At 64.5% G+C, this 55,616-nt stretch carries 53 protein-coding genes and 8 tRNA genes (1 of these 61 running past the window's edge); 40 read left to right on the forward strand and 21 right to left on the reverse strand.

All coding sequences use genetic code 11. The annotated features are described in order from the left end of the window. Positions 1-1,403: the 5' portion of a cytochrome-c oxidase, cbb3-type subunit I gene (ccoN, locus tag C9F12_RS03875; protein ID WP_108448048.1), read on the reverse strand. The gene continues 22 nt to the left of window position 1, outside the view; 1,403 of the gene's 1,425 nt are visible here — the first part of the coding sequence; it begins with the start codon at positions 1,401-1,403; the stop codon falls past the left edge of the window. A gap of 165 nt (positions 1,404-1,568) precedes the next feature. Here ccoN and C9F12_RS03880 point away from each other — a divergent pair, with 165 nt between their 5' ends. From C9F12_RS03880 to C9F12_RS03925, 10 genes are all read left to right on the forward strand, one after another. Beyond that, positions 1,569-2,279 (forward strand): alpha/beta family hydrolase, encoded by a 711-nt coding sequence (locus C9F12_RS03880; RefSeq protein ID WP_162816380.1) that lies wholly within the window; start codon positions 1,569-1,571, stop codon positions 2,277-2,279. Positions 2,280-2,458: 179 nt separating this feature from the next. Further along, positions 2,459-2,534: transfer RNA gene (locus C9F12_RS03885), tRNA-Val, on the forward strand. A 40-nt stretch (positions 2,535-2,574) separates the two neighbouring features. Continuing rightward, positions 2,575-2,651, forward strand: a tRNA-Asp gene (locus C9F12_RS03890). A 29-nt stretch (positions 2,652-2,680) separates the two neighbouring features. Next, a tRNA-Asp gene (locus tag C9F12_RS03895) sits at positions 2,681-2,757 on the forward strand. Positions 2,758-2,820: 63 nt separating this feature from the next. Beyond that, positions 2,821-2,897: transfer RNA gene (locus C9F12_RS03900), tRNA-Val, on the forward strand. 3 nt (positions 2,898-2,900) lie between these two features. Further along, positions 2,901-2,977, forward strand: a tRNA-Asp gene (locus C9F12_RS03905). A 394-nt stretch (positions 2,978-3,371) separates the two neighbouring features. After that, the gene (locus tag C9F12_RS03910; protein WP_124802782.1) at positions 3,372-5,384 is read left to right on the forward strand and encodes an NADPH-dependent 2,4-dienoyl-CoA reductase; all 2,013 of its coding nucleotides are present in this window, start codon (positions 3,372-3,374) and stop codon (positions 5,382-5,384) included. Positions 5,385-5,721: 337 nt separating this feature from the next. Beyond that, positions 5,722-7,644 carry a PrkA family serine protein kinase gene (locus tag C9F12_RS03915; RefSeq protein ID WP_108131323.1) on the forward strand — a complete coding sequence of 641 codons (1,923 nt, stop codon included), beginning with the start codon at positions 5,722-5,724 and terminating at the stop codon, positions 7,642-7,644. Positions 7,645-7,707: 63 nt separating this feature from the next. Continuing rightward, positions 7,708-8,994 carry a YeaH/YhbH family protein gene (locus C9F12_RS03920; RefSeq protein ID WP_045992146.1) on the forward strand — a complete coding sequence of 429 codons (1,287 nt, stop codon included), beginning with the start codon at positions 7,708-7,710 and terminating at the stop codon, positions 8,992-8,994. A 100-nt stretch (positions 8,995-9,094) separates the two neighbouring features. Further along, complete coding sequence (locus tag C9F12_RS03925; RefSeq protein ID WP_108131324.1) at positions 9,095-10,660, forward strand: SpoVR family protein; 1,566 nt, start codon at positions 9,095-9,097, stop codon at positions 10,658-10,660. Positions 10,661-10,788: 128 nt separating this feature from the next. Here the strand turns inward: C9F12_RS03925 and C9F12_RS03930 are convergent, their stop codons facing one another. Then, positions 10,789-11,103: a high-potential iron-sulfur protein gene (locus tag C9F12_RS03930; RefSeq protein ID WP_045992144.1), complete on the reverse strand. Its 315-nt coding sequence runs from the start codon at positions 11,101-11,103 to the stop codon at positions 10,789-10,791. Positions 11,104-11,449: 346 nt separating this feature from the next. Between C9F12_RS03930 and C9F12_RS03935 the strand changes: the two genes are divergently transcribed. Together C9F12_RS03935 and C9F12_RS03940 are read left to right on the forward strand one after the other, a co-directional pair. After that, positions 11,450-11,725, forward strand: coding sequence for an Lrp/AsnC ligand binding domain-containing protein (locus C9F12_RS03935; RefSeq protein WP_045992143.1), 276 nt, complete (start codon positions 11,450-11,452; stop codon positions 11,723-11,725). Positions 11,726-11,840: 115 nt separating this feature from the next. Then, positions 11,841-12,713, forward strand: a complete 873-nt coding sequence (locus C9F12_RS03940; protein WP_240184163.1) for a DNA/RNA non-specific endonuclease — start codon at positions 11,841-11,843, stop codon at positions 12,711-12,713. Positions 12,714-12,912: 199 nt separating this feature from the next. Here the strand turns inward: C9F12_RS03940 and C9F12_RS03945 are convergent. From C9F12_RS03945 to C9F12_RS03955, 3 genes are all read right to left on the reverse strand, one after another. Next, positions 12,913-12,999, reverse strand: a tRNA-Leu gene (locus tag C9F12_RS03945). A gap of 65 nt (positions 13,000-13,064) precedes the next feature. Continuing rightward, a tRNA-Leu gene (locus C9F12_RS03950) sits at positions 13,065-13,151 on the reverse strand. Between the two features lie 65 nt (positions 13,152-13,216). After that, positions 13,217-13,303 (reverse strand) — tRNA-Leu (locus tag C9F12_RS03955). Positions 13,304-13,566: 263 nt separating this feature from the next. On the opposite strand from C9F12_RS03955, the gene rnr reads away from it, so the two are divergent. From rnr to C9F12_RS04000, 9 genes are all read left to right on the forward strand, one after another. Then, positions 13,567-16,014 (forward strand): ribonuclease R, encoded by a 2,448-nt coding sequence (gene rnr / locus C9F12_RS03960; protein WP_108448051.1) that lies wholly within the window; start codon positions 13,567-13,569, stop codon positions 16,012-16,014. A 165-nt stretch (positions 16,015-16,179) separates the two neighbouring features. Beyond that, complete coding sequence (gene rlmB / locus C9F12_RS03965; RefSeq protein ID WP_204248931.1) at positions 16,180-16,920, forward strand: 23S rRNA (guanosine(2251)-2'-O)-methyltransferase RlmB; 741 nt, start codon at positions 16,180-16,182, stop codon at positions 16,918-16,920. 164 nt (positions 16,921-17,084) lie between these two features. Continuing rightward, positions 17,085-17,456: a 30S ribosomal protein S6 gene (gene rpsF / locus C9F12_RS03970; RefSeq protein WP_045992140.1), complete on the forward strand. Its 372-nt coding sequence runs from the start codon at positions 17,085-17,087 to the stop codon at positions 17,454-17,456. 45 nt (positions 17,457-17,501) lie between these two features. After that, positions 17,502-17,729 (forward strand): 30S ribosomal protein S18, encoded by a 228-nt coding sequence (gene rpsR / locus C9F12_RS03975; RefSeq protein ID WP_016853668.1) that lies wholly within the window; start codon positions 17,502-17,504, stop codon positions 17,727-17,729. A gap of 10 nt (positions 17,730-17,739) precedes the next feature. Further along, positions 17,740-18,591 (forward strand): hypothetical protein, encoded by an 852-nt coding sequence (locus tag C9F12_RS03980; protein ID WP_045992139.1) that lies wholly within the window; start codon positions 17,740-17,742, stop codon positions 18,589-18,591. A 16-nt stretch (positions 18,592-18,607) separates the two neighbouring features. Beyond that, positions 18,608-19,054 carry a 50S ribosomal protein L9 gene (gene rplI / locus C9F12_RS03985; RefSeq protein ID WP_045992138.1) on the forward strand — a complete coding sequence of 149 codons (447 nt, stop codon included), beginning with the start codon at positions 18,608-18,610 and terminating at the stop codon, positions 19,052-19,054. Between the two features lie 209 nt (positions 19,055-19,263). Then, positions 19,264-20,652, forward strand: a complete 1,389-nt coding sequence (gene dnaB, locus C9F12_RS03990) for a replicative DNA helicase (protein ID WP_045992137.1) — start codon at positions 19,264-19,266, stop codon at positions 20,650-20,652. A gap of 78 nt (positions 20,653-20,730) precedes the next feature. Further along, entirely contained in the window at positions 20,731-21,024 is a 294-nt protein-coding gene (locus tag C9F12_RS03995; RefSeq protein WP_045992136.1) for a hypothetical protein, read from the forward strand. 396 nt (positions 21,025-21,420) lie between these two features. Continuing rightward, positions 21,421-21,723: a DUF6482 family protein gene (locus C9F12_RS04000; RefSeq protein WP_045992135.1), complete on the forward strand. Its 303-nt coding sequence runs from the start codon at positions 21,421-21,423 to the stop codon at positions 21,721-21,723. Between the two features lie 141 nt (positions 21,724-21,864). On the opposite strand, the gene C9F12_RS04005 is transcribed toward C9F12_RS04000, so the two are convergent. Together C9F12_RS04005 and C9F12_RS04010 are read right to left on the reverse strand one after the other, a co-directional pair. Then, entirely contained in the window at positions 21,865-22,245 is a 381-nt protein-coding gene (locus C9F12_RS04005; RefSeq protein WP_108448052.1) for a DUF393 domain-containing protein, read from the reverse strand. Then, positions 22,242-23,822 (reverse strand): cryptochrome/photolyase family protein, encoded by a 1,581-nt coding sequence (locus C9F12_RS04010; protein WP_108448053.1) that lies wholly within the window; start codon positions 23,820-23,822, stop codon positions 22,242-22,244. The genes C9F12_RS04005 and C9F12_RS04010 overlap by 4 nt, the downstream gene beginning before the upstream one ends. A gap of 108 nt (positions 23,823-23,930) precedes the next feature. Between C9F12_RS04010 and hemH the strand changes: the two genes are divergently transcribed. Further along, complete coding sequence (gene hemH / locus C9F12_RS04015) at positions 23,931-25,001, forward strand: ferrochelatase (RefSeq protein WP_108448054.1); 1,071 nt, start codon at positions 23,931-23,933, stop codon at positions 24,999-25,001. 91 nt (positions 25,002-25,092) lie between these two features. On the opposite strand, the gene C9F12_RS04020 is transcribed toward hemH, so the two are convergent. Genes C9F12_RS04020 through C9F12_RS04045 form a run of 6 tightly spaced genes read right to left on the reverse strand, consistent with a single transcriptional unit; the run spans position 25,093 to position 30,955 of the window. Continuing rightward, positions 25,093-25,476: a Na+/H+ antiporter subunit G gene (locus C9F12_RS04020; RefSeq protein WP_045992131.1), complete on the reverse strand. Its 384-nt coding sequence runs from the start codon at positions 25,474-25,476 to the stop codon at positions 25,093-25,095. A 15-nt stretch (positions 25,477-25,491) separates the two neighbouring features. Then, on the reverse strand, positions 25,492-25,761 hold the full coding sequence (locus tag C9F12_RS04025; protein WP_045992130.1) for a K+/H+ antiporter subunit F: 270 nt from the start codon (positions 25,759-25,761) through the stop codon (positions 25,492-25,494). After that, the gene (locus C9F12_RS04030; protein ID WP_108448055.1) at positions 25,755-26,255 is read right to left on the reverse strand and encodes a Na+/H+ antiporter subunit E; all 501 of its coding nucleotides are present in this window, start codon (positions 26,253-26,255) and stop codon (positions 25,755-25,757) included. The genes C9F12_RS04025 and C9F12_RS04030 overlap by 7 nt, the downstream gene beginning before the upstream one ends. Continuing rightward, positions 26,252-27,760 carry a monovalent cation/H+ antiporter subunit D gene (locus C9F12_RS04035; protein ID WP_108448056.1) on the reverse strand — a complete coding sequence of 503 codons (1,509 nt, stop codon included), beginning with the start codon at positions 27,758-27,760 and terminating at the stop codon, positions 26,252-26,254. Before C9F12_RS04035 ends, C9F12_RS04030 begins: the two co-directional genes overlap by 4 nt. Beyond that, the gene (locus tag C9F12_RS04040) at positions 27,757-28,101 is read right to left on the reverse strand and encodes a Na+/H+ antiporter subunit C (RefSeq protein WP_045992127.1); all 345 of its coding nucleotides are present in this window, start codon (positions 28,099-28,101) and stop codon (positions 27,757-27,759) included. Before C9F12_RS04040 ends, C9F12_RS04035 begins: the two co-directional genes overlap by 4 nt. A 1-nt stretch (position 28,102) precedes the next feature. Continuing rightward, a complete protein-coding gene (locus C9F12_RS04045) occupies positions 28,103-30,955 on the reverse strand; it encodes a monovalent cation/H+ antiporter subunit A (protein ID WP_045992126.1) in 2,853 nt (950 codons plus the stop codon). A gap of 320 nt (positions 30,956-31,275) precedes the next feature. On the opposite strand from C9F12_RS04045, the gene C9F12_RS04050 reads away from it, so the two are divergent. From C9F12_RS04050 to C9F12_RS04060, 3 genes are all read left to right on the forward strand, one after another. Continuing rightward, positions 31,276-32,577, forward strand: a complete 1,302-nt coding sequence (locus C9F12_RS04050; RefSeq protein WP_108448057.1) for a DASH family cryptochrome — start codon at positions 31,276-31,278, stop codon at positions 32,575-32,577. 204 nt (positions 32,578-32,781) lie between these two features. Next, positions 32,782-34,089 carry a lytic murein transglycosylase gene (locus tag C9F12_RS04055; RefSeq protein WP_108448058.1) on the forward strand — a complete coding sequence of 436 codons (1,308 nt, stop codon included), beginning with the start codon at positions 32,782-32,784 and terminating at the stop codon, positions 34,087-34,089. A gap of 165 nt (positions 34,090-34,254) precedes the next feature. Beyond that, positions 34,255-34,806, forward strand: a complete 552-nt coding sequence (locus tag C9F12_RS04060; protein ID WP_231498512.1) for a RimK/LysX family protein — start codon at positions 34,255-34,257, stop codon at positions 34,804-34,806. Between the two features lie 39 nt (positions 34,807-34,845). Here the strand turns inward: C9F12_RS04060 and C9F12_RS04065 are convergent, their stop codons facing one another. Next, entirely contained in the window at positions 34,846-35,559 is a 714-nt protein-coding gene (locus C9F12_RS04065; RefSeq protein WP_108448059.1) for a 16S rRNA (uracil(1498)-N(3))-methyltransferase, read from the reverse strand. 119 nt (positions 35,560-35,678) lie between these two features. Here C9F12_RS04065 and phaR point away from each other — a divergent pair, with 119 nt between their 5' ends. The 4 genes from phaR to C9F12_RS04085 all read left to right on the forward strand — a co-directional run bounded on the left by phaR (position 35,679) and on the right by C9F12_RS04085 (position 38,923). Then, positions 35,679-36,167: a polyhydroxyalkanoate synthesis repressor PhaR gene (phaR, locus tag C9F12_RS04070; protein ID WP_108448060.1), complete on the forward strand. Its 489-nt coding sequence runs from the start codon at positions 35,679-35,681 to the stop codon at positions 36,165-36,167. Positions 36,168-36,269: 102 nt separating this feature from the next. Next, on the forward strand, positions 36,270-37,553 hold the full coding sequence (gene purD / locus C9F12_RS04075; protein WP_108448061.1) for a phosphoribosylamine--glycine ligase: 1,284 nt from the start codon (positions 36,270-36,272) through the stop codon (positions 37,551-37,553). Between the two features lie 63 nt (positions 37,554-37,616). Beyond that, positions 37,617-38,051: a thioesterase family protein gene (locus C9F12_RS04080; RefSeq protein WP_108448062.1), complete on the forward strand. Its 435-nt coding sequence runs from the start codon at positions 37,617-37,619 to the stop codon at positions 38,049-38,051. Then, the gene (locus C9F12_RS04085; protein WP_045992119.1) at positions 38,051-38,923 is read left to right on the forward strand and encodes a phosphoribulokinase; all 873 of its coding nucleotides are present in this window, start codon (positions 38,051-38,053) and stop codon (positions 38,921-38,923) included. Before C9F12_RS04080 ends, C9F12_RS04085 begins: the two co-directional genes overlap by 1 nt. On the opposite strand, the gene C9F12_RS04090 is transcribed toward C9F12_RS04085, so the two are convergent. Continuing rightward, positions 38,893-39,885 carry a DMT family transporter gene (locus C9F12_RS04090; protein WP_108131332.1) on the reverse strand — a complete coding sequence of 331 codons (993 nt, stop codon included), beginning with the start codon at positions 39,883-39,885 and terminating at the stop codon, positions 38,893-38,895. The two genes, C9F12_RS04085 and C9F12_RS04090, sit on opposite strands and share 31 nt — an antisense overlap. A 115-nt stretch (positions 39,886-40,000) precedes the next feature. Between C9F12_RS04090 and C9F12_RS04095 the strand changes: the two genes are divergently transcribed. Then, complete coding sequence (locus tag C9F12_RS04095; protein WP_108448063.1) at positions 40,001-41,428, forward strand: PLP-dependent aminotransferase family protein; 1,428 nt, start codon at positions 40,001-40,003, stop codon at positions 41,426-41,428. Between the two features lie 43 nt (positions 41,429-41,471). Here the strand turns inward: C9F12_RS04095 and C9F12_RS04100 are convergent, their stop codons facing one another. Next, positions 41,472-42,716 carry a sodium:proton antiporter gene (locus C9F12_RS04100; RefSeq protein ID WP_108448064.1) on the reverse strand — a complete coding sequence of 415 codons (1,245 nt, stop codon included), beginning with the start codon at positions 42,714-42,716 and terminating at the stop codon, positions 41,472-41,474. A gap of 222 nt (positions 42,717-42,938) precedes the next feature. On the opposite strand from C9F12_RS04100, the gene C9F12_RS04105 reads away from it, so the two are divergent. Further along, complete coding sequence (locus tag C9F12_RS04105; protein ID WP_045992116.1) at positions 42,939-43,280, forward strand: histidine triad nucleotide-binding protein; 342 nt, start codon at positions 42,939-42,941, stop codon at positions 43,278-43,280. 312 nt (positions 43,281-43,592) lie between these two features. Then, positions 43,593-44,237, forward strand: coding sequence for a 2-polyprenyl-3-methyl-6-methoxy-1,4-benzoquinone monooxygenase (gene coq7, locus C9F12_RS04110; protein WP_108131334.1), 645 nt, complete (start codon positions 43,593-43,595; stop codon positions 44,235-44,237). A gap of 137 nt (positions 44,238-44,374) precedes the next feature. Here coq7 and C9F12_RS04115 read toward each other — a convergent pair whose 3' ends face one another. From C9F12_RS04115 to C9F12_RS04125, 3 genes are all read right to left on the reverse strand, one after another. Next, positions 44,375-44,794, reverse strand: a complete 420-nt coding sequence (locus C9F12_RS04115; RefSeq protein WP_108131335.1) for an OsmC family protein — start codon at positions 44,792-44,794, stop codon at positions 44,375-44,377. Between the two features lie 88 nt (positions 44,795-44,882). Then, entirely contained in the window at positions 44,883-45,560 is a 678-nt protein-coding gene (gene murU / locus C9F12_RS04120) for an N-acetylmuramate alpha-1-phosphate uridylyltransferase MurU (RefSeq protein ID WP_108448065.1), read from the reverse strand. Next, positions 45,557-46,597 carry a phosphotransferase gene (locus tag C9F12_RS04125; protein ID WP_108448066.1) on the reverse strand — a complete coding sequence of 347 codons (1,041 nt, stop codon included), beginning with the start codon at positions 46,595-46,597 and terminating at the stop codon, positions 45,557-45,559. The genes murU and C9F12_RS04125 overlap by 4 nt, the downstream gene beginning before the upstream one ends. A gap of 188 nt (positions 46,598-46,785) precedes the next feature. Between C9F12_RS04125 and C9F12_RS04130 the strand changes: the two genes are divergently transcribed. The 8 genes from C9F12_RS04130 to C9F12_RS04165 all read left to right on the forward strand — a co-directional run bounded on the left by C9F12_RS04130 (position 46,786) and on the right by C9F12_RS04165 (position 54,673). Further along, complete coding sequence (locus C9F12_RS04130; protein WP_108448067.1) at positions 46,786-49,248, forward strand: LPS-assembly protein LptD; 2,463 nt, start codon at positions 46,786-46,788, stop codon at positions 49,246-49,248. Positions 49,249-49,325: 77 nt separating this feature from the next. After that, positions 49,326-49,967, forward strand: a complete 642-nt coding sequence (locus C9F12_RS04135; RefSeq protein WP_108448068.1) for a SurA N-terminal domain-containing protein — start codon at positions 49,326-49,328, stop codon at positions 49,965-49,967. Between the two features lie 11 nt (positions 49,968-49,978). Continuing rightward, positions 49,979-51,028 carry a 4-hydroxythreonine-4-phosphate dehydrogenase PdxA gene (gene pdxA / locus C9F12_RS04140; protein ID WP_108448185.1) on the forward strand — a complete coding sequence of 350 codons (1,050 nt, stop codon included), beginning with the start codon at positions 49,979-49,981 and terminating at the stop codon, positions 51,026-51,028. Positions 51,029-51,069: 41 nt separating this feature from the next. Then, positions 51,070-51,882, forward strand: coding sequence for a 16S rRNA (adenine(1518)-N(6)/adenine(1519)-N(6))-dimethyltransferase RsmA (gene rsmA / locus C9F12_RS04145; RefSeq protein WP_108448069.1), 813 nt, complete (start codon positions 51,070-51,072; stop codon positions 51,880-51,882). Next, the gene (apaG, locus tag C9F12_RS04150; protein WP_045991851.1) at positions 51,879-52,259 is read left to right on the forward strand and encodes a Co2+/Mg2+ efflux protein ApaG; all 381 of its coding nucleotides are present in this window, start codon (positions 51,879-51,881) and stop codon (positions 52,257-52,259) included. Before rsmA ends, apaG begins: the two co-directional genes overlap by 4 nt. Positions 52,260-52,298: 39 nt before the next feature. Further along, the gene (locus C9F12_RS04155; protein WP_108448070.1) at positions 52,299-53,111 is read left to right on the forward strand and encodes a symmetrical bis(5'-nucleosyl)-tetraphosphatase; all 813 of its coding nucleotides are present in this window, start codon (positions 52,299-52,301) and stop codon (positions 53,109-53,111) included. 66 nt (positions 53,112-53,177) lie between these two features. After that, positions 53,178-53,516: a thiosulfate sulfurtransferase GlpE gene (gene glpE / locus C9F12_RS04160; protein ID WP_108448071.1), complete on the forward strand. Its 339-nt coding sequence runs from the start codon at positions 53,178-53,180 to the stop codon at positions 53,514-53,516. Then, positions 53,513-54,673 carry a polynucleotide adenylyltransferase gene (locus tag C9F12_RS04165; protein ID WP_108448072.1) on the forward strand — a complete coding sequence of 387 codons (1,161 nt, stop codon included), beginning with the start codon at positions 53,513-53,515 and terminating at the stop codon, positions 54,671-54,673. Before glpE ends, C9F12_RS04165 begins: the two co-directional genes overlap by 4 nt. Before the next feature lie 13 nt (positions 54,674-54,686). Here the strand turns inward: C9F12_RS04165 and folK are convergent, their stop codons facing one another. Beyond that, complete coding sequence (gene folK / locus C9F12_RS04170) at positions 54,687-55,229, reverse strand: 2-amino-4-hydroxy-6-hydroxymethyldihydropteridine diphosphokinase (protein WP_108448073.1); 543 nt, start codon at positions 55,227-55,229, stop codon at positions 54,687-54,689. Continuing rightward, entirely contained in the window at positions 55,229-55,594 is a 366-nt protein-coding gene (folB, locus tag C9F12_RS04175; protein WP_045991856.1) for a dihydroneopterin aldolase, read from the reverse strand. Before folB ends, folK begins: the two co-directional genes overlap by 1 nt. Positions 55,595-55,616 lie beyond the last annotated feature (22 nt).

A 55,616-nucleotide genomic window follows, 5' to 3' on the forward strand; every position in this document is an offset into this window, starting at 1 on the left:
GCGCCGCGCTTGGCGGAACCCTTGACGGTCATGGCCACGTTGACGGCCATGATCAGCATGCCGGTCACCCAGAAAAGGCCACCGATCAGGCGCACGATATAGCCGGGGCCGCTGGCCTCGACGGTCTCGACGAAGGTGTACATCAAGGTGCCGTCTTCGTTGATGGCGCGCCACATCAGGCCCTGCAGAATGCCGTTGACCCACATCGCGGCGATGTACAGCACGGTGCCGATGGTGGCCAGCCAGAAGTGCACCGCCACCAGCTTGACGGAGTACATCTCGGTGTAACCGAACAGGCGTGGAATCAGGTGGTACATCGAGCCGATGGTGATCATCGCGACCCAGCCGAGGGCGCCGGCGTGGACGTGACCGATGGTCCAGTCGGTGTAGTGGGACAGGGCGTTGACGGTCTTCACCGCCATCATCGGGCCTTCGAAGGTCGACATGCCGTAGAACGACAACGCGACGACGAGAAAGCGCAGGGTCGGGTCGGTTCGCAGCTTATGCCAGGCCCCGGAGAGGGTCATCATGCCGTTGATCATGCCGCCCCAAGAGGGCGCCAGCAGAATGATCGACATCACCATCCCCAGCGACTGCGCCCAGTTCGGCAGGGCGGTGTAGTGCAGGTGGTGGGGACCGGCCCACATGTAGACCATGATCAGCGCCCAGAAGTGGACGATGGACAGGCGGTAGGAGTAGACCGGGCGCTCGGCTTGCTTGGGCACAAAGTAATACATCATGCCGAGGAAGCCGGCGGTCAGGAAGAAGCCTACCGCGTTGTGGCCGTACCACCACTGCACCATGGCGTCGATGGCGCCGGAGTAGATGGAGATGGAGTAGGTGGCGGTGACCGGAAGGGCCGCGCTGTTGACGATGTGCAGTACGGCAACGGTCAGTATGAAGGCGGCGAAGAACCAGTTGGCCACGTAGATGTGGGAGGTCTTGCGGACCTTGATGGTGCCGAGGAAGACGGCTGCGTAGGTCACCCACACCACCGCGAGCAGAATGTCGATGGGCCATTCCAGCTCGGCGTATTCCTTGACCTCGGTGAGGCCCAGCGGCAGGGTGACGACCGCGCACAGGATGACCGCCTGGTAGCCCCAGAAGGTAAAGGCGGCCAGCTTGTCGCTGATCAGCCTCACCTGGCAGGTGCGCTGGACGACGTAGTAGGACGTCGCGAACAGGGCGGAGCCGCCGAAGGCGAAGATGACTGCATTGGTATGCAGCGGGCGAAGCCGACCGAAGCTTGTCCAGGGCAAGCCAAGGTTGAGTTCCGGCCAGACCAGTTGGGCGGCGAGAATCACACCGAGGGTCATGCCCACGATGCCCCACACCACCGTCATGATCGCGAACTGCCGGACCACCTTGTAGTTGTAGGTCGGATGTTCAAATGCTGTGCTCATGATCAGTTTCCCATCGATCGCGTAAAGGGGACGATCCCCCGGCCATAGTGCCTGCCCGGCAATTGCCTCAGAATGATGCAGATCAACAACCACTCAGAATTCTAGCCCAGCCTGGCAGTGAGAAGAACTTAGCCTCTGGTGGCAGTGAACTTTGGAAACTTTGCCGTGTCACAACTCGTTTTACCCGACGCTTTTACTCAGGAATTCAGCCAGGCACTCGCCGCCGGGCACCGTGGCGAGTGGCAGGTGCCCGACCTGGCGCCGGTGATCCTGGAGGGACCACCTTGCCGAGACGTGTTGTTGCTGGCGCATGGGGCCGGTGCCGGACACGATTCACCCTTTTTGCTTGAATGGCGCGCGGCGCTGGCCCGGGCCGGCGTACAGACGCTGTCATTCGAGTTTGCCTATCTGCGCGAGATGCGTGCGGCGGGGCGTCGGCGGCCGCCGCCCAGGGTGGCTCGGCTGGTGGAGGAAATGCGCCTCTGGCGTGACGTTTTGTCGCAGATGGTGCCGGGGGCGCTGTGGCTCGGCGGCAAGTCCATGGGCGGGCGGGTGGCCAGTCTGCTGGCCGCCGAGGACGGTGCACCGGGGCTGGTGCTGGCCGGCTACCCCTTTCATCCCGTGGGCAAGCCCGAGCGCCTGCGGCTGGATCACTGGCCGTCGCTGGCTTGCCCTCTGGTGGTACTGCAGGGTACCCGGGACCCTTTCGGTACTCGCGACGAGGTGGCGGGCTATGAGTTGCCGGCGCATGCGCGTCTTGAATGGCTCGAGGATGGCGACCACGACTGGTCGCCGCGGCGCTTGAGTGGACTGTCGCGTCAGGACCTGATGGCTAAGGCGGCGCGCGCTACCGCGGACGCCATGAGCAAGTCGTGAGCGCTTCTTTCTACAAGGGTGGATATCACGGCGCTGTGGCGCCAGCCCTTGCGCCGTCTGGCTTTCGGCCCAAGTCGATGAATGCACGGGCAAAAGTCGGGACAAAAAAAACGAGAAAGATGCGTGGAGCGCGTTGACATCCCCCGGATGTTCTGTAGAATGCAGCGCCACGTGACCAGGGGTGGTTAGCTCAGCTGGGAGAGCACCAGCCTTACAAGCTGGGGGTCACAGGTTCGAACCCTGTACCACCCACCATCATGAAAATGATGGATGGACACGTAGAGTAGAGAGCGCTGGACCGGTAGTTCAGTTGGTTAGAATGCCGGCCTGTCACGCCGGAGGTCGCGGGTTCGAGTCCCGTCCGGTCCGCCAGCGTCTCTTCTCGAATTGGTCATCATTGCGGACCGGTAGTTCAGTTGGTTAGAATGCCGGCCTGTCACGCCGGAGGTCGCGGGTTCGAGTCCCGTCCGGTCCGCCACGATGACAAGCCAAAGACGACGTCTTCAGGAAACTCGAGACATCGCACCGTGTGAAATAACGTGGGTGATTAGCTCAGTTGGTTAGAGCACCAGCCTCACATGCTGGGGGTCACTGGTTCGAATCCGGTATCACCCACCACGCGGACCGGTAGTTCAGTTGGTTAGAATGCCGGCCTGTCACGCCGGAGGTCGCGGGTTCGAGTCCCGTCCGGTCCGCCAGTTTCACTCGATCCAGTTCACTGGAAAAGTCCGGTCCTGTTACCGGCGCTTATTTCGGAAGGCCCCGCTGCTACGCAGCGGGGCCTTTTTCGTGTGCGTCATGTCGATACTGGTGGACGAGGATTGCCTGGAGGGCTATCCAGAGAGCTGTTCCAGGAGGGCTATTCCAGGAGCTGTTTCAGGGGCTGTTTCAAGAGCTGGCCCCGGAGCTGGCCGGAAAGAAACCTTTGCCCGACGATGCGTTTTGCGCGCATTTTCATCGAGGGGGGTGGCAGAGGGTGGACTGCTATCATACAGTTGTTTGAAATTGGTCGATGAGTGGCGCCAATTGTGTGAGCGCGCCATCCGACACCGCCAACAACAACGCGCAGCCTGTGCTGCGAAGGACCGCCCCGTGACCGCCTATCCCCAGCTCTTCACTCCCTTGCGCCTGGGCCATCTGAGCCTGCCCAATCGTGTGCTGATGGGCTCCATGCATACCAACCTGGAAGAAGCACCGCGCGGCTTCGAGCGTCTGGCCGCCTTCTACGCCGAGCGTGCCCGCGAGGGAGTGGCGCTGATTGTGACCGGCGGCATCGCCCCCAACGCCGAAGGCGCCGTCTTCCAGGGGGCCTCGCAGTTGACCAGCGAGGACCAGCTCGAGGGACACCGTCAGGTCGTCGAGGCGGTGCACGCCGAGGGCGGACGCATCTGCATGCAGATCCTGCACGCTGGGCGCTACGCCTACTCGCCGGAGCTGGTGGCGCCGTCGGCGATCCAGGCGCCGATCAACCCCTTTACCCCGCGTGAGCTCACTGACGAAGATGTGGAGCGGCAGATCGACGACTACGTGCGCTGCGCGCGCCTGGCCCAGCAGGCCGGCTACGATGGCGTCGAGATCATGGGCTCCGAGGGCTACCTGATCAATCAGTTCATCTGTCGGCGCACCAATCAGCGCCAGGATCGCTGGGGCGGCGACTTCGACAATCGCTGTCGCTTTGCGCTGGAGATCCTGCGCCGGGTACGTGCGGCGGTGGGGGATCGTTTTCTGCTGATCTACCGGCTGTCGATGATCGACCTGGTGGAGGACGGCAGCACCCATGACGAGGTCATCGCCCTGGGGCGGGCGGTGGAAGCCGCCGGTGCCGACGTCATCAACACCGGCATCGGCTGGCACGAGGCCAGGGTGCCGACCATCGTCACCAGTGTGCCGCGGGCGGCCTTTACCGAGGTGTCCCGGCGCATGCGACAGGCGGTGACGATTCCGCTGATCACCACCAACCGCATCAACATGCCCGAGGTGGCCGAACGGGTGCTCGCCGAGGGCCACGCCGACATGGTCTCCATGGCCCGGCCTTTGCTGGCCGACCCCGCCTGGGTGGCCAAGGCTCGTGGCGACAGAGCAGACGAGATCAACACCTGCATCGCCTGCAACCAGGCCTGCCTCGACCACACCTTCCAGGGCAAGCTGACCTCGTGCCTGGTCAACCCTCGCGCCTGTCACGAGACCGAGCTGTCGCTAGAGACGGCCGCCACGCCGCAGAGGGTGGCGGTGGTAGGGGGCGGTCCTGCCGGACTCGCTACCGCCGTCAGTGCCGCCGAGCGGGGCCACAGGGTCACCCTGTTCGAGCGCCAGGCCAGTCTGGGTGGGCAGTTCAACTTTGCCCGTCGGATCCCCGGCAAGGAGGAGTTCGACGAGACGCTGCGCTACTTCCGGGTCATGCTCGACAAGACCGGTGTCGACGTCAGGCTGTCCTGTGAGGCAACGCTGGCCGACCTCGAGGGCTTTGATCATGTGGTGCTGGCCACCGGCGTCCGTCCCCGCCAGCTTCAGTTGCCCGGTGCCGATCATCCAAGTGTGCTGAGCTACGCAGAGGCAATCGAGTCACCCGGCCGGGTCGGGCGGCGGGTCGCCATCATCGGCGCCGGCGGTATCGGCTTTGACGTGGCGGAGCTACTGACCCACGTCGCCCCGGGTGACGACCCCCTGGCCGAGTGGTGTGACGAGTGGGGCGTGGATCTCGCAGTGAGCGCGCCGGGAGGGCTCAAGCCCGCACAGCGTCCCGAGTCACCGCGGGAGGTCTTTCTGCTGCAGCGCAAGAGCTCCAAGCCCGGCAAGGGGCTCGGCACTACCTCTGGCTGGGTGCATCGGGCCTCGCTGCGCCATCGGGGAGTCCAGGCGATACCCGGCTGCGAGTATCAGCGTATCGACGACCAGGGCCTGCATCTGAGCGTTGACGGCGAGGAGCGCACCCTGGCCGTGGACAGTGTGGTGGTGTGTGCCGGGCAGGAGTCGGTGCGTGAGCTGGTAGCGCCACTTGAGGCCGCCGGCGTTCGGGTGTCGATCATCGGTGGGGCGGACAAGGCAGCGGAGCTGGACGCCAAGCGCGCCATCGATCAGGGCGTGCGTCTGGCGGCGTCACTGTAGGATTGTCGACAATAAAATATGCAGATTCGGTAATCCTCAGGAGGTGCGCTGTCGTGCCTCATGAGGACCGGGCAGGTGGCGTCCGGCGCTGGCTTCCCGGCCGTCGGCTACCTCGGCTTTGGTGCCTCTTGACCCTCTTAGGTCGAATTACGTCTGGACAATGAAACGCTTCTGCTGGCATGAGTTCTTATAGGTAAGGACGTTCAGCGTTGAAGATCCGAGCATCGTCATTGGCTAATGCTGTTCTACGCTGAGAGTACCCCCTCGACAAGGGCGATGGCAGGCAAGGGTGGGTGACGTCGTCCAGATCGAGTCCCGGGCATCACAGGAGGCATCGATGAGCATCTTCGACCATGTGCAGAACCGCTTCGCTCGCGTCCAGCAGGAAGAAATGTCCCTGCAGGAATATCTGGAACTCTGCCGTCAAGACCCTTCCGTCTACGCCAGTGCGCCAGAGCGCATGCTGGAGGCCATCGGTGAACCGGAGGTGATCGACACCGCCAAGGACCCGAGGCTGGCGCGGATCTTTTCCAACAAGGTGATACGCCGCTACCCGGCGTTCAGTGAATTCCATGGCATGGAGGAGGCCATCGAGCAGATCGTGGCCTACTTCCGCCACGCCGCTCAGGGCCTGGAAGAGAAAAAGCAGATTCTCTACCTGCTGGGGCCGGTGGGTGGCGGCAAGTCGTCTCTGGCCGAGCGGCTCAAGCTGTTGATGGAAAAAGTGCCGTTCTACGCCATCAAGGGTTCTCCGGTGCACGAGTCCCCGCTTGGCCTGTTCTCGCCGGAAGAGGACGGCGAGCTGCTCGAGAAGGAGTACGGTATTCCCGGTCGCCACCTGCGCAGCGTGATGTCGCCCTGGGCAGCCAAGCGACTCAAGGAGTCCGGTGGTGACATCTCTCAGTTCCGGGTGGTGCGGCTGTATCCCTCACGGCTCAATCAGATCGCCATCTCCAAGACCGAGCCTGGCGACGAGAACAACCAGGACATCTCCTCGCTGGTGGGCAAGGTGGACATCCGCCAGCTCGAGCTTTATTCCCAGGATGATCCGGACGCCTACAGCTTCTCCGGTGGCTTGTGTCGGGCCAACCAGGGTCTGATGGAGTTCGTCGAGATGTTCAAGGCGCCGATCAAGGTGCTGCATCCGCTGCTGACCGCCACCCAGGAAGGCAACTACAACCCCACCGAGGGCATGGGCGCGATCCCCTTCGATGGCGTCGTGCTGGCCCACTCCAACGAGAGCGAGTGGCAGGCGTTCCGCAACAATCGCAACAACGAGGCCTTCCTCGACCGTGTCTACATCGTCAAGGTGCCTTACTGCCTGCGGGTCTCCGAAGAGATCAACATCTACAAGAAGCTGCTCGAGCACTCCTCGCTCAATCAGGCTCCCTGCGCGCCGGATACCCTGCGCATGCTGGCCCAGTTCTCGGTGCTGTCGCGGCTCAAGGAGCCGGAGAACTCAAGCGTCTACTCCAAGATGCGGGTCTATGACGGCGAGAACCTGAAGGACACCGATCCCAAGGCCAAGTCGATCCAGGAGTATCGCGACAGCGCCGGGGTGGACGAGGGCATGGACGGGTTGTCCACACGCTTCGCCTTCAAGATCCTGTCGAAGGTATTCAACTTCGACAACCATGAGGTGGCGGCCAATCCGGTGCACCTGCTGTATGTGCTGGAGCAGCGTCTGGAGCAGGAGCAGTTGCCCAAGGAAACCTTCGAGCGTTATCTGCGCTACATCAAGGAGTACCTGGCGCCGCGCTACGTCGACTTCATCGGCAAGGAGATCCAGACCGCCTACCTGGAGTCCTACTCCGAGTACGGTCAGAACATCTTCGACCGCTACGTCACCTACGCCGACTTCTGGATCCAGGATCAGGAGTACCGGGATCCCGAGACCGGCGAGCTGTTCGATCGCCAGTCGCTCAATGACGAGCTGGAAAAGATCGAGAAGCCGGCGGGCATCTCCAATCCCAAGGACTTCCGCCACGAGGTGGTCAACTTCGTGCTCAGGGCGCGTGCCCAGAACAACGGCATGAATCCGGGCTGGCAGTCCTACGAGAAGCTGCGTGGTGTGATCGAGCACAAGATGTTCGCCAACACCGAGGAGCTGCTGCCGGTGATTTCCTTCAACGCCAAGGCATCCTCTGCCGACATCAAGAAACACGAGGACTTCGTGGCGCGGATGAAGGATCGAGGCTACACCGAGAAGCAGGTGCGCCTGCTGTCGGAGTGGTACCTGAGGGTGCGCAAGTCGCAGTAGCCGTGAAGGCACCGGGAGCGTCCCGGTGCCTGCCACCCTTGTCGACTGCGCCCAGGAGGTCCCATGACCTACTTCATCGATCGCCGAGCCAACGCCAAGAACAAGAGCGCGGTCAACCGCCAGCGCTTTCTTGACCGTTATCGGACCCATATCAAGCGCTCCGTGGAGGAGGCGGTGAATCGCCGTTCCATCACCGACATGGAGCGCGGCGAGAAGGTCTCGATCCCGAGCCGTGATATCTCCGAGCCGGTATTCCAGCACGGCAGCGGGGGGCGTCGCTCCATCGTCGCGCCGGGCAATCGCGAATTTCAGGAAGGGGATCGCCTGCGCCGTCCGGACGGTGGCGGCGGTGGTGGCGATGGCAGCGGCGAAGGCGGCGCTTCCAATCAGGGTGAGGGCATGGACGAGTTCGCCTTCACCCTGACGCGGGAGGAATTTCTCGAGTTTGTCTTCGACGGCCTGGAGTTGCCCCACCTGGAGCGCAAGCCGCTGGTCGACGTCGAGGAGGTGCGGCCGGTGCGCGCCGGGGTGTCCCGGGACGGGGTGCCGGCGAGGATCAACATCGTGCGCTCCATGCGCGAGGCCCAGGCCCGACGTATCGCCATGCGGGCGCCCATTCGTCGGGCCCTGCGCGAGGCTCAGGAGGCACTGGAGGTCGAGGAGCGCAAGGATCCGGTGCTCCGAAACCCCGCTCGCATACAGGAGCTCAAGGACGAGATCGAGCGCCTGGAGCGGCGCCTGGAGGCGGTGCCCTTCATCGACACCTACGATCTTCGCTACAACCACCTGATCAACCAGCCCCAGCCATCGAGCAAGGCGGTGATGTTCTGCGTGATGGACGTCTCCGGGTCGATGACCCAGGCCCACAAGGACATCGCCAAGCGCTTCTTCCTGCTGCTGTACCTGTTTCTCGAGCGCAGCTACGAGCGGGTCGAGCTGGTCTTTGTCAGGCATCATACCGCCGCCAAGGAGGTCGACGAGGAGGAGTTCTTCTACTCCAGGGAGACCGGCGGCACCATCGTCTCCAGCGCCTTGACCCTGGTCGACGAGATCATCGACAAGCGCTACCCGCCGGGTCAGTGGAATCTGTACGTGGCCCAGGCCTCGGATGGCGACAACTGGGACGATGATTCGGTGAACTGTCGCGAGCTCCTGACCAAGTCACTGATGGGGCGCCTGCAGTACTTCACCTACGTGGAGATCACGCCCCACGCCCACCAGGCCCTGTGGGAAGAGTACGAGCGGGTGGAGGCGGCCTATCCTGACCGTTTCGCCATGCGTCAGATCGTCGAGCCGGGGGATATCTATCCGGTGTTCCGTGCCTTGTTCAAGCGTCGCGCCGAGAGTTGACCCCTCGGTCGACTCGACAGCCGACCGGGGCCTTGCGGCCCCTGAACAAGCGCTACGCAACTCCGGGCGATGATAGAGCCCCGGAGAGGAGGGGAGCTCCATGACCACCTTGACCAAGCGCCACGCCAAGCCCATCGCCACCGGCTCCGACTGGAGCTTTGACGATCTCACCGAGTTCGAGGCCGAGATCGCGCGACTGGCAGACGAGTACCGGCTCGATACCTACCCCAACCAGATCGAGATCATCACCACCGAGCAGATGATGGACGCCTACGCCAGCGTCGGCATGCCGGTGGGCTATCACCACTGGTCCTTCGGCAAGCAGTTCCTGGCGGTGGAGCAGGCCTATCGGCGTGGTCAGATGGGGCTGGCCTACGAACTGGTGATCAATTCAGATCCCTGCATCGCCTACCTGATGGAAGAGAACACCCTGATGATGCAGGTGCTGGTCATGGCGCACGCCTGCTATGGCCACAACTCCTTCTTCAAGGGCAACTATCTGTTTCGGACCTGGACCGACGCCTCCTCGATCGTCGACTACCTGGTGTTCGCCCGCAAGTACATCAGCCAGTGCGAAGAGCGCCACGGTGTTCAGGCGGTGGAGCAGCTGCTCGACGCCTGTCACGCCCTGCAGAATTATGGCGTCGACCGCTACAAGCGTCCGTCCCCGGTATCTCCCGAAGAGGAGGCTCGCCGTCAGCAGGAGCGCGAAGACTACCTGCAGACCCAGGTCAACACCCTGTGGCGCACCATTCCGACCGGTGATGTGGGCAGCATCGCAGAGCCCATGGCGTCCGAGGACGATCCGCTGGGGCTGCGAGGTGGCGGGCGTTATCCGCCGGAGCCCCAGGAAAACCTGCTGTACTTCATCGAGAAGAACGCTCCGCTGCTGGCGCCCTGGCAACGCGAGGTGGTGCGTATCGTGCGCAAGCTGGCCCAGTACTTCTACCCCCAGCGCCAGACCCAGGTGATGAACGAGGGCTGGGCGACCTTCTGGCACTACACCCTGATGAATCGTTTGTTCGACGAGGGCGCGGTGGACGAAGGGCTGATCCTCGAGTTCCTGCAGTCGCATACCGCCGTGGTCAGTCAGCCGGCCTTCGATAGCCCCTACTACAACGGCATCAACCCCTACGCCCTGGGGTTCGCCATCTTCACCGACCTGAAGCGTATCTGCGAGGCGCCCAATGACGAGGACCGCGAGTGGTTCCCCGACATCGCCGGCAGTGACTGGCGCGAGACGTTGAACTTTGCCATGCGCAACTTCAAGGACGAGTCCTTCATTCAGCAGTTTCTCTCGCCCAAGGTGATCCGCGATCTGAAGCTGTTCCAGATCGTCGACGATGACCAGGAGGAGACCCTGGAGGTCGGCGCCATCCATGATGAGCGAGGCTACCGGCGGGTGCGCGAGGCGCTGTCCACGCAGTATGCGCTGTCGCTGCGTGAGCCCAATATTCAGGTCTATGAGGCGGATATCCGTGGTGATCGTTCGCTGACGCTGCGCCACGTGCAGGATCAGCGGCGACCGCTGGCACGCAGTGTCTATCCGGTGATCCGTCATCTGCATCAACTGTGGGGCTTTCCGGTCAAGCTGGAGTCCTGGGACGGCGATGAGGTGGTGCGTCGCTATCAGTGGCCGCTGCCGGACAGCGAAGAAGGCGCTTGAGACTCGGCAAGAGCGGCAAACGACAACACCCCGGGCCATCGGCCCGGGGTGTTGTCGTTCTGGTGTGGCTCAGGGGCGCGCTCTTTTCAGCCTACCCCTGGTAGATCCGACGCTGGGTCAGCCAGACGTCAAGGCTTGGCGGTCCAGGACTGGCACCACCCGCCCGGCTCCACGCTGTTCTGCGGGAACAGCTGGCAGCCTTCGGTCTCGGCGTTGAAGAACATGCAGTTGGCGCAGGTCTCTCCCTCTTCGTAGGCGGCGTTGCCACTGGCGTCGCTGGCGTTCTCGACGTAGCCGAGCGCTTTGGCCTGGGCGTTGTCGGTATCCAGGCGCGGCAGGCTCTGGGCCAGGGCGGTGCGGGACAGTACGCCAGCGCCCAGAGGCAGGGCGGCGATGCCCAGCAGACTGTGGCGCAGGAAGTCACGGCGGCTGTGCTTGGCCATGGTGGGGCTCCTCGTTGTGGCTCGATCGATAGTGATCGAAGTCGATAGTCGAACGGTCTTGGTTGGGTCCTTTTCTGCTGGACCGATGTTATCGAGTGTGCCCGGTGAGCCTGGGCGACCTCGTGCGCTCTAGGCGGCGCTGAACATTCAGATTAGCTAAGCCTTTGAGTCTTGGCGAATCCTCGCTACTCCGCTGCGGCAATCCGCCACGCAGGTGGTGCCCGTCGGGTGGTGCTGCCCGTGCCGCGCCGGCGCTGATATACTGCGCCGCGAGCACACCACATCTTGCCGTCTGTGCCGTGGGCTTGGTTGGCCAGGCGAAGACGGACATCGAAGGAGGGCGACCATGCAGAATGCAGTGATCCTGATCAATGCCGAAAAGGGCCAGGTCAAGGCGGTGGCGGAGCGCCTCGCCGAGGTCGACGGCATCAGCGAGGTGTACTCCACCTGTGGTCGCTACGACCTGGTGGCGATCGCGCGCACCCGTGATTTCGAGAGCCTGGCCGAACTCGTCACCGGTCGCCTGAACGCGGTGGAGGGGATCGCCGACACCGAGACCCTCAATGCCATGCAGGTGCACTCCCGTCACGACCTGGAGACCATGTTCTCGCTGGGGTGGTAGCAAGATCGCGTCGGCGGCCCGGTGACTGCGCCGGGCCGGCGCAACGCCGCTCGTTCGACGCGCCGGCGACCAGCACCTCTTCACCATCTCGTGACTCTTTGCATCAAGGAAGCGTGTGGACCTTTCACTCGATCGCCTGATACCCCGCCCCCGAAACCTCCTTGTCTCGCTGGTGCTGGTCGCCGCGGGTGCCTTTCTGTGGCACAGCACAGAGCAGGGCTACCGTGATCGCATGAGCTGGATGGGGGTAACCGAGTGGGCCGAGCCCGGCGTCTTGTCCTTCACCCGCGTCATGCGTAACGATGGCTATCTGCTGGGATGGTCGGATGTCCGCGTCGGTGCGCTGTGGGTCAGCTATGAGCTACGCCAGAGCGGGGATCGACAGATCGGGCCGCGACCCGGTTTCCGCCAGGACTGGCGCACGCTGTGGCCTGTCAGCACCTCTAGCTACTCGGGCAGTGGTTACGACCGTGGCCACCTGGCCCCGAACTACGCCATGGCCAAGGTGTGGGGAGAGGACGCCCAGGACGACAGCTTTCTGATGAGCAACATGATGCCGCAGAAGCCCGCGCTCAATCGGCAGCTGTGGCAGCGCCTGGAGGAGGTGGTGATGGACCACTTTCTGCCGCGCTTCGGCCGGCTGCAGGTGATCACCGGCCCGATCTACGCCGAGACACGAATCACCGATCTCGAGATCGATCGTCTACTCGATCGCGTCGGCTTCGTCGAGGTGCCGGTGGCGTTCTACAAGATCGTGGTGGTGCCGGGCGATACGCCGCTGGCGGTGGCGTTTATCATGCCCCAGGACGTGCGTGGCGACGAGTCGCTCAAGCAGTTTCTGTTCAGCATCGACGAGGTAGAAGCAAAGACCGGGCTGAATTTCCTGCCGAGGCTGCCGGCGAGCCAGGAAGCCGACTGGGAGTCGGTCGCGGGGGTCGGCGACTGGGCATTGTCCCAGGTGGCTGAGTTGCCCTCGCGATTTGATTAGGGGAGACGTCGCGGGTAGGGCAATACCGTCGGGTCGGCTGTTGCTGTTCTGCTGCGTCAGGAGGGGGCGCAGAGGGATAGTGCAAGAGGAAGGTGAGGTAGAGGGATATCCGGGAGCGGTGCAGATTTCAGGCACAAAAAAACCGCGACGAGGCGCGGGTTCTTGTCGATCCGATGTGGATCCGTTGTCTGCATGACGATGGTGCCCAGGAGAGGACTTGAACCTCCACGTCCATAAGGACACTAGCACCTGAAGCTAGCGCGTCTACCAATTCCGCCACCTGGGCATGTCATACGATTCTCTTGTCAATCCTGCATCAGTCTGTCGTGTTCGTCGACCCTGACGAGTCGATGGTGCCCAGGAGAGGACTTGAACCTCCACGTCCATAAGGACACTAGCACCTGAAGCTAGCGCGTCTACCAATTCCGCCACCTGGGCGAACACGTGCTGCTTGACTGACAAAGAGCGTGACGACTTGCATCGTCGTGATCCCGAAGGATCGTTGGTGCCCAGAAGAGGACTTGAACCTCCACGTCCATAAGGACACTAGCACCTGAAGCTAGCGCGTCTACCAATTCCGCCATCTGGGCAAGTGGCGCGTATGTTACCGAATCATCTGAATAATGCAAGCGTCTCGATAAGGAATCGCGCGATTTTTTTTGCCGTTGTGACCATCGCCTGAATGGGCCCTCGGCGGGCGGCGGGTCTATCCACGGGCGCTTATGGTTGGGTCAAGGCCGCGCCAGCGCTATACTGCGCGCATGTTACGACAAATTTTCGACAAGACCGCACGCTCGCGCCCGGGAGTCGGCGCTCACCTGCCGTCCTCGACCCTGCCAAGGATGCCTTTCGCATGACCCATTGGACGCTCGACGCCGACGAACACGCTCTCCGCGAAGCCCACAAGTACGACAACCCCGCCCCGTCCCGCGAATACCTGCTCAAGCGGCTCGAGGAAATCGGGGCGCCGGTGACCCATGAGGCCATGAGTGATCAGCTGGGTCTCGATGATGAGGAGCTGCGCGAGGCGGTGCGTCGCCGCCTGTCCGCCATGGAGCGGGACGGCCAGGTGCTGCGCAACCGTCGCAACGCCTATGCGCTGATCGACAAGCTCGATCTGATCAAGGGCAAGGTGCTGGGGCATCGGGACGGTTTCGGCTTTCTATTGCGCGACGACGGCAAGAAGCCTGATCTGGTGATCCCCCCGCGACAGATGCGCCGGGTGTTTCACGGTGACCACGTGCTGGTGCGCATCAGCGGACGCGATCGCAGGGGCCGTGACGAGGCCACGGTGGTGGACGTCATCGCGCGCAACACCCAGACCATCGTCGGTGTGTATCGCGAGAATACTCCCGAGTTCGGGGTACTGATCCCCGAGAACAATCGGATCACCCAAGAGGTGATCATCCCGCACAGCGCCTGTGGTGGCGCCCAGGACGGCCAGGTCATCTCGGCACGCATCGTCAAGCAGCCCGAGACCAGGGTGCAGCCGGTGGGTGAGGTCATCGAGGTGCTGGGAGAGCGTATGGATCCCGGTATGGAGATCGACATCGCGCTGAGAAGCTACGAGATCCCGTCCGAGTTTCCGCCGGATGTCACCGACCAGATCGCCAGCATGTCCGCCGAGGTCGCCGAGGAGGACAAGCTCCACCGCATCGACCTGCGTGACAAGCCGCTGGTCACCATCGATGACGAGACCGCCAAGGACTTCGACGACGCGGTGTGCGCCTACAAGACGCGTTCGGGCAGCTGGAAGCTTCTGGTGGCCATCGCCGACGTGTCGCACTACGTGCGTCCCGGCAGCCCGCTCGATCAGGAGGCCATCGCCCGCGGCAACTCGGTGTACTTCCCGGGGCAGGTGGTACCGATGCTGCCGGAGCTGCTGTCCAATGGGCTGTGCTCGCTGAACCCGGACGTCGATCGTCTGGCGCTGGTGTGCGAGCTCAACATCTCCAAGACCGGAGCCATCAGCCGTTATCGCTTCTACGAGGCGGTGTTCCGTTCCCATGCCCGGCTGACCTACAACAAGGTGGCGGCGATCCTTCAGGACGAGGGGGAGGAAGGCGAGGCCCTGCGCCAGGAGTACAAGTCGCTGGTGCCGTCGCTGAAGAACCTGCACAGCCTCTACCAGTTGCTGCGAGAAGCGCGCACCGAACGGGGTGCCATCGACTTCGAGACCACCGAGACCGCCATCGTCTTCAACGACGAGCGCAAGATCGAGAAGATCGTGCCGCGCTCGCGCAACGACGCCCACAAGATCATCGAGGAGTGCATGCTGGCGGCCAACGTTGCCACCGCGCGCTTCCTCGACAAGCACGACCTGCCGGCGCTGTACCGTATCCACGAGCGTCCGTCGCCGGAGCGCCTGGACAAGCTGCGGCTGTTCCTCAACGAGATCGGCATGTCACTCGGCGGTGGTGATGAGCCGACGCCCCAGGACTACCGTGACCTGGCCGAGGCGATCAAGGGTCGCGACGATGCCGACATCATTCAGACGGTGATGCTGCGCTCGATGAGTCAGGCGGTGTATTCGCCCCACAACGAGGGCCACTTTGGCCTGGCCTACCCGGCCTACGCCCACTTTACCTCGCCGATTCGTCGCTATCCCGATCTGCTGGTGCACCGCGCCATTCGTTCGGTGATCCGCGGACCGCGCCAGACCAACACCGTGCTGCGCGCCGAGGGCGCGCCGGTGGAGCCGCCGACCAAGTGGTGTCCCTATACCTTCGAGCAGATGCTCGAACTTGGCGAGCACTGCTCGATGACCGAGCGTCGTGCCGACGACGCCACCCGTGACGTCGAGGGCTGGCTCAAGTGCGAGTTCATGTCCGACAAGCTCGGCGAGGTCTACGACGGTACCATCGCCTCGGTCACCCAGTTTGGTATCTTCGTGCGCCTCGACGCGTTCTATGTCGAGGGACTGGTCCACGTCACCTCCTTGCCGTCGGACTACTACCACTACGAGCCCGAGAAGCATCGTCTCAAGGGCGAGCGTACCGGCACCAGCTATCGTCTGGGCGATGGGGTCACCGTTCAGGTGGCTCGGGTCGACCTCGACGAGCGCAAGATCGACTTCGAGATGGCCGACGACAAGCCGCGCCCTCGTCGGGCACCGCGCAAGCGTCGCGACGCAGGCACCCAGAGTCAGGGCAAAGGCCAGGGCAAGGGGCGTGGCGGCAGGTCGGCCCAGGGCGATACCAAGCGCCGTGCCGACGGCCCCTCCGGGGTCGGCGAACAGGACGCCCCGAAGAAGAAGGGCGGACGTCGGCGCCGCGGTCCGCGGCGTGGCAACAAGGGATGAACACCCGCGTGATGATTGACCAGGAGGCCGCCCGTGGCCAAGCATGATTCAAGACGCCGTCGCCACGGCCAGAGCCAGTCCCAGACGCATGACCAGGCGCGTACTCAGGCGCGTGGCAAGGGACGTGGTCAGCATGGTCCGGCAGTGCCGAACGGCCTCGACAGTGTGTTCGGCGTTCACGCCGTCCGGGCGCTGCTGGAGCGTGGCGAATCACCCAAGGAACTGTGGGTGCAGGAGGGCGACGCCGGGCGTCGTCTCAGTGAGCTGGTCGATACCGCGCGCAGTCGCGGCGCCAGGCTCAGGAGCGTGCTCCGTGAAGAGCTCGACGGCCTTTCCCAGGGTGCCTCCCATCAGGGTATCGTGGCGTTCTGTCCGCCACTGGCGCCGGAGGGCGAGGAGTCCCTGTGGCACAAGCTCAAGGCCTGGCCGCTGGAGACGCCGCCGCTGCTGCTGATCCTCGATGGTGTCACCGACGTTCACAACTTCGGCGCCTGTCTACGCAGTGCCGATGCCGCCGGGGTGCACGGCGTGATCGTGCCCAAGGACAAGTCGGCACCGCTCAACGCCACCGTGCGCAAGGTGGCCTGCGGTGCCGCCGAGAGCGTGCCGGTGTATCAGGTGACCAACCTGGCCCGCGCCATGGCGCGACTGAAGGAAGAAGGGGTGTGGATTACCGGTACCGCCGGCGAGGCCGACGCCAGCGTCTTCGCTGCCGACTTCACCGGGCCCATGGCGCTGGTGATGGGGGCCGAGGGCAAGGGCATGCGTCGGTTGACCCGGGAGGCCTGCGACAACCTGGTCAAGCTGCCCATGGCGGGCACCGTCTCGAGTCTCAATGTGTCGGTGGCCACCGGCGTCTGTCTGTTCGAGGTGGTACGCCAGCGCGAACTCAAGGCCCGCGGGTGACGGTGTCGCTCCAGCATCGGCTTGCAACCCTGATCACAACTCCGTAGAATCTGGGCGCCCGTGCGTTCTGCGCGGGACAGGCTAATTGTTATTCACTCCTTGCTTCCCCCGGCGCCGAGACTACTCAGGCCCCTGCGGAAGCTGCCAAACCGAAAGGAGAATCCATGCGTCACTACGAGATCGTCTTCATGGTCCACCCGGACCAGAGTGAGCAGGTTCCGGCCATGGTCGAGCGCTACACCAGCATCGTCACCGAGAACGCCGGTACTGTTCACCGTCTCGAGGATTGGGGCCGCCGTCACCTGGCCTACCCGATCAACAAGATCCACAAGGCTCACTACGTGCTGATGAACGTCGAGTGCAGCGGCGAGACCCTCGAGGAAATCGAGAACATCTTCCGTTTCAACGACGCCATCATTCGCAGCCTGGTGGTGCGCTGCAAGGAAGCCATCACCGAAGCGTCTCCGATGATGAAGCCGGTGGAAGAGAAGCGTGCCCGTCGCGAAGAAAAGCCGCGCACCGCTGAATCCGCCTGAGCCGCGCATCACTAGCTCTGCAACGCACGTATAAGGAGTCTTTCCATGGCACGCTTTTTCCGTCGCCGCAAGTTTTGCCGTTTCACCGCTGAAGGCGTGAAGCAGATCGACTACAAGGATCTGGACACGCTCAAGGCCTACATCACCGAGACCGGCAAGATCGTTCCCAGCCGCATCACCGGTACCAAGGCCCGTTACCAGCGCCAGCTGTCCACCGCGATCAAGCGCGCACGCTACCTGGCCCTGCTGCCTTACACCGACAGCCACCAGTAAGTCGTCGCCGATGCTGCCCGTCGCCCGATGGTCGATGAAAGGCATGCCCCAGGCGACTCTGGTCGCGCTGGTGGCGTCTGCGGTGCCCTGGCTGTTCTGGTTCGGGGCGGCGATTGCCGCTCTGGTGACCTTGCGCAAGGGCATGGCACCGGCGATGCCGGTGATCGCCGCTGCGGCGGTGCCGGCAGGCTGGTGGTGGACCCAGGGAGATCCGATCCCTCTGGCGACCACCCTGCTGGCGCTGTTGATGGCCATCGTGCTGCGCTCCCGCATGCGCTGGGGCGAGGCGCTGATCCTGGGGTCGCTGGCCGGCGCTGCGATGATCCAGTTGGGGGTGTTCCTGCCCAAGGCAGACACCGCCCTGATGCTGGAGCAGCTGCGCCAGAGTTCCTCCGAGGTGGCGGCCATGCTCGACGAGCTGGCTGCCCAGGGGCTCGACGCCAGTCGGCTGGCCGAGCTGGTCATCAGCGGTGTCACCGGTCTGGTGGTGATGCTCGCTGCGGTGGCCTGTCTGGCCCTGGCACGCAGCTGGCAGGCGGGGCTCTACAACCCGGGAGGTTTCCGGGAAGAGTTCCACGCCCTGCGGCTCACCCCGAGGGAGCTGATCCTGTTGGTGGTGCTGGTGATCGCCGGCACCCTGCTGGGTCTCCCCGGGATCGGCATGCTGGCCTGGATTCCGCTGCTGATGGCCGGCATCGGCCTGACACATGGTGTAGTTGGACGTAAGGGAATGAACGGGTTGTGGCTGGTCGCGTTCTATCTGCTGCTGATCACCACCTGGCCCATGATTCTCATCGTGCTGGTTGTGGCCCTGATCGATACCTTCGCGGACTTCCGCGGGCGTCTGGGTCACAACAACTGACATAGAGGTTTACGAGATGGAAGTCATTCTGCTCGACAACATTGGCAAGCTGGGCGGTCTCGGTGACAAGGTCACCGTCAAGCCTGGTTACGGCCGCAACTACCTGGTGCCCTACGGTCTCGCCGTGCCGGCCACCAAGGACAACATCGCTGCCTTTGAAGCCCAGCGTGCCGAGCTCGAAGCTCAGGCCGCCGAGCGCAAGGCCGAAGCCGAAGCTCGCGCCGAGCAGCTCAACGACATCGAGCTGTCTCTGGTCGCCAAGTCTGGCGACGAAGGCAAGCTGTTCGGTTCCATCGGTCCGCGTGACCTGGCCGAGGCGATCTCCAGCGCCGGTATCGACGTCGCCAAGAGCGAAGTCCGCATGCCGGAAGGCCCGATCCGCCAGACCGGCGAATACGACATCGTGCTGCACCTGCATGCCGACGTCGACGCCACCGTGCGCGTGGTGGTGGTGGCCGAGTAAGGTCGTCTCCCACGGCAGTGGCAAGGGCGCGGGAGTCACATCCCGCGCCCTTTTTTGTGGCTCGCGATCGCCCGCACGGGTGATCGTGCGACGGACCCGGCTTCGGGTAGACTAAGGCTTGTCTGGAGAGTGGCTGCGCTCGTCGACTTTTCGGACACAGCCTGGATCCAGTGGCATGGCGCCGTGAACAACAGCGAAGAGACAAGCGCATGAGTGACGTCCAGACCATCGATCGTGAAGCCGCGGCGCTGAAGGTTCCGCCGCACTCGGTGGAGGCCGAGCAGTCGGTGCTGGGTGGCCTGATGCTCGACAATCAGGCCTGGGACAATATCGCCGACCGGCTGGTGGCCGACGACTTCTATCGCTACGAGCATCGCCTGGTGTTCAACGCCATGGTGGCGCTGGCCGAGTCGAGCCGTCCGCTGGACGTGGTGACCCTGTCCGAGGCCCTGGAGGGGCGCGACCAGCTCGACACCGTGGGCGGGCTCGCCTACCTGGCGGAGCTGGCCCGCAACACTCCCTCGGCCAGCAATATCCGCGCCTATGGCGACATCGTGCGCGAACGCGCCACCCTGAGAAAGCTGATCCAGGCGGCCAACCAGATCGCCGACGGCGCCTTCAGCCCCAATGGGCGTCCTGCCGATGAGCTGGTCAACGAGGCCGAGCGGCTGGTGTTCCAGATCAGCGAGGATCGCCCCAAGGCCGGCGGCCCCATCGGCATGAGCGAACTGCTGACCAAGGCCGTCGATCGCATCGACGAGCTGTTCAACATGAAAGGCGAGATGACCGGCCTGTCGACCGGCTTTCGCGATCTCGATGACATGACCTCCGGGCTGCAGCCCTCCGACCTGGTGATCGTCGCCGGCCGCCCGTCCATGGGCAAGACCACCTTCGCCATGAACCTGGTGGAGCACGCGGTGGTGTCCAGCGACAAGCCGGTGATGGTGTTCTCCATGGAGATGCCGGCGGACTCGATCATGCTGCGCATGCTGTCGTCACTCGGGCGTATCGACCAGACCCGAGTGCGCTCCGGTCAGCTCGAGGACGAGGACTGGCCGAGGTTGACCTCGGCGGTCAACCTGCTCAAGGACAAGCAACTGTTCATCGATGACACCGCTGCGCTGTCGCCCAACGAGATGCGCTCACGGGTGCGTCGCGTGGTGCGCGAGCACGGCAACCTGGCGATGATCATGATCGACTACCTGCAGTTGATGCAGGTGCCGGGGTTCGGTGACAACCGTACCGGCGAGATTTCGGAGATCTCGCGCTCGCTCAAGGGGCTTGCCAAGGAGTTCGGCTGCCCGGTGATTGCGCTGTCGCAGCTCAACCGCTCGCTGGAGCAGCGCCCCAACAAGCGTCCGGTGATGTCGGACCTGCGTGAATCCGGGGCCATCGAGCAGGACGCCGACCTGATCGGTTTCGTCTATCGTGATGAGGTCTACAACCCGGATAATCCCGACAACAAGGGGCTCGCCGAATTCATCATCGGCAAGCAACGTAATGGTCCCATCGGGACGGTGCACATGGCCTTTATCGGCAAGTACACCCGCTTCGAGGATCTGGCGCCGGACAGCTACGGTGATACCTTCGGCGAATAAACGTGCTTGAGCCTGACCGACGGGCTCGTATAATGCCGCCCCTTGCGATTTCGACAGACACAGTGAAGGAGACCTGACATGGCAGGCGGATTTCGACGCGGCAATCGCCGTCGCGCGCCCAAGCTGGAAGCCCGTGGTGAGTTGACCTCGGTGGAACGGGAAGGCCCGTTCAAGGAATGGCTCGGCATGCCCGATCTGTATCGCTATCACCTGGTAGTGGACGGCGTGGACTACAGCTACCAGACAGAAGACTCCGAGCTGCCGGTGCAGATCGGCGACAAGGTGGTGTTTCGCTACAAGGAGACCAAGGCCGGCAATTGGGTCGACCGCAACTCCCTCGGCAAGGCCATCGATCCCTCCGACTACCAGTAGTCTCACCGCCGGATCCGTCGCCCGCGAGCATTCGTGTCGCGGGCCTTCGTTTTCTCTCCTTCAAGCCCTCCACTTCCCCCCGCAAAGGCGCTGCCTGCCGCTGAAGACCCCCTTTTCTCCGCCGCGATCATGGAGGTCGTTTAACTCGCTGTGCGCGCGAAACGGCCAATATGTATCCAGATCAGAGAAATTCTTCACACCGTCACGGGAATGTCACCCGAAGGGCCCAGGCTGTGCCATGATCAGAGAGTCACATGCGCGGCACAGGGAAATGAAACGAGCGTCATGGTCTGCCGAAACATCATCGGCACGCTCGTCGCCGTAGTGTCGTCACATAAGGAGGGCGGGGGCCACAGAACCCCCGTCGCGACAGGATGAAAAGAGGCGAAAGATACGATGGAAATTAATGATCTCAAGGCCTTTGTCGGCCGCCACGACAACTTCGAGATTCGCGTGATCGGCCATGCCGGCAGCCGTTTTTACCAGGTCGAACTGGAAGACGTGGAAGGTGCCCGCAAGATGCTCTGCCGCCGCGGCAAGCCGGTGTTGTTCCGCTCGCTGGACGACGTCTACCTGGAGCTCAAGCGTGCCGGTATCCACCGCGCCTACCTGGTCCAGCACGTGGCCCACGACGAGGTGATCGGTCGCGAGGCCCACTATGCCGAACCGCTGGCCTCACGTATGCCCCTGGTGTTTTGAGTGACATCGTTCCACACCACCCTGGTGCTGGAACCCTCTCGACGGCAGTCTCGCCGTCTCTGCCTTGCCACTGATGTACCCACGTTCACCGCACAAGTCCCTGGCGCAAGCTGCCAGGGCCCTTGGCGGTGTCGACCTGCCTTATCGCTTCCTTTGATGCCCTGTTAGCCAGGGGCGCAGTCGGGCGAAGCCCAGATAGCCGATGTCCAGCAGTCCACGCAAACCGGGTACGCTGCTTAGCTGCACCCAACGGCGATGACCCAGCGTCGCGTACAATGCGCGAGTGGCATCCATGCCGATGAACCAGCGACCTGTGGCGTCGCGCAGGTGCAGCTTGCCCAGCATGTCATCGAAGCGCTGGCCCCAGGCCTCGGCGCAAAAATCGTCGTCGCGGATATCGATAAAGTGGATCAGCCGGCTGCGCGGATGCCGCCTCAGCCAGGCGATCTCCTTGCGGCATAGTGGGCACTGACCATCATGAAACAGCGCAAGCGGTGTGGCGAGTGTCTCGAACCGATTCATGGATTCGCTCCCTGAGGTCGATAGCCGTCGCGGTGGGGACCCTGACCGTAGCTCGGTTCGCATGCCAGGTTGTCGAGAAAGGACGTGGCCTGGCGGCGCATGGCGCTGCGCTTGTCATCGCTCATGCGGCGCAGCGAGCCATAGATCAGCTTCATGCGAGGATTGCTCGCCAGGGTGTCGGCGTGACGTTCGAGAAAGTCCCAGTAGAGGCTGTTGAAGGGACAGGCGTCTTCGCCCAGGGTCTTTTTCACGTCATAGCGACAGTGGCGGCAATGGTCCGACATCCGATCGATGTACTTGCCTGACGCACAGTAGGGCTTCGAGCCCATCAGTCCACCGTCGGCGTGCAACACCATGCCAAGCGTATTGGGCAATTCGACCCATTCGCAGGCGTCGGCGTAGACCGCCAGGTACCAGTCGCACAGGGCCTCGGGGCTGACGTCGCACAGCAGAGCAAAGTTGCCGGTCACCATCAGACGCTGGATATGGTGCGCGTAGGCGTTGTCCCGGGTCATGCCAATCGCGCGGGATAGACAGCGCATGTCGGTGTCACCGCTCCAGTAGAAGTGGGGCAGACCCCTGCGGGCCTGCAAGGCGTTATAGCCCTTGTAGTCCGGCATACGGGTCCAGTAGATGCCCCTGACGTACTCTCGCCAGCCGAGGATCTGGCGGATAAAACCTTCCACCGCATTGATCGGTGCATGCCCCTCGAGATAAGCGGTTTCGGCGGCCTCGCAGACTTCTCTCGGGCTGAGCAGGCCAAGGTTCATGGGAGCGGACAGGCGCGAGTGGAAGAGAAAGGGATCGCTGTCGCTGATGGCGTCCTGGACGTCACCGAAGCTCGGCAGCAGGTGATCGATGAAGTGTCTGAGATCGACCAGCGCCTGGCGTCGGGTGACCGGCCAGTGGAAGCCATCCAGACGACCGAAGTGTTCATCGAAGTGTTCCTCCACCAGTGTCAGCACCTCACGGGTCATGTCGTCGACGGTGTGGCGGGGAGGCTTGGGCAGCGTGTAGTGCTGGGGTAGGGGTCGTCGGTTGTCCTTGTCGAAGTTCCACTGGCCGCCCATGGGTTCATCGCCCTCCATCAGCAGGCCGGTGCGGCGACGCATCAGTCGATAGAAGCCCTCCATGCGAGGCTGCCGGCGATGGGACAACCAGTCGCCGAATTCACCAGGCGTGCAGTAGAAGCGGTTGTCCTCGACCCATTGCCAGGGTATCCCGCCCTGGCGGCGCTCCATGGCATCCAGCAGCCGCCATTCGCCGGGCCTTGTGGTGACAATCCGCGAACAGTCGTAGGCTTGCGCGAGGCGTTCCGCCTCCGCCAGCAGGCCATGGGCGTTGTCCGGATCATCGAGGGCGCTGTAGTGGACGCGATAGCCCTTGTCGCGAAGCGTGGCGGCGAAGTGGCGCATGGCCGACAGCATCATGGCGATCTTCTGAGGGTGATGCGGCACGTAGCGGCCTTCCTCGGCGACCTCGCACAGCGCGACGACGTCGTTGTCGCCAGCGGTCTGCAAGAGTCCGAGGTCCAGGCTCAACTGGTCGCCGGTGATCAGGATCAAGGATCTGGACATGGGTTCACCAAAAATTGTACAAATCCTCTTCATAGTAACACTTCATTCGAGCCTGATACCCACCGGTGATAGGCTTTGTGCATTCGCTACCAAGAGGAAGTCACCTTCATGGATCAGTCCGTTCCCCCCTCAGTGGTGGAGGCCCATCGCCCGGAGCAGGCGCCGGTCGACCACCCCGCCGTCGCACGTGAAAAGATCGGCGTGCTGGTCGCCAACCTGGGTACGCCGGACGATACCGACTACTGGTCCATGCGCCGCTATCTCAGCGAATTTCTGTCGGACCAGCGAGTGGTCGACTATCCGCGCTGGCTCTGGCAGCCACTGCTGCAGTTGATCATCCTGAGTCGCCGGCCATTTGCTTCCGGGGCGGCCTATCGCAGCATCTGGAACACCGACAAGGACGAGAGTCCATTGCTTACCATCACCAGAAGCCAGAGCGAGAAGCTGTCGACGCGGCTGCGCGCTGAGCTGGGGGACTCGATTGAGGTCAGCTTCGGCATGCGCTACGGCAATCCTTCCACCGACAAGGCGCTCAAGGAGCTGGAGGAGAAGGGATGTCGGCGTATCCTGTTCTTCCCGTTGTATCCCCAGTACGGCTCGCCCACCACCGCCACCGCCTGCGATCAGTTCTTCCGCCAGCTGATGAAGCGCAAGTGGCAGCCATCGGTGCGAACGGTGCCGGCCTACTTCGACGAGCCGGGCTACATCGAGGCCCTGGCCGCCTCGGTCAGCGAACGCCTGGAGAACGAGACGCACCAGCCTTCGGTGGTGGTGGCGTCCTATCACGGCGTACCCAAGCGCTTTCTGGAGGAAGGCGACCCCTACTACTGTCAGTGCAGGAAGACCACGCGACTGCTGCGCGAACGGCTGGGGCACGCCGAGGACGAAGTGGTTACCGCCTTCCAGTCCAAGTTCGGGCCTGAAGAATGGGTGGGCCCCGCCACCGTCGACAAGGTGGCGGAGCTGGCGCGTCAGGGGCACAAGAGTATCGCCGTACTGTCCCCCGCCTTCAGCGCCGACTGCGTGGAGACCCTGGAAGAGATCGAGGAAGAGATCCGCGACGCCTTCATGGAGGCCGGCGGTGAGCACTTCATCTACATTCCGTGTCTCAACGATCGCGACGACCATATCGCGGTGCTGGCCGATATCGTCAAGCGCGAACTGGGCGGCTGGATCTGATCGCTCGGCCTTTCGCGCCACGATAGCCAGACACAGAACGGGCAGCCCATGGGCTGCCCGTTTCGTATCCAGCTTGCATGAAGCTAGGCTTTTAGTCTCGGTCGGGGTGGGGCACCGGCTTGTCCCCAACCTCTTCCTCACGGAATTCGAGCGGCTTGCCGCGGGTCTTGTCCAGATACTTGAGGCGCTGGTGCAGGCCAGTCTTGGCCAGCATGTGGGCGCTTACCGGGGCGGTGATGAACAGGAACAGGGTGATCAGCATCTCCTGCAGGTGGGTGCCTTCCTGGGTGGCGCTGAAGTACACCATGGAGCCGGACAGGATGCAGCCCATGCCCAGGGTGGTGGCCTTGGTCGGGCCGTGCAGGCGCATGTAGAAGTCCCGCAGGTGGGCCATGCCCAGCGAGCCGATGAAGGCAAACAGCCCGCCGGCGATCAGCAGCACCGAGATCAGCCCCTCGAGAATGACGTAGAACATGGAATTCTCCCGAAGTTACTCGATGATATCGCCGCGCAGCAGATACTTGCAGACGGCAATGGTGCTGATGAAGCCGAGCAGCGCGATCAGCAGCGCGGCTTCGAAGTAGGTCTTGGAGTTGAGCCACACTCCCATCAGGATGATCAGGGCGATGGAGTTCACGTACATGGTATCCAGCGCCAGGATCCTGTCGGGCATGTCCGGGCCCACGGTCAGGCGAAACAGGTTCAGCAGCAGCGCCAGGCAGACCAGCGCCAAACTGATGGTCAAGGCGGTGTCTAGCATTCGAAGATCTCCTTCAGCGGCTGCTCGTAGCGTTCGCGGATGGTGCGGATCAGGGTCTGTTCGTCACGCACGTCCAGAGCGTGGATCAGCAGCGTCTTGCCGTCCATGCGCAGGTTGGCCGACACCGTTCCTGGGGTCAGGGTGATGGTGCTGGCCAGCAGGGTGATGGTGAATCGCTCCTCGAGCATCAGCGGATACTCGACGAAGTGGGGCCGAGTGCGGCGCCAGGGATTGATGATGATCCAGGCCACCTGCATGTTGGCCACCACGATGTCACCGATCACCCGGAAGAAGAAGCGCACCAGTTTCCAGGGCTTCTTTACACCGGGCTGCATGTCCCAGAAGGGGTAGGTCAGCCAGGGGATGAGCACGGCCAGAAAGCCGCCAAGCAGCAGGTGACCGACCGAGACCGTGTTGACCAGCAACAGCCACACGACCAGCAGCAGCAGGCTGAGCAGCGGTGTCGGCAGTAGTGAGCGAGTGCGTCGGTTCATTGGGCGTCTCCCTGATCGATCAGAACGGCCTGAATCATCGGTTGCGGGTCGCTCAACTGTTCTGCCGTGGCCTCGGTGTAGCCGGCCAGGGGGCCGGCCAGGATCACCAGCAACGGCGACGATGCCAGCAGCCAGCCGGTGCCCGCCCACTGCCAGGGGGACAGCGAATCGCCGTCATCGCTGGCCTGGCTGCGCCAGAACAGGGTGGACCCTGCCCGCGACAGCGCCACGATGGCGCACAGGCCGGTGGCCAGCAGCAGAGGCCAGAACCAGAGACGTTGGGCGCTGTCGCCGGCGTTCATCAGCATGACCTTGCCCAGCGCCCCGGACAGCGGGGGCAGGCCCGCCACCGCCATGGACCCGATCAGGAACATCAGGCCCAGCGCCGTGGCGTTGCGCGGTATCCGGCCGCGCACCAGGCGGGTACCGGCCTTGCCACGCTGGACGCCGATCATGTCCGCCAGCAGGAACAGCCCGCCGGTGACCAGGGTGGTGTGCACCAGATAGAACAGGAGGCCCGACACCGCCTCGGGGGAGCGCATGCCGACGCCGGCGAGCAGGGTGCCCACCGACACCAGTACCAGATAGGCCACCAGCAGACGCAGGTCGCGGGCGGCCAGCACGCCGACACCGGCAATCGCCAGGGTGCCGAGCGAAAGCCACCACACCCAGCTCTGCTCAAGCGCCTCCAGGGGACCTGCCTGGTCGCCGAAGACCAGCCAGTAGACCCGCAGGATGGCGTAGACGCCGATCTTGGTCATCACCGCAAACAGGGCGGCCACCGGCGGCGGCGCGCTGGCGTAGGCCCGCGGGAGCCAGAAATACAGTGGCAGTACCGCCGCCTTGAGGCCAAATACCACCAGCAGCAGCAGAGCGCCGGCGACGACCATGCCCTGACGCTCTCCCGGCAGCTGACTCACCGCCTGGGCCATGTCCGCCATGTTGAGGGTGCCGGTGGCCCCGTACAGCAGCCCCACGGCGAACAGGAACAGCGCCGATCCCGCCAGGTTGAGCACGGCGTAGTGCACCGCCGACTGGATGCGCGCCTTGCCACCACCGTGGACCAGCAGGGCGTAGGAGGCCAGCAGCAGCACCTCGAAGAACACGAACAGGTTGAACAGGTCGCCGGTCAGGAAGGCGCCGTTGATTCCCATCAGCTGCAGCTGGAACAGGCCGTGGAAGTTGCTGCCCTTCTCGTCGTCGCCGCCGCAGGCGAACAGCACCGCACCAACCGCCAGCATCGAGGTCACGAACAGCATCAGCGCCGATAGCCGATCCAGCACCATGATGATGCCGAAGGGCGGCTGCCAGTTGCCCAGGGCGTAGTACTGGATCTCGCCGCTGGCCGCCTGGCGCAGCAGCATCACGCTGATCACCAGCAGCGCCAGGGTGGTGGCAAGGCCAAGACCACGCTTGAGCGTGGCATTGCCGAATCGGGTCAGCAGCAGCGCCACCGCTGCTGCCAGCGGCAGCACGATGGGCATCACGATCAGGTGGGACATCAGCGTCGCTCCTCCTTGTCCTCGGCCTTGCGCCCGTCCACGTGGTCATTGCCCATGTCGCCCCGTGCACGCATCGCCAGGATCACCGCGAAGGCGGTCATGGCGAAGCCAATGACGATGGCGGTCAGCACCAGCGCCTGGGGCAGCGGATCGCTGTAGTCGCTCTTGCCGTCGATGATGGCGGAACCACCGGTGGTCAGTCCGCCCATGGAGAACAGAAAGAGGTTGGTGGCGTAGGAGAGCAGCGTCAGACCGACCACCACTGGGAAGGTTCGGCCGCGCAGCATCAGATACAGGCCACTGGCGGCGAGCACGCCGGTCGTTATGGCATAGAGCATTTCCATGTCACACGGTCTCCTTGCCGTCGGGGGTGGGGTCGTCGGTGCGGTGCAGGCCGCGTTCCGTCGCGTCATGGTCTTCCTTGGCCGGACGGTGGGGGGTGGTCACCTTGCCCAGGTTGGCCAGGATCATCAGGGTCGCACCGACCACCGCCAGATAGACACCGAGATCGAACAGCATCGCGGTGGCCAGTTCGATATCGCCGATCAGCGGGATATGGAAATGGCCGAAAGACGAGGTCAGGAAGGGTGCGCCGAACAGCCAGCTGCCGAAGCCGGTCAGGGCGGCGACACCGACGCCGAGGATCGCCACCGGCTGGTAGGGGAAGTCGAGACGCTTCTGGGTCCAGGCAACGCCCCGGGCCATGTACACCAGGATCAATCCCACCGCGGTGATCAGGCCGGCGATAAAGCCGCCACCGGGCTGGTTGTGGCCGCGCAGGAAGATGAACACCGACACCAGCAGTGCCAGCGGCAGTACCGTCTGGGAGATGGTGGTCAGAATCATCGGGTAGCGGTCCGGTGCCCAGATGCGTCCCTCGCTGTCGCTGTGAGGCATGAACAGGCGCAGACGGTTGAGCAGCTTGAAGATGGCGAGACCGGCGATCGCCAGCACCGTGATCTCGCCCAGGGTGTCGAAGCCACGGAAGTCGACCAGGATGACATTGACCACATTGTGGCCGCCGCCGCCGGGCACGCTGTTGTCGAGGAAGAAGTCCGAGATGCTTTCGGTGTCGCGGGTCAGCACGGTGTAGTTGAGTCCGGCGATCACTCCGCCCAGACCGGTACACAGCACCAGGTCGCGCAGCGCCCGCGCCGGGGTGGATTCCCGAGGGGTCTTCTGGGGCAGGAAGAACAGCGCCAGCATCAGCAGGATCATGGTGACCACCTCGACCGATAGCTGGGTCAACGCCAGATCCGGTGCCGAGAAGCGGGCAAAGGTCAGTGATACCAGCAGGCCCACCACCGACAGCATCAGCAGCGAGATCAGACGATGGCGATGGGTAATGGCGGTACCGATGCCGGTGAACACCAGCAGCAGGGCGCCGACCAGCAGCACGCCGTCCACCGGTTGGTTGCCCTTGGCCCCGGTCAGGGTATCCATCTGGGCCAGACCGATGGCGCCGACCACCAGGGAGGCGGTCAGCAGCAGGGTCATGAAGCGCTGCAGCGAGGCGTTGTCGACGCATTCGGTGATGCGCTCGGCGCGATCGCCGATGCACTGGATGACACCCTCGAAGATACGGCTGGCATCACGCGGCGGGAAGTCCCGCACGAACTGGCGAATCTTGCGATGCAGGATATAGGTGATGACGCCGGCGACCAGGGCCACGGCGCTCATCGCCAGCGGCAGGTTGAAGCCGTGCCACAGGGCCAGGTGGAACTCCAGCGGCTCGAGCAGCACCGCCTCGACCGCAGGCGCCATCAGCCAGGTGGCCATCAGCGCCGGGAACAGGCCGACCAGGATACACAGCACCGCCAACAGCTCCGCCGGAGCTCGCATCAGATGGGGCGGCTCGTGCGGCGTCTTGGGCGGCGCGTGGCGCGGAGGGGAGAAGAACACCGCGTGGACCAGCCGCGCGGAATAGGCCACCGACAGCACGCCGCCAATGGTGGCCAGTACCGGCAGCACCAGGCTGAGGCCGCCGAAGGCGTGGGTCTCGAGGGCCTCGGTGAAGAACATTTCCTTGGAGATGAAGCCATTGAACAGCGGCACGCCCGCCATGGCGGCGCCGGTGATGCTCATCACCACGCAGGTGACCGGCATCGCCTTGGCCAGTTTGCCCAGCCGGGCCAGGTCGCGGGTGCCGGCCTCATGGTCGATGATCCCCGAACACATGAACAGTGCGGCCTTGAAGGTGGCGTGGTTGAGGATATGAAACAGCGCCGCCAGCACCGCCATGGGACTGCCGATGCCCAGCAGTACGGTGATCAGGCCCAGATGGCTGACGGTGGAGAACGCCAGGATACCCTTGAGATCCGCCTTGATCAGAGCAAACCAGGCGGCATACACCATGGTGACGATACCGATCACGGTCACGATGGCCGACCACAGCTCGCTGCCGGCGATGGCGGGATGCAGGCGCGCCATCAGGAAGATCCCCGCCTTGACCATGGTGGCGGAGTGCAGGTACGCAGACACCGGAGTCGGTGCCGCCATGGCATGGGGAAGCCAGAAGTGGAACGGGAACTGGGCGGACTTGGCGAAGGCGCCGAGCAGCACCAGGACCAGCATCAGCGGGTAGCGCGGGTCGGCCAGGATCGTCTCGCCGCTTTCCAGCACCACCTGCATGTCGAGACTGCCGACGATATCGCCCAGCAGCAGAAAGCCCGCCAGCAGGGCGAGGCCACCGGCGCCGGTGACCGTCATCGCCATGCGCGCGCCCTTGCGCGCCTCCGAGCGGTGTGACCAGAAACCGATCAGCAGGAAGGATGACAGGCTGGTCAACTCCCAGAAGAACCACAGCACCAGCAGGTTGTCGGCCATGGCGATGCCCACCATGGAGGCCATGAACAGGATCAGGTAGGCGTAGAAGCGGGCGTAGTTCTCGCTGGCGTCCAGATAGTAGTGGGCGTACAGGATGATCAGCAGGCCGATGCCCAGGATCAGCACATTGAACAGCAGTGACAGGCCATCGAGGCGAAAGGCCAGGTCCAGCCCCAGTTGGGGCACCCAGCTCAGGGAGACCCGAGGGATATCCCCGGCACCCAGGGCGGGTAGCTGGGCCAGGGTCATGGCCAGGGCTATGGCGGGAAGGACCGCCGTGGCAAGGGTGCAAAGAGGGCGGCCTCTAGATCCGGTCAATGCGGGGACCAGCACACCGAGAAGGGGGAGCAAGGGAATCCATAGCAAAGTCATCTGTCGGTCATCCTGCCTGTCCTTGAACGTGGTGAGCGCCGCGATGGTCTGAAAACACGAGCCCTCACAATGCCTTGGCCTACCGCCAGGGGTGTTGATCAGCTCACCCTGAAGCGCCGACCCACTTTACCCGAAAGATGGACGGATCGCTGCCCCGTGCGGATTCAACGTGATAGTCGTCGGCGCTCTAAAAGTTGTACATGTGGTGTACAAGGCCTATATATTATCGCTATGCAGTAGGGCAATGCCTCCGTCGGTAGCGCACGATCTGTGCCCTCGGGGCGCGTGCCGAGAATCTTCAGGCCTGTCGGGAGCGTGACATGGAAACAGAGCTGGTGTGGTTGCGTGGGGAACTGCGGCTGGCCGACAACCCCTTGCTGGACATCGCGCCCTCGGTCAGCGAGCGCCTGGTGGTGTTCGTGATCGACGAGGCGCTGCTTGATGGCACATCGGCAGACGGCGTGGCCGGTATCGGCGCTCGGCGGCTGCGCTTTCTGTGGCAGTGTCTCAAGGAGTTGCGTGGGACGCTGTTGAAGAAGGGTAGCGACCTGCTGGTGGCGGTGGACGAGCCGGTGTCGCTGGTCGCCCGGCTGGCCGAGAAGTATCAGGTGACACGGGTGGTGGCCAGCGAGGCCGCAGGCGGGGACGACCAGCTTGAGCGACTGGTACGCTGCCTGCCAAGGCAGTGTCGACTGGAGCGTCGTGGTACGGGCACGCTGTGGACGTCGCAGACGTTGCCGATGACGTTGGATGAAGTACCGGCAAGCTGGTCGGCTTTCCGGCGTCGTCTCGGCGAGGCGTCTCCTCGAAGTCACAGCCGTCCGCCCCCGGCGACGCAGCCGGCGTGGCCGGAGCGAGCGCCGCGCGGACTGCCCTCTTTGCAGCGATTGTCACGCGAAGCGGACGCCTTGAACGACGCGCCCGACAGCGCCGGGCTTGCCTTTGTCGGCGGTGAAGCGCCCGCCTGGCAGCGTCTCGACGACGTCGTGTGGGAGTCCGATTTGCTGGCGACCTATCAGCAGACGCGCAATGGTTTGATCGGCGCTGGCTTTTCGTCCCGTCTATCGCCCTGGCTGGCGCTTGGCTGTGTGTCGGCGACCCAGGTCCTCGAAGCACTGCGAGAATGGGAAGACCGGCGGGGCGCCAACACATCATCTCGCCACTTCTATCACGAGTTGTTATGGCGCGAGTACTTCCACTGGGCGGCACGCCAGGAAGGCAAGGCGCTGTTCGGCGATCCCCCACCATCGCCGGGGCAGGCATTCGAGTGCTGGCGCCTGGGCGCGACCGGGCAGCCGCTGATCGATGCAGCCATGCGTGAGTTGTCGGTCAGCGGCTGGCTCTCCAATCGCGCGCGTCAGCTCGTCGCCAGCTACCTGGTGCACGATCTCGGGGAGGACTGGCGCCACGGCGCCGCCTGGTTCGAACGCTGTCTGATCGACCATGACGTCGCCAGCAACTGGGGCAACTGGAAGTACATCGCAGGAGTGGGCCGCAACGCCAAACCCAGGATCTTCGATATCGACGAACAGAGCCGGCGCTACGACCCCGGTGAACGCTATGTCCGCCACTGGAAGGAGGTGAGCTTGCTGCCGTCTTCCTACGAGGCACTGGGGCATTGAGGCACTGGTGTATGGAAGGACGAGCGATGTCCTGTTTACCACGACGTTCGACCTCCCGTATGAGGTCTCTTGCCCCTGCGGGTAGCTCTCACCTTGGTGGTAGTGGTGCCACTTCTTGCGATGCTCTGGTGTCCTGACTGGCTGGTATGACAGCGGGTCCTGGGTCATCATGCCCGCATATTGATCGCCAAGGATTGCTTCATCATGCTGACTCGACTGTTACCCGCCCTTCTTGTGGTGACCCTGGCCGGTTGCCAGAGTACCTCCGCCGCCCCCTCCGGCGATGCCGCGGCGGCTACCAATGCCAGTGCTGGTGCAAGCGTCACCGCCAGCGCCAGTGGCGAAGCGTCTGGGCAGGCCGCCCCTGCCGCCCCTGCCGCCGCTGCAGCCGAGCCCCAGAGCTTCGATCAGTGGCTGGCCGGCTTTCGTGATCAGGCGCGTGCAGAAGGCATCAGCGAAGCGACCCTGGCGCGCGCGCTGGATGGCCTGCGCTACCGTCCCCGGGTGATCGAACTCGACGGCTCCCAGCCAGAGTTCGTGCGCCCGATCTGGCAATACCTGGATACCGCGGTCTCCAACGCCAGGGTGACCCAGGGGCGTGACAAGCTCGCCGCCAATCGCGCTGCGGCCGACCGCGCCGAGGCCGACTACGGTGTGCCCGCCGAGGTCCTTACCGCCATCTGGGGTATCGAGAGCAACTACGGCCAGAACTTCGGTGACTTCTCGACCCTGGAGGCACTGGCGACCCTGGCCTATGACGGTCGGCGCCGAGACTTTGCACGCGGTGAACTGATGGCAGCGCTCGAGATCATCGACGCCGGCGATATCACGCCGCAGCGCATGAAGGGCTCCTGGGCGGGGGCCATGGGCCATACCCAGTTCATTCCTTCCAGTTTCGTGGCCTACGCCAAGGACGGAGACGGCGACGGTCGCCGTGATATCTGGGCGAGTATCCCCGACGTCATGGCGTCGACCGCCAACTACCTGGATCGTGCCGGTTGGCGTCAGGGCGAGCCCTGGGGTGTCGAGGTGCAACTGCCGTCCGGGTTCGACTACGCCCAGACCGAGCTCGATACCCGCAAGAGCGCTTCGGCCTGGGCCGGCCTGGGTGTGAGCCCGCTGGGCGGTGGCGATCTGCCGGCCTTCGATGAGGCGTCGGTGATCACTCCTGCCGGCGCGCGTGGTCCTGCTTTCCTGGTGGGACCGAACTTCCGCGCCATCCTGCGATACAACAACGCCACCAGCTACGCCCTGGCGGTGGCCTCGCTGAGCGACCGTATCGCCGGGCGCGCCGGCATCGAGGGTGGCTGGCCTCGTGACGAGCAACCGCTCTCTCGTACTCAGGTGAAGACGCTGCAGTCGCGGCTTCAGGCGCTTGGCTACGAGGTGGGAACCCCGGACGGCATCATGGGTCCCAATACCCGGGCAGGGTTGCGCGCCTGGCAGCGCGACCAGGATCTGGTGCCCGACGGCTTCGCCACGCTCAACCTGCTCGAACGCCTGAGCCGCTGAGCGATCAATCAGCCCTGAAAACATCAAGGCGGCCCCTGACTCAGGGGCCTGACGTATCGGCGTCCGGCGGGACGCCCTCCACATGGAAATGGCACGATGACTCTCTGGAATCGATGGCTGTCGGGCCCCGCCCGACTGATGGCGCTGGCGGCGCTTCCCCTTTGCATGGCGCCGGCCGGCGGCGCCCTGGCCGATGACGGCCCTGACGTCTTTGGCTGGGTCGAGATGGCGACCCTGGAGCCCTGGGACGTCGAAGTGAAGGCAAAGCTGGACAGCGGTGCGCTGACGTCTTCGCTGGATGCCCGGGATATCGAGCGCTTCGACAAGGAAGGCGAACCCTGGGTGCGTTTCGCCCTCGAACTCGAGGACGAGGAGACCGGCGAGACCTTCAAGAAGCAGCTCGAACGCCCGCTCTATCGCGACATGACGGTGCGCGGGGCCGGCGGTCGCGACGAGCGCCTGGTGGTGTTGATGGAGGTGTGCATGGGGGACACCATCCACGAGGAGCAGTTCAGCCTGCGCAACCGGGAAGAGATGAACTACCCGATGCTGCTGGGGCGCCGTACCATCGGTGAGCTCGGGCTGCTGGACGTGCGCGAGACCTTCATGATCGAGCCGAGTTGCGACGAGAACTCTCCGGTCATCGAGCATGAGGGAGAAGGCGAGTACGGCACCAACAAGGATGACGGTGCCGATGACGAGGACAGCGAGAGCTGATACGTCGATGGCACCGCTGGTGTGGTCTACAGGGTTGGCCTAGAAGAGCCTGGACAGTAGCGCGGTCACCGCGGTTTCCACCCGCAGGATGCGCTCGCCCAGGTGGATGCCCTCGCAGCCTGCCGCCAGCATCTGTTCCACCTCCCATTCGATGAAGCCGCCCTCGGGGCCGACCAGCAGGGTCACAGGCTCGGTCAGGCCACGAGGGCAGGCATTCGCCATCCCGGGGTGCGCCAACAGGCCCCGTCGTCCTTCCAGCAGGGACGGCAGACGGTCCTCGACGAAGGGCCGAAAGCCCCGCGCCGTGTCCACCACCGGCAGCGTGGTATCGCGGGCCTGCTCCAGGCCAAGCACCAGGTGCTGGTGGATCTTGGCAGGATCGAGCTCGGGGGATTGCCAGTAGCTCTTCTCCACCCTGCGGCTATGCAGCAACGTGATGCGCTTCACCCCCAGCGCGGTGGCATGCTCTATGCTTCTTGCCAGCATGCGTGGGCGAGGCAGCGCCAGCACCAGGTGCACCGGCAGCGCCGCGGGCGGAGCCTGATCGAGCCCGGAAACGTCGAAGCAGGCCTCATCGTCGGTCAGCGACACGAGCTGACCGCGGCCCAGCGGGCCGTTCTCCAGTCCCAGGGTCATCACGTCGCCCTGTCGCGCGCGGTGGACCTGGCGCAGGTGGGCCAGGCGTCGGGGGTCGCGGACCCGTGCCAACCCGGCGTCATCGACGTCGTTCCGGGTGAGAAGTATCAGATTCATGGAACCTCGAATACCGGTTTGTCTTGCAAGGGCCGTGTCGCGGTGCAAAATGGATGCGAACGAAGCCGAGGATCTGCAGCTGCAGTCCCGGAGCTTCCCACGAACAAAGGAGCAGCGCCGTGCGCGTGATTCGCAAGTATGCCAATCGCCGGCTCTATGATACCGAACAGAGCCGCTATGTAACGCTCGAGGATCTACGAAGCCTGATTCTCGAGGAAGTGCCTTTCCGTGTGGAAGATGCCAAGAGTGGCGAGGACCTGACGCGTACCATTCTGCTGTCGATCATCATCGAGCAGGAGCAGGCCGACAGCGACGCCGAGGTGTTCTCCAATGACCTGCTGCAACAGCTGATTCGGGTGTACGCCATGTCTCAGCCGCTGCCCCTGGCGCGCTACCTGGAGCAGGGCACCCGGTTGATGATGGAGCAGCAGAAGAAGATGCAGGATCAGTGGCAGCAAGCCATGCGGCATTCGCCGATGGAGCTGATGCGCGAGCTGGCCGAGGAAAACATGCGTTTCTGGCAGAACACCATCAGCCAGGGCGGAACCAGCCAGGGCGGAACCAGCCAGGGCGGGACCACCAAGGACGACGACGAGCGTTCCTCCTGACCCTCCCACGCCCGGCTCTGATGGAGAGAGGCCAGGAGGGCGAGAGCGGGCTTTTTCTGCCATAATGCCGCCTCATTTGGTACTCGAAAGGTAGTTGAGCGGATGAAGGTCCTGATCATCGGCGGCGGTGGCCGCGAACATGCCCTGGCCTGGAAGGTCGCCCAGTCGTCCAGCGTCTCCTCGGTCTTCGTGGCGCCAGGCAATGCCGGCACCGCACGGGAGGCGGGACTGACCAACGTCGATATCGCGGTATCCGACCTCGACGGGCTGGTGGACTTTGCCCGGCGCGAGAGCGTCGGCCTGACCATCGTGGGCCCCGAGGCGCCGCTGGTCGAGGGAGTGGTGGATCGTTTTCGTGACGCCGGGCTCGCGATCTTCGGCCCGACCCAGGGCGCTGCCCAACTCGAGGGATCCAAGTCCTTTACCAAGGACTTTCTGGCTCGCCACGCCATTCCCACCGCTGACTACAGCACCTTCACCGCCGTGGAACCGGCGCTGGCCTATCTGCGGGACAAGGGCGCACCCATCGTCATCAAGGCCGACGGCCTGGCGGCGGGCAAGGGCGTCATCGTGGCCATGACCGAGGCCGAGGCCGAGGCGGCGGTTCGCGACATGCTCGAAGACAACGCCTTCGGTGATGCCGGTGCTCGTGTCGTGATCGAGGAATTCCTCAAAGGTGAGGAAGCCAGCTTTATCGTCATGGTGGATGGCGAGTCCATCGTGCCCATGGCCACCAGCCAGGACCACAAGCGGGTGGGCGAGGGCGACACCGGCCCCAACACCGGCGGCATGGGCGCCTATTCGCCGGCACCGGTGGTCACCGACAGCGTCTACCAGCGCATCATGGACGAGGTGATTCGCCCCACGGTGCGTGGCATGGCCGACGAAGGGCATCCCTATACCGGCTTCCTCTACGCCGGGCTGATGATCACCGACGCGGGTGAACCCAAGGTGATCGAGTACAACTGCCGCTTCGGCGACCCCGAAACCCAGCCGATCATGATGCGTCTGCAGAGCGATCTGGCCGAGCTGTGTCTGGCCGGCGCCGAGGGTCGCCTGTCCGGTCACGATTGCCGCTGGGACCCGCGTCCGGCCATCGGTGTGGTGATGGCCGCCGAAGGCTACCCCGGCAGCTACCGCAAGGGCGACGTGATCAGCGGAGGCGACAGTGCCGAGGCCTTGGGCGTCAAGGTTTTCCACGCCGGCACCGCGGAAAAGGATGGCCAGGTGGTCACCTCCGGCGGACGAGTGTTGTGCGTAACCGCCCTCGGTCAGGATCTTGGTGAGGCTCGGGAGCTGGCCTACCGCGGGGTCAAGACGGTGAGTTTCGAAGGCGCCTTCTGGCGTTCGGACATCGCCCACCGCGCCATGGCCCGGCAGTCCTGATCGTCGGGTACCGGTCTGGCTTGCCCCATGGTACTGACCAACAATAATCAGCAAGGAGCGAGCATGGAACGCGTCAAACTGGAGTTTCCCGAGCAGGCGATCGTCCACCGTCATGGTTTGACGGTGCGCGTGACCGACATGAACTACGGGCACCATCTGGGCCATGACGCCGTGATTTCGCTGTTGCACGAGGCCAGGGCGGCCGCCTTGGCCCATCTCGGGCTTCACGAAGGTGACATGGGAGGCTATCCCAGTGTCGCCGCCGACCTGGCGGTGCAGTACCAGGCCGAGTCTCGTTGGCCGGACGCCTTGACGGTCGAGACCGCCATCCCCGAACCGGCGCGCAAGGCCATCACGGTCTACCATCGCATGCGTCGCGACAGCGATCAGCGGATAGTGGCGACCGCCAGGCTCAACCTGATGGTGGTCGACCCCCAGGCAGGGCGTGCGGTGGCGGTGCCCGAAGCGGTACGTAACGCCCTGGCGAGGGCTGGCTGATGTCGAGGGAGTATCCAGTCATCGCGGTCACCGGTTCGTCCGGTGCCGGCACCACTACGGTCAAGCGTACCTTCGAGCGCATGTTCGCCCGGGAAGACGTCCACGCCGCCTTCGTCGATGGTGACGCCTTCCATCGCTACACCCGCCAGGAGATGGCGCGGATCTTTCGCGAGGAGCCCGAGCGCAAGGATGAGCTGTCCCACTTTGCGGTGGAGGCCAACCTGCTCGATCGCCTGGAGACGCTGTTCCAGGAGTACGGTGACAGCGGCGCCGGGACCTTCCGGCACTATATCCACGCCGAAGACAAGAAGATGATCGAGGCCGGCTACCAGGTCGGCACCTTCACCGAATGGCAGCCGCTGCCCACCGGTACCGACCTGCTGTTCTACGAGGGTCTGCACGGTGGGCTGGTCACCAGTGAGGTGGACATCGCCCGCCACGTCGATCTGCTGGTGGGCGTCGCCCCGACCATGAACCTCGAGTGGATCCAGAAGATCGACCGCGACATGCATGCCCGCGGCTACACCCAGGAAGCGGTCATCGACACCATCCTGGGGCGCATGGATGACTACGTGCGCTACATCCTGCCGCAGTTCTCGCGTACCCATATCAACTTTCAGCGGGTGCCCACGGTAGATACCTCGAACCCCTTCGAGGTCCAGGATATCCCCACCGATGCCGAGTCCTTCGTGGTGATCCGGTTCCGCGATCCGTCCACCGTGGATTTTCCCTACCTGCTGGCGATGATTCAGGACGCCTTCATGAGTCGCCCCCACACCCTGGTGGTGCCCGGCTCTCGTCTATCCTTGGCGATGGAGCTGATCCTCGGTCCGCTGGTGCGTCATCTGCTGGCCCAACGACGTTTTCGTTGAGCTGCCGCACCGTTGATGCCGGCTTCGTCTGACTGACAGGTCGGGATCGACGGCACCGGAGCTGGTGTGGCGAAGCGTTTTGCGCCGGCGACGCACACCACGACCGCGGCACAGGTGGCGAGCATCGCCACGCTGATCGACTCGTTCAACAACCAGGCCGCCAGGCCAAGCCCGAGAAACGGCTGCAGCAACTGTAGCTGACCCACCGCGGCCACCCCACCGAGCGCCAGGCCGCGATACCAGAAGATGAAGCCAATCAGCATGCTGAACAGCGATACATAGCCCAGCGACCACCAGGCGGCGCTGCCGATACCCTGCAGGGTCGGCGGTTGCGATGCGACCGCCAGAGGCAGCATCAACGGCAGGGTCAGGGTCAGCGCCCAGCAGATCACCCGCCAGCCTTGCAGCCGTCTTGATAGTCGCGCGCCCTCGGCGTAACCGAGCCCGCAGACGGTCACGGCGGCCAGCATCAACAGATCGCCGGTCAAGGAGGCGCTGCCAGGCTGGCCGAGCGCGAAGCCTGCGACCAGCGCAGCACCGCTCAACGAGCAGGCCCAGAACGCCGGGCGGGGCCTGTCGCCGGTACGCAGCACCCCGAACAGCGCGGTAGCCATCGGCAGCAGGCCGATATAGACCAGCGAGTGCGCTGCGCTGACGTGCTCCAGCGCCATGGCGGTCAGCAGTGGAAACCCCACCACCACGCAGGCGGCAACCAGCCCCAGCGATGCAAGCTCATCGGTCCGCGGCCGGCGTCCCTTCAGGCACGCCAGCAATACCACCGCCACCAGTCCCGCCAGGCTGGCCCTGGAAAAGGTCAGAAACAGCGGATCGAAGGCCCTCACCGCCACCCGGGTGGCGGGCAATGAACCGCTGAAGATGGCCATGCCGAGGGCGCCGCAGGCCCAGCCCTTGCCAAGGTCCGGGCGGTGTGTCGGGTTCAATGGTCGGTGTCGTGAGGGCATCTGCGCGAACTCCGTGGCGGGTCAGTAGCGCCTAGGGTGAAGGGCGTGCGCTGGTGCAGCCAGAGACGGTGCAGTACAGTTTTGACAAACTGTCATGGTGGAGCCTCCAGTACAGATGAAGGCACAGGACATCGATCGTCGGGCGGGCATCAGCCTGGTCGAGCAGGTGGTAGCGCTGATCCAGCGCCGCATGGCCCAGCGTCAGCTGGCGCCAGGTGCGCGCCTGCCGTCGATTCGCGGCTTGGCTGAATCGCTCGGGGTGTCACGCTCCACCGTGGTCGAGGCCTACGATCGGCTGGTCGCCGAGGGCGCCATCCATTCCCGTCGCGGCGCCGGCTTTTTCGTCGGTGATCGCTTGCCGCCGCTGTCCCTGGCGGAGCTGGCGCCCCGTCGCGAGCGCGAAGTGGACCCGCTGTGGCTGACCCGCCAGGCGCTCGAGAGCGACCATTACCGGCTGAGGCCAGGCTGTGGCTGGCTGCCGGCAGAGTGGATGCCCCACGAGGAGATTCGCCGTGGGCTGAGGCAGTTGGCGAGGCGTTCCGGCGCTGTCGCCAGCCTGACCGACTATGCGTCGCCCCAGGGCCTGCAAGCACTGCGTCAGGTGCTGGCGCATCGCCTTACCGAGCGGGGTGTCGAGGCGGCGCCGTCCCAGATCCTGCTGACCGAGTCCGGCACCCAGGCCATCGATCTGTTGTGTCGGTTTCTGCTCGAGCCGGGCGACCGCGTGCTGGTCGATGACCCCTGCTATTTCAACTTTCATGCCCTGCTGCGTGCCCACCGGGTCAAGGTGGTGGGGGTGCCCTTCAGCCCTGCGGGGCCGGACCTATCGCGCCTTGCCGAGGCCCTCGAGCAGCATCGTCCGCGGCTCTATATCACCAACTCGGGGCTGCATAATCCAACCGGTGCCAGCCTGTCACTGGCGGTGGCCCACCGCGTGCTGCGCCTGGCCGAGCGTCACGACCTGCTGATCATCGAGGACGACATCTTCGCCGACTTCGAGCACCAGGCGTCACCACGCCTGGCGGCGCTGGACGGGCTCGAGCGGGTAATCCAGGTGGGCAGCTTCTCCAAGACCCTGTCGGCCTCGGTGCGCTGTGGCTATATCGCCATCCGCCCCGAGTGGTTCGAGGAGCTGGTCGACCTGAAGCTGGCGACCTCCTTTGGCGCCAGCGCGCTGTCGGCAGAGCTGGTGTTCCAGCTGGTCAGGGAAGGCGCCTATCGACGTCACCTCAACGTGCTCAGGACGCGCCTGGCAGACGCCATGGGACAGGTCATGCCGCGACTGCGCTCGGCGGGCCTGGAGCCCTGGGTGGAGCCCAGTGCGGGGCTCTTTCTGTGGACGCGACTGCCCGCGGGGCTCTGCGCCAAGGACGTGGCCAGAGCGGCGTTGGACGAGGATCTGGTACTGGCGCCTGGGGAGGTGTTCAGCCCGGAAACGGCGAACAGTCACTACCTGCGCTTCAATGTGGCGCAGTCGCTGGATGATGACGTCTTCAGGGCGCTGGACCGGGCCATGGAGCGGGCGGCCCGGGGCGGGGACTGACCTTCGTGGTGCCATGCCAGTCCCGCTCATCCTGGAGGGGGGCTCAGTGGCCGGGAGGCGCCTGCTTGACGGGGGCGTCCTTGGCGGCGCCAGAGCCGACAAAGCGCTGGGCCATGGGCTGGGCGCTGACGCCGTGCAGCACCACCGAGATCATGACCGTCAACACCACGCAGGCGAGGATCTCGTCGCTGCCGGGGATCGGGTACTGGTCGTAGATCAGCAGTGCGAACAGGATGCTGGCCAACCCCCGAGGTCCGAACCAGCCGAGGAAGGTCTTTTCATAGGCGGACAAGCCGAGTCCGGTGAGCGATATCCAGATCGGAATCATGCGAATCACCGACAGGTACATCAGCGCCAGAGCAACGGTCTTCCAGGACGCATGCGAGATGGCCAGCGGCACCATTACCGCACCGAAGATCAGGAAGGTGGCGATGGTCAAGAGCTGGCCCTCGCTCTCCATGAACTCCTCGATGAAGGTGGTGTCATGGCGTAGCTGGTTGCCGAAGGTCAGGCCGCCGAGGAACACCGCGATAAAGCCGTTGCCGCCGACGGTTTCGGCGACCAGATAGATCAGGAAGGCCAGCGCCAGAAACAGGATGCCCTGATAGATGACGGTGACGTAGCCGCGGTCGATGGCGGCGTCGAGCAGGCGGGCAAAGCCCCAGCCGAACAGCACCCCGACCAGCGGCCCGAGGGTCAGTTGCAGCAGGGCGAAGGTCCAGAGGTTGTTCGGGGCGTCGGCGACCTCGGTGCCGGTGGCCGCCACCGCCAGCAGTGCCGAGGCAAGAATCACGGGTACAGCCAGACCATCATTGAGCCCACTTTCGACGTTGATCGACTGGCGGATACGTTCCGGCACGCTGGGGCTCGATACCACCGCCTGGCCCAAGGCCGCGTCGGTCGGGGTAAGAATCGCCGCCACCAGCATGGCGGTGCCCCAGGCTGCTTCCGGCGAGACCCACTTGGCCATCAGCGTGCCCAGCAAGACCGTCAGGGGCATGCCGATCAACAGCATGCGCAGCGGAATCGCCAGGTTCTGGCGCAGAGACTTCAGCTTGACCACCGAGGCATCGGCGAACAGCACGATGATCAGGGTGATCTCGGCGATCACCTGGGTCAGCTCCTGCTGCATGTCGATGGGCACCAGGTCCGGCGTCAGCGCGCCCAGCCCCATCCCCGCGGCCATGAACACCATGGGCAGACTGATCAGCGAGGCCGAGATGCGCCGCGACAGCAGGGCAAAGGCGATGATGATCAGAAGGATCAGCAGCAGGGCGGTGTGATGCATGGCAGGCGACACTCCGAAAATGCATGGGAGCTACGGTTGTACCATAGCCGCAATGGCTTGGGGGGGCAGGCGAGCGCGATGACCAGAGGTGCATAACTGGCGGTTTGGGAACGTTGCTCATGGGGCCTGGGTCAGTGATCGGGCGAGTCAGGGGACTGACAGCAGCCCTGTTGGCGGGTAATCTCGAAGACACCGTTTTTTCAGTGTGCCCCGGAGCCTGCCATGGATTGCCTGTTCTGCAAGATCATCAACCGCGAGATTCCCGCCGATATCGTCTACGAGGACGATCAGGTGCTGGCCTTCAACGATATCGATCCCAAGGCCCCGACCCATATGCTGGTCATCCCCAAGAAGCATATTGCCACCCTCAACGACATCACCGAGGAAGACCAGGCACTGGTGGGGCGCCTGCCGCTGACCGCCTCGCGTCTGGCCAAGGACCTCGGGTTTGCCGAAGACGGCTTCAGGGTGGTGATGAATTGCAATGAAGACGGCGGCCAGACGGTCTATCATATTCACATGCACGTGATGGGCGGTCGTCGCTTCACATGGCCGGCTGGCTAGCCGGCGCGCGACGGAGTCTCTTCCGGCAGTTCAAGCGCTCGACGCATCCGTGCATTCTCCGGCGTCGCCTGGTGTCCCCCAGGCGGCGCCGATCGCTTTTTGTTTCTAGGCGCCGCCGAGGGGCTTGTGCCCCATTTGAAAAGCCGGCGCCGATCGCTTTTGGTGTGTGTTGAGCGTCGAGGCGTCGCCGCCCTCAACATGAAGAGCCGGCGCTTGAGTGCCGCCGACGCTTGCGTAGAATAATCCCTTGATGCGAACGTTCATCGTTTCGCCCATGTTCGCTGGCTCACTTAGTCGTACAAGGATCGCGCCATGTCCCGCTCTCTCAGCCCCGCCGATCGGGCCATCCATCAGTTCGACAATGTATTGCGCACCCTGGTGCCGGGGGCGGCGCGGGCATCTCGGCCGACGCCCGCGGTCGATACGATCCATGACGGCGAAATGAGCCCGGATGAGCGCCATCACGCGGCCGGCCTGATGCGCATCAACCACACCGGAGAGGTATGCGCCCAGGCGCTGTACCAGGGCCAGGGCCTGACCGCCAAATTGCCGGAGGTGCGCGGCCAGATGGAGGAAGCCGCCCAGGAAGAGATCGATCACCTTGCCTGGTGCGAGGACCGGCTCAGGGAGTTGAATGCGCCGACCAGTCGACTCAATCCGCTGTTCTATGCGGCGTCCTTCGGCATGGGGGCGCTGGCGGGGGCGGTTGGCGATCGTGTCAGCCTGGGCTTTGTCGCCGCCACCGAGGAGCAGGTGGGCAAGCATCTGGACGAGCACCTCGAGACCTTGCCCGAAGGGGACAAGCGCTCCCGGGCGGTGCTCAGGCAGATGGCCATCGACGAGGCCCACCACGCCCAGCAGGCGCTGGAGGCTGGTGGCGCCAGGTTCCCTGGCCCGGTCAAGGCCGGCATGACGCTGATGTCCAGGGTGATGACCAAGAGCGTCTACCGCATCTGATCCTGTGCCGGTGGCCAGCGCCTGATGCTGCGATGGCCTCGCCCTCACGCAAAAGCCCCTGCCGATCGGCAGGGGCTTTTGCGTGAGGGTGGCTGTCGATCCGAGGCGCTCGCTGCTGCGCGGCGCTCGAAGCGGCCTCAGGACTCGACGATGGTGTAGGAATGGGTGACCTCGACGCCGCCCTTGGCCAGCATGATGGAGGCGCTGCAGTACTTGTCGGCGGACAGTTCCACCGCGCGCTGGACCTGCTTTTCCTTGAGCCCCTTGCCGGTGACGGTGAAGTGCACGTGGATCTTGGTAAACACCGACGGCACGCTGTCGGCGCGTTCGGCCTCGATGTCGGCGACGCAGTCTTCCACCGGGGCGCGGGACTTCTCGAGGATTTCCAGCACGTCGAAGGAGGTGCAGGCGCCCATGCCCATCAGCAGCATCTCCATCGGGCGCGGCCCGGTGTTGCGGCCACCGTGATCGGGGGGGCCGTCGATGACCACGGCGTGGCCACTACCGGATTCGGCCACGAACTGACGGCCGTCGGTCCATTTGACGCTGGCTTTCATGGGGATTCCTTCTTTTTCTGCGATAGTGATGTCGATGTTTTTTGATGCGGTCTGCAGGACGCGGTCTGCAAGATGCGGCCGGGCTCGATCAGCGTTCGCCGGGAGCGCTGCCGAGTCGGCGATTCAACGCCTCGAGGCGCTCGGGCGTACCCACGTCGACCCAGTCTCCCCGATGGTGGGTGCCGGCGACGAGGTCGCGGGCCATGGCCTCGCGAAGCAGTGGAGCGACAGGATAGCAGGGAGCGGGCAGGTCGTTCACCAGACGCGGGTCGATCAGCGCTATCCCCGAGTAGGTCAACTTTGGCGAGCCGTCGCTCGAAACTCTGCCGCCGGCCGCCAGGTGGAAGTCGCCGTCCGGGTTGTGGTCGGGGTTGTCGACCAGCACCAGATGGGCCAGATCGCCCTCCAGAGAGGGCAGGGCGCTGGGGTCGATGTCGCAGAAGGCATCGGCGCTGACCAGCACGAAGGGCTCCTCGCCGAGCAGTGGGCGAGCCTTGGCGATACCGCCGGCGGTCTCCAGCGGCTCGTCCTCGCGACTGTAGGCAATCGATACCCCGTAGCGTTCACCGTCGCCCAGGGTCTCGATAATCTGGTCGGCACGGTAGCTGACGTTGATCACCACCTGTTCGATACCGCAGCCGGCCAGGCGCCTGAGGTGGTGGCCAATCAGCGGTTCGCCGGCCACCGGCAACAGGGGTTTGGGGCAGTGGTCGGTCAGCGGACGCATGCGTTTGCCGAGACCGGCGGCCAGGATCATGGCTTTCATGGGCGCACCTCTGCGACACGGGCTTCGATCAGCGGGCGCAGGCTGTCTTCGACCCAGGCGCTGAAGTCGGCGTGTCCCGCGAGGCCCTCCAGCCCCTCGAGGCTGTCCTGAAGATGGGCAAGAAAGTGAGGTAGACGCGCCAGGTAGCCGTCGCGCTGGTCGCGCAGGGTCAGGCGACAGAAGATGCCGAGCACCTTGAGCGCACGCTGGGCAGCCATGGCATTGACCCAGCGCAGGAAACTGTCGCTATCCACCGAGTCGGACAGGCGCCCGTCGGCTATCGCGCGCTGGTGGAAAGCCTCGCTCCAGGCCGCCCGGGTGGCCGCATCGAAGCGCCGATAGCGCCCGTGCATCAGCGAGATCAGGTCATAGGTGATGGGGCCTGCCAGGGCGTCCTGGAAGTCGATCAACCACAGTTCGGCGGCGTGACGCATCAGGTTCATGGCGTCGAAGTCGCGGTGCACGGTGACCACCGGCTGGGCCAGCGCCTGTTCGATCAGCGCCTGGCGCAGCGCTGGCCAGCCGGGAGGCTGGCCATCCAACTCCAGCCACTGGCCGAGGCACCAGTCGGGGAACAGGTCCAGTTCCCGGGCCAGCGTTTCGGCGTCGTAGGGCGGCAGGCTATCGCTCGGAGCCTTCCGCTGAAGCTCCTCGAGCAGCGAGATGGCGGCGTCGAAATGGGCGTGGGTGGTGGCCTCGTCGGCACCGTCGAGGGCCAGGTGCAGCGGCTCGTCGCCGAGGTCCTCAAGCTCCACGAAGCCCTGGTCGGCGTCCACGGCATAGACCCGGGGTACCGGCAGGCTGGCTGCGTGCCAGTCACGGGCGATGGCGACGAAGGGGCCGACGTCCTCCTGGGGGGGCGGGGCGTCCATCAGCATGCGGGTCTCCCCACTTTCCAGGGTGAGGCGGTAGTAACGCCTGAAGCTGGCGTCGCCGGCGGCCAGCACGAGATCGCTCGAGCCCTCGATGGACGGGTGCTGTGCCTGTGCCCAAAGGCGCAGTTGCTCGAGTCGGCGGGGGCTTTCAGCCTGGGACATCGGGGGGAAAACTCCTGGTGGCGGCAGGGCGAAGGATGCCAATGTCGGTTGACGCTCCGTTGGCCTCACCGCATGCTGTGCATGGATCAAGGGCGGCCGTGGCGCGAATCTCGTTGGAACAGATCGGCGTTACAGGTCGGCCGCGGCCTGTATAATACCGATTCACCCCGTCGAGGACAGCGTGCAACATGGCCAAGCGATACGCATGGACGGCCCTGGCGGGCCTCGCCACCACCAGTCTGGTGTCGTCCCCCCTGTGGGCGGCCCCACCTGAACCCCTGCCGGCAAGCCAGATGGATTGGCAGCCCTGGGGCGATGACCGTCCCGCCGGGACGGTGTGCCGAGGCTACTACGTTCAGCCCGAATACCGCCTTCCTGCGCCGGCCATCGATGGCCAGGTCAACAGCGAATCCAACACCGCCAACTACGGCACCGATGGTGACACCGTGCTCGACGGTGAAGTGGTGCTGCGCAAGGGCGATACCCAGCTCGAAGCAACCCGGGTGCAGGTGCCACCGGAGCGTGACCTGGCCAACGCCAGTGGTCCCCTGACCCTGCGCGACAAGGGCCTGCTGGTACGCGGCGACAGCGCCGAGGTTTCCCTGAACAGTGACCAGGCCACCATCGATTCGGCCCACTACGTGGCCCACGAGTCGCGCCTGCGCGGCGACGCCATCCAGCTCGAGCGAGTCAGTGACAACGTCTTCCGCCTGCGCGAGGCCAGCTTCACCACCTGTGAGCCCGGCGACAGCACCTGGCGCCTGATCGGCAACGATATTCTGCTGGATCGCAACAAAGGCTATGGTACCGCCAAGCACGCCCGTCTGGAGCTGGGCGATGTGCCGGTGTTCTACTGGCCCTGGGTGCGCTTTCCCATCGATGAACGCCGTCAGACGGGCTTCCTGTGGCCGACCATCGGCGTCTCCGACGGTGGTGTCGACTACGCACAGCCCTTCTATCTGAACCTGGCGCCCAACTATGACGCTACCATCACCCCGCGCTGGATCGACGACAGCGGGTTATTGATGGGGGCGGAGTTCCGCTATCTGTTTCCCACCGATCAGGGCACCCTGGAAGGCGCCTACATCGGCGACGACAAGTCCGCCGGGGATGACGACTCCACCACCGAACTCGAGAACGGCGACGAGCGCTGGTACTTCGACTACAGCCACTACGGGCGCTTCAGCTCGCGCGTGCCTTACCGGCTGCGCTACGGCGCCGCCAGCGACGGCCGCTACTTCGATGACTTCGGGCGTACCTTTGGTGAGACGGACACCAGCAACATGGCGCGTCTGGCCCAGATCGACTACCTCGGCGACACCTGGAACCTCCAGGCCAAGGCCCAGGGCTATCAGCTGCTGGACGATCCGGTAGACGAAGGCGACAAGCCCTTCTACCGGCTGCCAAGCCTGACCGCCAACGGCCGCTGGTCACAGGACCTCGGTTTCTATCAGGAGTGGAACTCCAACGCGACCTACTTCTGGCGGGATATCGAGGGCGACGAGAACGGCTTCTACGACTACGAGGATACCCAGCGCCGCATCCCGTTGAGGGAAGACGTCAAGGGCGCCCGCCTGGATCTGGCGCCGGCGGTGGGCTACCGCTTCGAGCCGAGCTGGGGCTTCTTCGAGCCCCGCGTGGCGCTGCAGCACACACGCTACGACCTCGACTATGACGATCGCATCACCGACAACAGCGAGAGTCCGACGCTGACCGCGCCGGTCACCACCATCGACGCCGGGCTGATCTTCGAGCGCGACTTTGCCTTTGGCGGCGACGACTGGCGCCAGACCCTCGAGCCACGCCTGAATTATGCCTACGTACCGGAACGCGACCAGAGCGACTTCCCCGACTTCGACACCGAAGAGCTGTCGTTCTCCTGGAACCAGCTGTGGTCACCGTACCGCTTCTCCGGTGGCGATCGTCTGGGTGACCTGAATCGTCTGTCCTACGGCGTGGAAAGCCGCTTCCTCGAAGACCAGAGCGGCCGCGAGCGCCTCTCCATCGGGGTCGGTCAGGCGGCCTACTTCGAGGACCGCAATATCGACATGGCCGGTGACCCCGAGACGCTGCCGGGGGATGAGACGTCATTCGACTACTACGACGCCACCCGCGATCGTTCGCCCTGGGTAACCCGCCTCAACTGGCAGATCACCGACAACTGGAGCACCCGTTGGCAGTGGCTTTACGACGACGAGGAAAGTCGCACCGAGAGCACCGGCCTTGGCGTGCAGTACCGTGCCGACGCCGGTCACGTGCTCAACCTGGGTTACCGCTGGGAGCTTGAAGGCTTCGACAACGCCGACGATGACGACGACGTTCGCAACTACAACCGCGAAGAGTACGACATGTCCTTCGCCTACAAGGCCACGGATCGTTTCGACGTCATCGGCCGGGTGCTCTACGACAACACCAACGACCGTGCCCTCGACCAGATGGCGGGTGTGCAGTGGAACGACTGCTGTTATGGTGTGCAGGTCGTGTGGCGCGAGTGGATCGAAGACGAGGACACCGCCAACAACCTCGAAGACGACACCACAGATCGCGGGCTCTTCCTGCGCTTTGTGCTCAAGGGCTTCGGTGGCTTCGGTGGCGAGGCGGACACCTACTTCCAGTCTGCGGTGCCCGGTTACCGTCCCGGCCTGAACTAAATACCCTGGCGTATCCCCAACGGCGAGCACGCGACGTGCTCGCCGCATCGAATCTGAGTGAACGAGGAAGCATGACTATGCGTAGCCGACCCCTTGCCGCCCTGGCGATGGCCGCCTGTCTGGCACTGACCACCGTGGCGGCCCACGCCCAGGACGGTTACCGCCAGCCGCTGGATCGGATCGTCGCCGTGGTCAACGAGGACGCCATCATGGCCTCCCAGCTCGATGACCGCGTAGAGCAGGCCATGGCCAGACTGCGCGCAAGCGACATGGACACTCCTCCGGAGCAGGCCCTGCGTGAGCAGATTCTGGACCGCATGATCGTCGAGGAGATCGAGGTGCAGATGGCCGAGCGCATGAACCTGAGCGTCGACGATACCGAGCTCAATCGTCAGGTGCGCGCCGTGGCCAACCAGAACGGTGTGAGCCTGGAGCAGTTCGCCGATCGGCTCGAGTCCCAGGGCATGAGCCTGTCCCAGGTGCGTGATCAGATCCGTCGCGAGATGCTGATCATGAAGGTCCAGCAGGCCCAGGTGTCCAGCCGGATCAACATCTCCGAGTCCGAGGTCGAGCGCTATCTGCAGCAGGAGGGCGTCGGCACCAGCCGCGAGGAGGCGCGCCAGGCGATCTTCCAGCGCAAGGCCGGCGATGAACTCGAGAAGTGGGTTCAGGAAATTCGCGGCGAGGCCTTCGTCGAGAAGCGCCTGAACCAGGGCTGATGTCGCAGCGGATGAAGGCACCGATCGTGGTGACCACCGGCGAACCCGCCGGTATCGGTCCAGAGCTTGCCCTGATGCTGGCTGCGCGCCACGCCACCGACTGGGTCGCCATTGGCGACCCAGAGCTGTTGAGGGCTCGCGCCCAGGCGCTCGGACTGGATGTCGAGGTGGTGATAGCGGCACCGGGCGAGGCGCACCCGGGGCCGCGCCGGCAGCGTCTGGCGGTGTGGCCGGTCGCGCTCAAGGAGGCCAGCGAGCCTGGCGTGCTGTCGACAGCCAACGCCGACTATGTGCTCGAGACTCTGGATATGGCGGTGGCCCAGTGCCTGGCCGGCAAGGCCTCGGCGATGGTCACGGCGCCGCTGCACAAGGGGGTGATCCGCGACGCGGGGCACCACCACTTCACCGGCCATACCGAGTACCTGCGCGATGCCTGCGGGGTCGAGGAGGTGGTCATGATGCTGGCCACCGACAGCGCCCTGCACGGGCGCGTCGTCTCGGCCGACGCCACCACTGATCCATTGCGTTCGATACCGCTGCGGGTGGCCCTGGCGACCACCCACCTGCCGCTGCGCGAGGTGGCCGATGCGCTGTCTCAAAAGGGGCTCGAGCGAGTGCTGCGTATACTGGCTCGGGACCTGACAGACTTCTTTGGCGTTGTCTCTCCGCGGATCGCCGTGTGCGGTCTGAACCCCCACGCCGGCGAGGATGGGCATCTCGGGCGCGAAGAGATCGAGATCATCACCCCGGTGCTCGAACGGCTACGTGAAGAAGGACTGGCCCTTGACGGGCCGCTGCCGGCGGATACCCTTTTCACCCCGCGCCATCTCGACGGCGTCGACGCGGTGCTGGCGATGTATCATGACCAGGGTCTGCCGGTGCTCAAGTACTCGGGATTCGGCCAGGCCGCCAACATCACATTAGGGCTGCCGCTGGCACGGACCTCGGTGGACCACGGCACCGCCCTGGACCTGGCCGGGCATGGCACCGCCAGTCCCGATAGCCTGGCGGTGGCGATTGCCCTCGCCGAGGATATGGGCAGCCGGGTGGCCGAGCGCTGAAGGTCCGTCACCCCAACCCTCGTTTTGCAAAGGATTCAAGCATGTCATCCCGCCCCACGGCGCACCGGGCCCGCAAGCGCTTCGGTCAGAACTTCTTGCGTGATCCCGGCGTCATCTCGCGCATCGTGCGTTCCATCGGGGCGCGCCCCGGCGACCGTATGGTCGAGATCGGCCCTGGCCAGGGGGCGCTGACCGAACCACTGCTCGATGCCACCGACGGTGATCTGGAGGTCATCGAGCTGGACCGGGACCTGATTCCGGGGCTGCGGGTGCAATTCTTCAATCACCCGAACTTCGTCATCCACGAAGGCGACGCCCTCAAGATGGACTTCGTTGCGCTACGCGGCGAGGGCCAGCCACTCCGGGTCGTCGGCAACCTTCCCTACAACATCTCGACCCCGCTGATCTCGCACTTGCTCAAGGCCGGCGACGCCATCCAGGACATGCACTTCATGCTGCAGAAGGAGGTGGTGGATCGTCTTGCGGCGCCACCGGGCGGAGGTGATCGTGGGCGGCTGTCGGTGCTGGCGCAGTACTTCTGCGACGTCGATTCGCTGTTCGTGGTACCGCCGGAGGCCTTCGTGCCGCGTCCCAAGGTGGACTCGGCCATCGTCAGGCTGACCCCGCGTGAGCGACCCCAGGGGCGGGCCAAGGACGAGACGTTGCTGTTCGACGTGGTGCGCGAGGCCTTCGGTCAGCGGCGCAAGACGCTGCGCAACAATCTCAAGGGACGCATCGACGGTGACGCCCTCGAGGCCCTCGGTATCGATCCGAGCCGGCGGCCCCAGACGCTGGAGGTGGAAGAGTTCGTGTCCATCGCCAACGCCTTGAGTGCAGAGGAGAACCCGTCATGAGCGAGATGCCCGACGTAAGGGTCGATGTGGAGCCCGCCTATCGTGAAGATGAATCTTCGCCGATGGAGAACCGCTTCGTGTTCAGCTACACGGTGACGGTGCACAATCATTCGCCGGGGAATATCCAGTTGATGGCGCGTTTCTGGAAGATCACCCAGACCAGCGGGCAGGTCCAGGAGGTTCGCGGCAAGGGGGTGGTCGGCAAGCAGCCGATGATAGGTCCCGGTCAGACCTTCCAGTACACCAGTCGTGCCATTCTCGACGGGCCGGTAGGGTTCATGGAAGGGGCCTATACCTGCGTGGACACCGCCAGCCAGCGTCCCTTCGAAGTGCCGATCACGGTGTTTCGCCTGGCCACACCCAACCAGATTCACTGATCTGGCGCATCGAACGACCTTCAAGAGCCCCGAGATCCTATGAAACGCTACGCTATCGGTGACCTTCAAGGCTGTCACGAGGAATTCATCGCCCTGCTCGAGGCGCTCGACTTCGATCCACGTCGGGATCAGTTGTGGCTGGCCGGAGATCTGGTCAACCGCGGGCCGGGGTCGCTGGCCTGCCTGCGCGAAGTGATGGCGCTGGGGGAGGCGGCCAGGGTGGTGCTAGGCAACCACGACCTGCATTTGCTGGCGGTCGCGCGAGGTGGCGCCGCGACCAAGCGCAAGGACACCATCGACGATATTCTAGAGGCCGAGGATCGCGAGACCCTGCTCGACTGGCTCCAGGCCAGGCCGCTGCTGGTGCGCGATGGCAATACCCTGATGACCCACGCCGGCCTGCCGCCCCAGTGGGGGCTGGATCAGGCCGAGTCGCTGGCCGGTGAGGTCGAGTGGATGCTGACCGGCGAGCGTGCCGGCGATTTTCTCACGCGCATGTACGGCAATCGTCCGCGCCGCTTCAAGCCGCACCAGGAAGGGGTCGACCGCCTGCGGGCCATCGTCAATACCCTGACCCGTATGCGCTTCATCGACGCCGAGGGGCGCCTGGATTTTGACGCCAAGGAAGGCCTGGACAGCGCGCCGGACGGCTTCGCTCCCTGGTTTCAGTACCCTCGCCAGGATGATCCCTGGCTGCTGTTCGGCCACTGGGCCGCGCTCAACGGCGAGGCCAGCGGCAGTCGGGTTCGCGCCGAGGCGCTGGATACCGGCTGCGTCTGGGGCGGCAGTCTGACCGCGCTGGACCTGGACAGCGGCGAGCGCATCAGCGTGCCCAGTCGGCAGTTTGCGTAACGCCGCAGGCCACTCGCCGATACCCGCTTCCCCGTGCCCGACCCTTCCCTTTATCAAGGAGTCCATATGACGTCCGCCGCCTTCGAACATCTGGATATCGAGCGCCTGAGCCAGTGGCTCGATGAGCAAGGCGAGCTGTGTCTCGTCGATATTCGCGATCCCGGCAGCTACGCCCAGGGCCACATTCCCGGCAGCCGCCATCTGGACAACCACAGCGTAGGGCCGTTGGTCGAGCAAACGCCGAAGGATAGGCCCCTGGTAGTGGTGTGCTATCACGGCCATTCCAGCCAGCAGGCGGCAAGCTGGCTCAGCGCCCAGGGCTTCGAGCGTGTCTACAGCCTCGATGGTGGTTTTTCCGAGTGGCAGCATCGCCTGCCCGAACGGGTGAGCCGGACGGCGTCATGACCCGGGATCGCGAGCAGCGCCAGGGCGACGAGCCTTGTGCGGGGCTGGAGGTCTATCGGGTGGGGGGCGCGGTACGCGACGCTCTACTTGGCTGGCCGGTGAAGGACACCGACTGGGTGGTGGTCGGCGCCACCCCCGAGGCCATGCGCCAGCGTGGTTTTCGCCCGGTGGGGCGCGACTTTCCGGTATTTCTGCACCCCGAGACCCACGAAGAGTACGCCCTGGCGCGGACCGAGCGAAAGTCCGGTCACGGCTATACCGGCTTTGTGGTGCACGCCAGCCCCGAGGTGACCCTGGAGGAAGACCTGGCCCGTCGCGATCTGACCATCAACGCCATGGCCGAGTCGCTCGACGGCGCACTGGTGGATCCCTTCGATGGCCGTCGAGACCTCGATGATCGACTGCTGCGCCACGTCAGCCCGGCCTTCGTCGAGGATCCCTTGAGGGTGCTGCGTACCGCCCGCTTTCTGGCCCGTTATGCAGGCCTTGGCTTTCGCATCGCCGAACCGACCCAGGCGCTGATGCGCCAACTGGCCGACAGCGGTGAGCTCGACCATCTGGTGGCCGAGCGGGTCTGGGTGGAGACCGAGAAAGCGCTCGGCGAGCCCGAGCCGCGGCATTACTTCGATGCCCTGGCCGCCTGCGGTGCACTTGAGCGGCTGATGCCGGCGCTGAACGAGGCGGGCGGTGATGCCCTGGAGCGCGCGCTTGTGCGGATGACGAGATTGCCCGAGGCGTTGTCCGGTTCGCCCTGTTGGCGCTGGGGGCGCCTGGTGGAGGCGCTGAGTGCGCCCGCACGCAAGGCCCTGGAGGAACGCCTCAAGCTACCCAACGACTATCGTGACGCCGGGCATCAGTTGGCGTCGACCCGGCAGCTGGCGTCGTCGCTTGCTCAGGACGGTGATCGCTCGGCGCCGTCGATCGCCATGGACTGGCTCGATGGCATCGACGCCTGGCGCCGCGGTGAGCGGGTGGCGCCGCTGCTGGCGGTGCTGGCACTTAGGCGTCCCGGGGACGCCGAGCGCTTGGCGCTGGGCTATCGTACGGCGCTGGCGCTCTCGCCCAGAGACCTGCTCGATGAGGGCTTCAAGGGTGCGGCGCTGGGTCAGGAGTTACGACACAGGCGGCTTGCCGTCCTGGAAGACGCCTGGCGCTAGCGGGCTTGCGCTGCTATTTCTCAAATGCCCCCTCGAGTGCCGCGCGTGAAGGCAGCGCCCGATCCCCCCAGTGGAACTCGATGGGCCACAACGGCTGGTCGTCCGCGTCGAAGGCCTGCCAGATCTCCTGATAGCAGCGCCCGTCGAGGGGGTGGCGGTGCTCCGGCAGCAGCTCGGCCATGGGCCAGAGCACGAAGGCGTGGTGCAGGATTTCGCCTCGCGGCAGGCTGACGCCGTCGATGTCGCCTACCTGCTCGCCGACGGTGAGGATGTCCACGTCGAGGATGCGAGGGCTGAACTTGGGGCTGTCCTTGCGTCGACCATTGGCGGCCTCGAGCCGTTTGCACCAGGCCTGCAGTTCGCCAACGGACCAGTCGCTGTAGAGGGCGACCACCAGGTTGTAGAAGTTGCGACCGTCTTCGAAGCCGACCGGCTTGCTTTCGTAGACCCGCGAGATGGCAAGCTCGCCAAAGGTCTCCGACAGGGCGTCCAGGCAGACGCGAATATGCTGGTCGCGCTCGATATTGCTGCCAAGACTCAGGGTTACCAGCGCCATCAGTGGCCCCCGGGGCGCTGACCGCGCTCGATGCTGACGCCTACGGCGCGGGCGTTGGCCACCGCCCCGGGCTTGCGCAGGGTCATCTTCAGCCAGGGCACGCCGAACTCCTCCTGCAATAGTTCCGCCAGCCGCTCGGCGAAGGTTTCCACCAACTCGAAGCTGTGTTCTTCGGCGAAGACCCCGATGCGACGGCTGATGGCGTCATAGTCGAGGGTCTGGCTCAGGTCATCGTCTTGCGCTGCAGCGCGGATGTCGGTGGCCAGCACCAGGTCCAGCGTCAGGCGCTGGGTGATGCTGCGCTCCCAGTCATAGACGCCGATGACGGTATCCAGTTCAAGGCCTTCGATCAGTACCTGATCCATCGGTGATCCCCGGTGATTGTCC

Source organism: Halomonas sp. BN3-1 (assembly GCF_003056325.1).
Taxonomy (GTDB): Bacteria; Pseudomonadota; Gammaproteobacteria; order Pseudomonadales; family Halomonadaceae; genus Halomonas; species Halomonas litopenaei.

Bases quoted from the DNA above. Each gene is read 5' to 3' on its own strand.
- C9F12_RS03915 (WP_108131323.1), top strand. From the start codon at position 5,722: ATGAGCATCTTCGACCATGTGCAGAACCGCTTCGCTCGCGTCCAGCAG.
- C9F12_RS03920 (WP_045992146.1), top strand. From the start codon at position 7,708: ATGACCTACTTCATCGATCGCCGAGCCAACGCCAAGAACAAGAGCGCG.
- C9F12_RS03925 (WP_108131324.1), top strand. From the start codon at position 9,095: ATGACCACCTTGACCAAGCGCCACGCCAAGCCCATCGCCACCGGCTCC.
- C9F12_RS03930 (WP_045992144.1), bottom strand. From the start codon at position 11,103: ATGGCCAAGCACAGCCGCCGTGACTTCCTGCGCCACAGTCTGCTGGGC.
- C9F12_RS03935 (WP_045992143.1), top strand. From the start codon at position 11,450: ATGCAGAATGCAGTGATCCTGATCAATGCCGAAAAGGGCCAGGTCAAG.
- rnr (WP_108448051.1), top strand. From the start codon at position 13,567: ATGACCCATTGGACGCTCGACGCCGACGAACACGCTCTCCGCGAAGCC.
- rpsF (WP_045992140.1), top strand. From the start codon at position 17,085: ATGCGTCACTACGAGATCGTCTTCATGGTCCACCCGGACCAGAGTGAG.
- rpsR (WP_016853668.1), top strand. From the start codon at position 17,502: ATGGCACGCTTTTTCCGTCGCCGCAAGTTTTGCCGTTTCACCGCTGAA.
- C9F12_RS03980 (WP_045992139.1), top strand. From the start codon at position 17,740: ATGCTGCCCGTCGCCCGATGGTCGATGAAAGGCATGCCCCAGGCGACT.
- rplI (WP_045992138.1), top strand. From the start codon at position 18,608: ATGGAAGTCATTCTGCTCGACAACATTGGCAAGCTGGGCGGTCTCGGT.
- dnaB (WP_045992137.1), top strand. From the start codon at position 19,264: ATGAGTGACGTCCAGACCATCGATCGTGAAGCCGCGGCGCTGAAGGTT.
- C9F12_RS03995 (WP_045992136.1), top strand. From the start codon at position 20,731: ATGGCAGGCGGATTTCGACGCGGCAATCGCCGTCGCGCGCCCAAGCTG.
- C9F12_RS04000 (WP_045992135.1), top strand. From the start codon at position 21,421: ATGGAAATTAATGATCTCAAGGCCTTTGTCGGCCGCCACGACAACTTC.
- C9F12_RS04005 (WP_108448052.1), bottom strand. From the start codon at position 22,245: ATGAATCGGTTCGAGACACTCGCCACACCGCTTGCGCTGTTTCATGAT.
- C9F12_RS04010 (WP_108448053.1), bottom strand. From the start codon at position 23,822: ATGTCCAGATCCTTGATCCTGATCACCGGCGACCAGTTGAGCCTGGAC.
- hemH (WP_108448054.1), top strand. From the start codon at position 23,931: ATGGATCAGTCCGTTCCCCCCTCAGTGGTGGAGGCCCATCGCCCGGAG.
- C9F12_RS04020 (WP_045992131.1), bottom strand. From the start codon at position 25,476: ATGTTCTACGTCATTCTCGAGGGGCTGATCTCGGTGCTGCTGATCGCC.
- C9F12_RS04025 (WP_045992130.1), bottom strand. From the start codon at position 25,761: ATGCTAGACACCGCCTTGACCATCAGTTTGGCGCTGGTCTGCCTGGCG.
- C9F12_RS04030 (WP_108448055.1), bottom strand. From the start codon at position 26,255: ATGAACCGACGCACTCGCTCACTACTGCCGACACCGCTGCTCAGCCTG.
- C9F12_RS04040 (WP_045992127.1), bottom strand. From the start codon at position 28,101: ATGGAAATGCTCTATGCCATAACGACCGGCGTGCTCGCCGCCAGTGGC.
- C9F12_RS04045 (WP_045992126.1), bottom strand. From the start codon at position 30,955: ATGACTTTGCTATGGATTCCCTTGCTCCCCCTTCTCGGTGTGCTGGTC.
- C9F12_RS04050 (WP_108448057.1), top strand. From the start codon at position 31,276: ATGGAAACAGAGCTGGTGTGGTTGCGTGGGGAACTGCGGCTGGCCGAC.
- C9F12_RS04055 (WP_108448058.1), top strand. From the start codon at position 32,782: ATGCTGACTCGACTGTTACCCGCCCTTCTTGTGGTGACCCTGGCCGGT.
- C9F12_RS04060 (WP_231498512.1), top strand. From the start codon at position 34,255: ATGGCGCCGGCCGGCGGCGCCCTGGCCGATGACGGCCCTGACGTCTTT.
- C9F12_RS04065 (WP_108448059.1), bottom strand. From the start codon at position 35,559: ATGAATCTGATACTTCTCACCCGGAACGACGTCGATGACGCCGGGTTG.
- purD (WP_108448061.1), top strand. From the start codon at position 36,270: ATGAAGGTCCTGATCATCGGCGGCGGTGGCCGCGAACATGCCCTGGCC.
- C9F12_RS04080 (WP_108448062.1), top strand. From the start codon at position 37,617: ATGGAACGCGTCAAACTGGAGTTTCCCGAGCAGGCGATCGTCCACCGT.
- C9F12_RS04085 (WP_045992119.1), top strand. From the start codon at position 38,051: ATGTCGAGGGAGTATCCAGTCATCGCGGTCACCGGTTCGTCCGGTGCC.
- C9F12_RS04090 (WP_108131332.1), bottom strand. From the start codon at position 39,885: ATGCCCTCACGACACCGACCATTGAACCCGACACACCGCCCGGACCTT.
- C9F12_RS04095 (WP_108448063.1), top strand. From the start codon at position 40,001: ATGAAGGCACAGGACATCGATCGTCGGGCGGGCATCAGCCTGGTCGAG.
- C9F12_RS04100 (WP_108448064.1), bottom strand. From the start codon at position 42,716: ATGCATCACACCGCCCTGCTGCTGATCCTTCTGATCATCATCGCCTTT.
- C9F12_RS04105 (WP_045992116.1), top strand. From the start codon at position 42,939: ATGGATTGCCTGTTCTGCAAGATCATCAACCGCGAGATTCCCGCCGAT.
- coq7 (WP_108131334.1), top strand. From the start codon at position 43,593: ATGTCCCGCTCTCTCAGCCCCGCCGATCGGGCCATCCATCAGTTCGAC.
- C9F12_RS04115 (WP_108131335.1), bottom strand. From the start codon at position 44,794: ATGAAAGCCAGCGTCAAATGGACCGACGGCCGTCAGTTCGTGGCCGAA.
- murU (WP_108448065.1), bottom strand. From the start codon at position 45,560: ATGAAAGCCATGATCCTGGCCGCCGGTCTCGGCAAACGCATGCGTCCG.
- C9F12_RS04125 (WP_108448066.1), bottom strand. From the start codon at position 46,597: ATGTCCCAGGCTGAAAGCCCCCGCCGACTCGAGCAACTGCGCCTTTGG.
- C9F12_RS04130 (WP_108448067.1), top strand. From the start codon at position 46,786: ATGGCCAAGCGATACGCATGGACGGCCCTGGCGGGCCTCGCCACCACC.
- C9F12_RS04135 (WP_108448068.1), top strand. From the start codon at position 49,326: ATGCGTAGCCGACCCCTTGCCGCCCTGGCGATGGCCGCCTGTCTGGCA.
- pdxA (WP_108448185.1), top strand. From the start codon at position 49,979: ATGAAGGCACCGATCGTGGTGACCACCGGCGAACCCGCCGGTATCGGT.
- rsmA (WP_108448069.1), top strand. From the start codon at position 51,070: ATGTCATCCCGCCCCACGGCGCACCGGGCCCGCAAGCGCTTCGGTCAG.
- apaG (WP_045991851.1), top strand. From the start codon at position 51,879: ATGAGCGAGATGCCCGACGTAAGGGTCGATGTGGAGCCCGCCTATCGT.
- C9F12_RS04155 (WP_108448070.1), top strand. From the start codon at position 52,299: ATGAAACGCTACGCTATCGGTGACCTTCAAGGCTGTCACGAGGAATTC.
- glpE (WP_108448071.1), top strand. From the start codon at position 53,178: ATGACGTCCGCCGCCTTCGAACATCTGGATATCGAGCGCCTGAGCCAG.
- C9F12_RS04165 (WP_108448072.1), top strand. From the start codon at position 53,513: ATGACCCGGGATCGCGAGCAGCGCCAGGGCGACGAGCCTTGTGCGGGG.
- folK (WP_108448073.1), bottom strand. From the start codon at position 55,229: ATGGCGCTGGTAACCCTGAGTCTTGGCAGCAATATCGAGCGCGACCAG.
- folB (WP_045991856.1), bottom strand. From the start codon at position 55,594: ATGGATCAGGTACTGATCGAAGGCCTTGAACTGGATACCGTCATCGGC.